Source organism: Shewanella sp. 1311 (genome assembly GCF_059338235.1).
The window spans coordinates 115,343-173,013 of sequence record NZ_CM181686.1 but is presented as its reverse complement, the minus strand read 5'-3'; the positions used below and the strand labels follow the sequence as shown (position 1 = coordinate 173,013).

Sequence of the window (57,671 nt, the reverse complement as noted above, 5' to 3'; positions counted from 1 at the left end):
CGTCGCCACAAATAATCCCACATTAGTGCGAGGCTTAGTGGTTGCTGAAAAGTGGAAAAGAGTCAGCAATTATCACCAACATATGTTGGACGATTTCTTGGCATTATTGGCGGCTTCGGGCTGTCATTCACTTGATGAAATGAATCGAAATTTAATTTATAGGAAAGTGGATAAGCAATGGCATTCCTATGCTGAAGTGGTAAAAACTCAGCGGATTTTATGACTTTAGCACTGACTCTTACGCTTACAACTTCACAAAATACGGTAGCGCGATCAGGGCGATGCCGATGCAGACGAGTAAGATTAAGTTGCTGACAAAATAAGGGTAGATCATCAGGGTTATCCCAACGACGAGGGGGATGGGTGCACCTTGGCGTTTGCCATAAGTGAAGAAACCTATGCCGAAGACACCAAATAGCATGCTCCAAATCAGTACCGCGGGATTATCTAGCACGCCTTGCTCCTTCTTATCTTCTGTATCGACTTAAGTTTGCCGTAATAGCCCATTCATTAGCTCGTAGTAAACACTCATAATATTAGTTCGTTGGCTTAGCTTGTAATATTAGCTCTTAATATGAGCTCTTAAGCACTGTGAGTGTAATCTTAAAGCAGACCTTCGGCGATTAAGCTTTCTTCATATTGCGACTTCACACTGTGACTTGAACTGCTACTTATATTGACAATTGATACAGTGACTTCGGATTTTGACCTTATAGCAGCGTTAAACACGTTTTTATATTTGCAGCTCGTTTGAGTTCCTATTGGGATTTTACACTTGGTAAAGCTCTAGGGGTAAACCGTCTGGATCGCTGAAAAAGGTGAATTGTTTACCTGTGTACTCATCAATACGAATGGCTTCCACTTCAATATTATGTGACTGCAAGTGTGCAACGGTTGCATCAATGGATTGTACCCGAAAGGCTAAATGCCTAAGCCCGCAAGCTTCGGGATAGCTCGGTCTTTGTGGCGGCTTGGTAAAAGAGAACAGCTCGATTTGACTTAAATCCGGCAGTTGTAGATCGAGTTTAAAGGAGCTGCGCTGCGCTCGATAATGTTCCGCCAGCGGCTTGAGCCCTAAAATTGTCACGTAGAAATGTTTGGATTTTTCATAGTCGCTGCAAATAATCGCCGCGTGGTGTATGCCGAGTAACATAGGTTTCCTAATATCGCGTTTAAGGTATTGTCTTAGCAGTGCATCTAAGTATTTATTCTTTTGTGCAGAGTAACTGTTCTTATTAGATTAAGACCCATCATCCTAAGATGGCGGGTCTTATTTCGCAATGTGTGATCTCGTAAAAGCAGATCACAGCATTTATCGAGCCTATTCGATCTTACTTATTTGGCCGCTTGCTCATTCAGTTGCTTACTCGCGGACCCACTTTTCCGCTCATCTGCTACAACGGTGAGCGATAGAATCGCCGACGACAGCGGGGCTAGGGTGAGCGCTATCTTGCCTTCGCCTTGTTCAAGCCGCAGCTGGCTTGTTTGATGATCTTCGAGTAAATCCTTAAGCGGATAAACGCCGTCCTTTAATTGCCACTGACGTATGAGCTCTTTGGGGAGCTTGAGCTGTAAGGCTTTTGATTCGGTCTGACTGAAGTTACTGACCACAATCAACTTTTGAGTCTGCTTTGAGGTCGGAGATATCGCCTCGAAGCGGGCAAAGGCGAAGGTGCTGTCGTCATAGCCTGTTTCGTTTGCAGTGCTCTTTTGAGTACTCATACTTTGAGCGCTGTTATTTTCAATGATATGACTTTGAGTCGCATTCTTCTTGCTGCGATTCGCGGCATCGAGTGAATAATATTGGCCTAACAGTGCAGGCGCAGTTTGGCCTGTGCTTAGATTCAATAGCTTTTGATAGTAAGCCCGCAGCGATGTTTCCTGCGCCGTTGATTGTCCACCATCAAACTTGCCATTGTTCATCCAGCGCTGATGGGCGGGGACACCAACATAGTCAAAAATACTGGTGCGTGATGCGTGACCAAAGCCAGGATTGTCGATGGCGGCTTCTCCCACTTCTTGGCCAAAATACACTAACGTTGGTGAAGTGCCTATCGTTGCCGACACTACCATAGCGGGCAGGGCATAGTTTGGATTTACGGCTTGGGTCTCTAGGGAGCTATTCGTTGGTTTATTTGTTTGTAGCGATGCTAAAAATGATGCATTACCAATACGTTGCTCGTCGTGGTTCTCTAAAAAGTGCAGCATGTGGGATTCAATATCGTGCACTTTTGCCTGATCCGCCGCGATATTAGCTGTGCTGGTTTTACCCGCCATCACGGCTTTTAGGGTGTCGTAAAGATCGACCTTATCGTACAGATAATCCATTTTTCCAAGCTGGATATAATCTCGGTACAACTTAGGGTTATAGACCTCGGCCAAGATAAAGGCATCGGGATTAGTGTGTTTTATCTGGCTGTTGAGGTAACTCCAAAACTCCACTGGCACCATTTCGGCCATATCGTATCGAAACCCATCGACTCCTTTTGCAAGCCAATATTGGGCAATCTGATTGAATTTAATCCAAGAGCTTGGGATTTCGGCTAAATGTTGTTCCCAGAAAGCGTAATGCTGCGCCTCAGTAAAAGTGGCGAATTGGGCTGGCAGGCGAGGGAAGTCATAGGTGCCATCGGGGCGTACGCCGTAATTGATTTTAACTGTCTCGTACCAATCATTAGCATCGGGCTTGGCTAAGCGTGAGCCATTTCCAGTCCACTTTGCGGGAAATTCGTCGAATTTACCGTCACTTAAGGGGTGAATTTCTCCGCCCAGCGGTTTAAGCTCTGCGGGTAAGCTTGGCACCTCAAAGGCATGCGCTTGTCCTTTCGTTCCCTTCACACTGTTATCAACGACGTAATAGAAGTTGTTGTTTTTGGCGTACTCCAGACTGGTATCATCATCTTCGCCAAAATCGCGCACGCCTTGGGGTTTACTGACCGATTGATAATGGCGCGCCACATGGTTTGGTACGATATCGATAATCACCTTTAAGCCGTGTTGATGGCTACGGGTAATCAGCGCTTCGAACTCGGCTAAACGGTTGGCGGGGTTGACCGCCAGATCGGGGTTGACGTTGTAGTAATCTTTGACTGCATAGGGTGAACCTGCGCGTCCCTTGACCACATCGGGATCATCTGCAATTACGCCAATCGCACTGTAATCACCAATCAAGGCATGGTGCGGAACGCCCGTGTACCACACATGGGTGACGCCTAGGTCCTTGATGCTATTGAGTGCAACATCGTCGATATCATTAAATTTGCCGACACCGTTGTCGGCAATCGTGCCCCAAGGTTTATTCGTTGGGTTTTTATTGCCATAAAGGCGAGTAAAAATCTGATATACCACAGGTTTTAGCGTCATAACCTCACTCTCAGACTTTGGCTGTAACTCATTATCAAGCGCCTGCGCAGATGCATTTGCATTGGCCGATAAGCAAAAAAGCGAGGCAGTTAATAAAGCTGCACTAGATAAAGAGGCATTAAACAAAGACTGTAGACATAAACCGAGTGATGATTGCCGAAAGTGCCGGTGCTGCGGGGCTTTGGTCAGTAAAGCTACGATGGGAAATTTAGCCGCTTGTTGGCTCTGAGTCACTCTGGAATCGATAGGCGATAAAAAGCTCAAGGCTGAGTTCCTTTTTGAGTTGAGTTTTTGGCTAGGTTATTAGCTGTGTCGTTAGTATGAGCGCGCGTTAAAGCGTTAGCTTTGCTCCTTGATCGCATTGAATCTTGGCTGCTCGGCAAGCCAGCATTCAGCGGCGACTTAGTCTTAGACTTAGAATTAGGCTTAAGCTCGAGGATAGTGACCCCTGCATGGGGCAATGTTATCGCTTGATTGAGTGAAACTGTTTTGCCACTGATGATATCTGTAGCGGCGCCGCTATCGCCAAGTACACTGGCAAAGCGCTTTATATCTAGCGTGACTGCCTTGTCATTCTTATTGTAAATCACCATGACTTTATCGGCCGAGGGCTGAGTGCAGGCATTGTGTTGGGTTAGAGAATTGTTTTGTATTCGTGACTTGAGCGCTTCGGCTTTTTGTTCAGCAGATAATGGCGCATTTAATACGCAGCGAAATTGCACATAGACGCCATCTTGCGGCACAAAGTGCAGTAAATCGCCCGATTGTAGCGCAGGAGATTGTTTACGGTAATTCAGTAGGGTACGGACAAATTGCTGTGCTTGTCGCTGGGGTTCACTCAGCCCTTGGCCGGTAAAGGCGTTAGTGGCACTGTTGGCAAAACCGCCGGGGAAATCACTGCGCACAACGCCATCGTGACGGCCTTCTGTCGGGCTGCTCATTAACACTTCTGTACCGTAGAACAGCTGCGGAATGCGTTTGGCGGTCAGTACATAGGTGAGTGCCATCTTATATAAGTCTATATTTTCTTTCACTAAACTGAAGATACGATTGGTGTCGTGATTGCCTTCAAATAGCACTAGTTGACTGGGATCGGCATACACAACATCGTTGGCTAACATCTCGTAAAGCTTGATAAAACCTGTGTCCCAAGTTTCTGGCTCATTAAGGCTGGCAATTAATTTTTCATATAGCGGGAAGTCCATCAAACTGGGTAAATCTGAGGTATAGCCATCGGCATTGATTTTGCCCTTTTGCCAATAGGACACTGTGATGGGGTTTGCGGTCCATTCTTCGCCCACAATATTAAAATTCGGGTACTCAGTCATTACGGCCTTAGACCATTTAGCGAGAAACCCTTTGTCGGCGTAGGAATAAGTATCTTCGCGGATCCCTGAAAGTCCTGCGTACTCGACCCACCAAATACTGTTTTGGATAAGATAGGTTGCCAGTTTGGGATTGCTTTGATTCAGATCCGGCATAGTGTCGGTAAACCAGCCGTCGACAAAATCAATATGATCTTGTGCTGCCGCGTAGGGATCTTGCACTGTGGTGCGCCTATGGCTGGTGAAACGGGGGCTGGTAACGCTGGATTTGATGGTGCTGGATTTAGTATCGGCAGACTGAGTTAAGTCAGGCTTGGATTCGTGATTGTTTAGCGGCGTTTTTGTGGCGTCATTGAGCCAGTCTTGGCTAGGTAAATCGTTGAGCCACCAATGATTAGAGCCGATATGATTCACGACAACATCTTTAATCACCCCAAGGCCAAGCTTGTTTGCCTTAGCGACTAAGGCTTTATAATCCTCATTGCTGCCAAAGCGGGGATCGACGCGGTATAAATTGGTAATTGAGTAACCGTGGTATGAATAGTGGGCTTGATTATTCTCAAGCAGTGGATTGATCCATAACTGAGTCACCCCGAGCTTTGCCAGATATGCTAAGTGCTGGCTGATCCCTGCGATATCACCGCCATGGCGAGCATCGGGATAATAGGGGTTGCTGGGATGGCTAGGAGAGTTAGCCGCGACAGGCTCTAGCATATCGGCCTGATTGTCATTACTGGTGTCGCCATTGGCGAATCTGTCCGGGGTGATAAGGTAAATCACATCCTTATTGCTAAATCCTTGGCGTTCACGGCTGCCCTCAGCACGCGCTTGCAACGTATAGGGCAGGCGATAAAGAGGCGTGTTGGTTTTTGAAGCGCTGGTTTTTGAAGCCAAGTCAGTGTTGGAAATTATTAGCTCAAAGGTTTGCGGCGCAGCTTGGCTCAGATCTAAATTGATAAACAGATAGTGAGGGTTATCAATGTGTTCAAGGCTTTTTAGCGTGATGCCGTGCCCTTGGATATCAACCTTAAGCTGCTGCGGTAAGCTAGGGAAATCGCGGCTATACAGCATTAACTGTAACTCAGGATTTTGCATTCCCGCCCACCAAAACTCAGGTTCAAGTGTCAGGTCTTGAGGCTGGCTTGATGTGCCTTGAAGTGGTAAAGAGAGACTGCCTGAACTTGCCTGCGCTGTGTTGGCAGAGGCGCCTAGGCTAAGCATAATCACTAAGGAAGTGGTGAGAGTCCGCAGGTTTAATATCATATTCTTTCCTTGTTGATTCAAATTTAAACTGCAAATTCAATTTATAAATCGATGAGTTAGTACACTCTTAACGTCAGTTGTAACTCTTAAGCCGCATTTATGCTTTATGTGTCGATAAGTGCGCTAAATACTGGTCATGGGTTGGTAGCTTAGTGACGGTATTATCAATAATGGTACGCATGTTGAGCAGAAATTCACTTAGTGCTTGCGGTTGAATGGTTGCCGCTAATGGATTGAAATCCCGAGGCCTAATGCCTTGCCCCAACATGACTTGAATCCATGCGGCTTCGGTAAAGAGTTCATCTTGATGTCTAAACACTGTGCCTGTGGCACGAAATAGGGCGATTTTTTGCTGCAAACTCTCTGGCAGAACCATGGTTCGGCATTGATGCCAAAACCCATTTTCCTGAGCATCTTCCCTTTGGTTTAAATGATAGTGCAAGATAATAAAATCGCGGATTTGTTCAAATTCAAGTTGGGACTGACGATTAAATTCATCGACATTCGCTTGTGCAATTCCTTGATGTGGAAAGAGTTTACTTAAGCGAATAATCGCTGATTGGACTAAATGCAAGCTGGTGGATTCTAAAGGCTCTAAGAATCCACTCGAAAGGCCGATGGCGACACAATTTTTATGCCACTGCTTGATTCGTCGTCCGGTCGTGAAATTGATTTTCTTAGGTTCAGCCAACGGCTTACCATCTAAATTATTGAGTAAAATCTGTTTGGCGGCGTTATCACTGATATAGCGACTGCAATAGACTAACCCATTGCCTGTGCGGTGCTGCAGCGGGATCCGCCATTGCCAACCCGCATCATGGGCGATAGAACGCGTATAAGGCGTTATTGCTGGCGTTTTTTCGCAGGGTACGGCATAGGCGCTGTCGCAGGGGAGCCAGTGTTGGTAGCTATCGAAGCCAACCTTGAGCGCTTTTTCTATCAGTAGCGCGGCAAAGCCCGAGCAATCTATAAAGAAATCGGCTTTTACAGTTTGTCCTGTTCCTAAGATTACACTTTCAATATCGCCGTTTGGCGTGAGTTCAACCGCCGTAATTTTGCCTTCGATACGCTTTACTCCCAGTTGCTCACTGAAACGCCGTAAAAATTGGGCATAGAGCGCTGCATCGAAATGATAAGCATGAGTTAAGCCGGCAAGGGGAGAGTTTGGGATCTGCTGGAGTACTTGAAATTTATTGTGTTTTGCCGCTTGGTAATTAACCGAATAATCCCAAAATGAATTGACCTCTTTTGGGGAGGTGCTGAGCCAGTAATGATGAAATTGAGTAAAACCTATATCTTTACCTATATTGCCAAAAGCATGCATATAGGCTTCATCCGGTTTGCCCCAATTTTCGAATTGAATACCCAATTTAAACGTTGCTTGGGTGGCATTGATAAAATCGGCTTCGGAAATCCCAAGGACGTTATTGAATATTTGCAGTGGTGGAATGGTGGCTTCACCTACGCCCACTGTGCCTATATCTTCAGATTCAATCAGGGTGATATTCAGTGTTGATTTAAACAATCTTGCCAACATGGCCGCCGTCATCCAACCTGAAGAACCGCCACCGACAATGACGATATCTTTGATTTTATTCATGATATATGCCTTTTATTTTATAATTAGTGGTGATCAGTTAACGCAGATGAATAGCCTAGTGGCTTGAAATGATAAAGTAAAAAAGCCTCTGTAACAGGTTACAGAGGCTTTAAGCCGTGCAGGATTAGAACTTATAGTTCGCGCCTAACATAAAGTTACGGCCATAGTTTTGGTAATCACGGACTAAACGTTGATCATCGCTAGTGTAAGAGGTGAAAGGCTCGTTGGTTAAGTTGTTCACTTGGAACTGAACAGATAAACCATACAGGGACTCAATACCACTTTCGCTAAAGTCATAACCGATTTGTGCATCAACCACAGTTTCCGCTTTGATGTTCACGTTTTCGCGTTGCAGACTGATCTTTGTGACTTCACCTAGGAAGTCGCTGCGGTAGCGTGAGCTAATGCGTGCTTCAAAGCCTGAGTTTTCATAGTAGATCGTCGCGTTTAAGGTTTTTTCTGACAGACCTGGCAAGGTTGTTGGATTACTGGTCGGGGTTTCCTTTACTTCACTGTCGTTATACGAGCCACTAATAACAGTACCAAAGCCACTTAACACATCGGCAAACATACCAAAGTCGACAGATACAGAGGCTTCAACACCTTGAACATAACCACCTTCACCGTTTTGTGGTTGGGTGACATCGCCAATCGGGTTATCAGTAGGTCCTTGTGGGAATAGGGTGCTGAAATCAAAGTCTGTATGTTGATCGTAAACGAAGTTTTCAAGATCTTTGTAGAATACTGCTACCGAGAAATAACCTTGGTCGCTGAAATAGTTTTCATAGCTTAAGTCATATTGACGGGCTAACCATGGACGTAACTCAGGATTACCTGCGTTACCACTCCAGTTAACGTTGCCACCACTTGGGTTAGCTGAATAAGTGTAGTTTAGGTTGGCATTCATTTTGTCCATGCGTGAACGGGTTAACGTGCGCGCTGCGGCTAAACGAACCACTTGGCTATCGGCGACCTCGAAACTTAAGTTAACGCTTGGCAGCCATTCAACATAGGAATCACCCGCAGTGCGTGGTGTTAACACCACTAAGCCATTTTCAACCGTTGCCACTGTACCGTCAGAGGACTGATCGGTATGAACCGCTTGTAAGCCTGCGTTGCCAGTCAAAGGAATACCAAACACTTCTGATTCAAGGTTGGCCATCACATAGCCCGTTGTCACTTTTTCCTGTACAGCCCAAGAGTTAGTAGCGCGGGAAAGATCCACATCAGCGACGTCAGTTTCTGTATAGTTACCGTCATTGTAGAAAGCCAACGAGTCGTAACTTAATACATTGCCCATGCCAAAGAAGTCGAGTGACGTTGGTGCAAGTAAGTATTGATCTGGTACTGCCATAGTGTAATTGGCAGAACCGTCATAACCTTTGAGTGTCAGGTAATAACCTTTATCTAATTTGGTTTTATCGCGATTAGTACGATTCACACCAAACTCAACGCTACGAACGGCACCGCCATCGAGCACATATTCAGCGCTTAAACGGAAGGATTTTAGCTCATCCTCAATTTCAGGTTTGTTGATAAAGCCGTCTTGAGTGTTAGCGCCTAGCGGGCTACCCCAACCGAGTGGATCGCCAAGTTTGATCAGGTTTTTATCAGAATAATCGAGGTTATGGTCAAATACATAACCGCCTTTACCGTTATAAGCAAAGCCTAAATCGTCAACCGCACCCACACCTGTACCGCGGCCAGTTCCTGAGTAACTTTCCATACCTATGTCGGTACGGTTAGCTCTAGACATGGAGATATCGGCTTCAACATTCCAGTTATCATTGATGTTGAATTTGTTATTCCAGCCAATAGACAGAGAATCCGCATCACGTTTGTTCACGTCGTTACGGATAACGACTTCAGCACCATTAATGGTACCAGCTGTCATTAATCCATCACTCACTGTAGGAGAAACTAGTCCACCATTAGTACCCCATGCACCAGGGATTTCAATGCCTCGTAGGCGTTGATCATCGGTAAATTTAGAGTAGTAAATGTCTAAGGTTGAGTGGAAAGTGGTATTTGGTGCATATTCAAATACGGCGAGCACACCATCACGTTCTAATTCACTTGAGCGAACGAAGGGCTTGGCTCCACCTAAACCTTTAAATCCAGCTGCTTCGCCAAGTACACCATTATAATCGGCATTGGCGTTATAAAACTCTTGGCCATTATCAATGTGCTTATATAAATCTGGGTAACCCCAAGCTTGCCAACGTTCTTCTTGGTTAGGTGACATCATGCGAGCATAACCAATGGCGACACCAATAGTGTCATCGGCGAATTGGTCAATATAAGAGATACTGCCACGGTAGCCTGTGTCACTTGAGCCGCTGTTTAATGAACCTAAATCGTTCATTTCGCCGCGTAACGAAACGGCAATCGTTTGTTCACCGTGGGCTAAAGGACTGATTGTTTGCATATCAACCGTACCGCCGATGGCTTGCGCCATAACAGAGGCATCGGGTGTCTTATAAACCACGACGCGATTTAATAACTCAGATGGATATTGGTCGAATTCCACACTGCGGTTATCGTTCACAGAGGCCTGTTCGCGACCATTTAATGTGGCGGTAGTGAAGTCAGGGCCCATACCGCGGATAGAAATTACGTTGGCACGACCATCGAGTCGTTGTGCCGATACGCCAGGTAATCGTGCTAGAGATTCTGCAATACTGACATCAGGTAATTTACCTATGTCTTCCGCTGAAATGGCTTCAACGATAGAAGAAGATGACATCTTAAGTGATTGGGATTCTTGCAAGCTACGACGAATACCAGTGACTTGAATCACTTCAATATTTTCATCTTTAGCTGTCTTATCTGTCGCCACTTCATCTGCCGCATAGGAGTGCATACTCGCACCTGCGGCAATGAGCGCTAAGGTTAGCAAACTGGGTTTAAATCGCATCATATCTCTCTTCCCCTTGGAGTCGCTTTATCGCTTTGTAGAGCGTTTTATCGTTATCACCGCGTTATGTTTGCGGCCTTTTTTTTGGTATCTGGGCGCTTAATTGACTGCATAAGTGCTGCGTTTATGACCAAATTGTTATGCAACGGTGAAGATACTACTCCCGAGCTTCTTAGCGGAACAACAGAGTGCATACGTATTCAATGCCTTGTTGAGTTAATAATAGCCGTTAATTGCGGGAAATCTCATGGCGTAAAATGATTTTATTTTGCAATTAAGTGACTGTTAATAAGCGGTAAAGTGAGTTAAAGCTCAATGTGATTTCTGGCGCGGTCTTCTGCATACGTATGCAGGTGTATTGAACCTTATTTCCCTCTTCACGTATGCTCGGTGACACAAAATAAGCCGCGATACCTTTACTCTGCAGTAACAAAACGATAACTGTTTGCGTGAGTGTGTTAGGGAAAAATCGCTGTAGAATAACGATAAAGGGGCAACAATGAGTGAGTTAACTTGGTGGCGTGGCGCGGTGATTTATCAAATTTATCCGCGTAGCCTTTTAGATACTAATGGTGATGGCGTTGGTGATTTGCGTGGCATTATCGCTAAGCTGAACTACATTGCGAGCCTCAACGTCGATGCCATCTGGATTTCACCATTCTTCAAATCGCCCATGGCAGATTTTGGCTACGACATCAGTGATTACCGCGAAGTTGACCCTCTTTTTGGCACTATGCATGATTTCGATGAATTGATTGAAAAAGCCCACGGCTTAGGCATTAAGGTCATTATCGATCAAGTATTAAGTCATACCTCTGATCAGCATGCGTGGTTTGTTGAAAGCCGCGAGAGCCGTACGAATCCCAAAGCGGATTGGTACGTGTGGGCCGATCCTAAGGAAGACGGCACAGCGCCTAACAACTGGCTCGCGATTTTTGGTGGTTGCGCTTGGGAATGGGAGCCGCGCAGACAACAATACTATTTACATAACTTCCTGCGTAGCCAGCCCGATATCAATTTCCATAACCCTGACGTGCGTCAAGCTGTGCTGGATAATGTTGAATTCTGGCTTAAAAAAGGCGTTGATGGATTCCGCTTAGATGCGATTACCTTCTGTTATCACGATGAACAGCTCAGGGACAATCCGGCAAAACCTAAGGATAAACGTCAGGGCCGAGGTTTCAGTGAAGATAACCCTTACGCCTATCAATATCATTACTACAATAATGACCGTCCGCAAACCATCGCGTTTATTGAAGATTTACGAAAGCTTATTAATCGTTATCCTGGTGCGGTGACCTTAGGTGAAGTGTCTGCCGAAGACTCTTTAGCTGTGATGGCGGCGTACACTAAGGGTGAAGATCGCCTGCACATGGCCTACAGTTTTGAGCTACTGACCGACGATTACAGCGCCGCTTATATTCGCCAAACCGTAGAGGCATTAGAAGCGAGCATAGGTGATGGCTGGCCTTGTTGGGCTATCGGTAATCATGATGTGCAGCGTGTGGCGAGCCGTTGGGGGCAGGGCAAACAGAATTCAGACATGGTCAAAATGCTCAATGCCATGCTAAGTTCACTGCGTGGTAGTGTGTGTAGTTATCAAGGTGAAGAACTCGGTTTAACCGAAGCGCCGATTGAATACCATGAGTTGCAAGATCCCTTTGGCAAAACCTTCTGGCCTATGTTCAAAGGTCGTGATGGTTGCCGTACGCCAATGCCGTGGCAGCAAGGCGCCGATTTTAGCGGTTTTAGTGAGGTTTCGCCTTGGTTGCCTATCGCCCCTGCGCATCAAGCGTTAGCGGTGGATGTACAAGAATCAGATGCAGATTCCATGCTTAACGGTTATCGACGTTTTCTTGCTTGGCGTAAATTACATCCAGTGTTGGTTGAAGGCGATATCCAATTTGTGGATACCAACGAGCCCATCTTGGCCTTCATCCGCACCTTAGGAGAGCTCAAAATATTCGTCGGATTCAACTTAGGCGATAACAATGTTGAGTTGGATTTATCACAGTTTAAATTTAGTGAAATATTGACGGGACATGGCCTTAAAACCGCACAAATAGAAAACAATCAGCTGAAGTTTTCGGCATTTGCCAGCTTTTATGCAGTTTTAAACTGAAAATGATTCATTTTTATTCGGCTGAGGTGTTATATACCCAAACAACTTGAAGATGCAGGATTCAGCGGGAATGTAACGCACTTTAGGCAAGGCGGTTATTTGCAGACCTAGTGGACTAAGTTAAAAATAACCAACACGGCATAAAGTGCGTTAAAACCCGCCGGGACGGAGCGCCTAGGGCACTCCACTTCGGTGTTGCATCAATTCAAAAGGTGGCCGACATTCTGTCATTGATGCGCCTTGAATTGAAGCACCCTAGGCGCTCTGAAACTCGTATCTTCAGGTAGCTTGGGTATATACCCAAGCCCACTATTCGACGTAAAGCCGCCCACGGGCACACTGGGGAATGTAACCTTACTGAGTTCCTGATAATAAAAACATACAGAGAGAATAACTATGGCGTCATCAATTAATACCGATAGCTACACGAGCAGCACTGGCGAAAATGGGTCGGGCAGTTATCGTTTTGCCTTGATCTCATTAACTTCACTGTTTTTTATGTGGGGTTTTATCACTTGCTTGAACGATATTCTGATCCCGCATCTTAAAGCGGTGTTTTCACTGAATTACACTCAAGCCATGTTGATCCAGTTTTGTTTCTTCGGTGCTTACTTCTTAGTGTCGATCCCCGCCGGTAACTTAGTGAAAAAACTGGGTTATCAAAAGGGGATTGTTACTGGTCTTGTGATTGCGAGTATTGGCTGTGCGCTGTTTTATCCAGCGGCCACGCTAGCGACCTATAATCTGTTTCTTGGCGCGTTATTCGTTTTAGCATCGGGTATCACTATCCTACAGGTGGCAGCTAACCCCTATGTTAACGCCTTAGGCAGTAGCGAAACTGCCTCGAGCCGTTTAAATTTAACGCAAGCTTTCAATGCATTAGGTACAACAGTCGCACCATTCTTTGGTGCAATGTTAATTCTTTCTGTCGCCAGTTCGGTATCAAGCGATTTAGCCCACGCAAGCGCCGAAGCCGAAGTGGTTAAACTGCCATACCTGTTACTTTCTGGCGCCTTGGCTATCTTAGCGCTGATTTTTGCGAAGTTAGATTTACCAGTGATCCGTGAGCATGATGAAAGTGTTCAAGGTGAAGTACAAACCCATCTAGGTAAAACCAGTGCCTTGCAAAGCAAGCACTTAGTGCTCGGCGCTGTGGGTATTTTTGTGTATGTCGGTGCCGAAGTGTCTATCGGTAGCTTCTTGGTCAGTTTCTTAGGTGAAAGCCATATTGCCGGTATGCCAGAAGCTGAAGCCGCCCATTACATCGCCTATTACTGGGGCGGCGCTATGGTGGGACGTTTCATTGGCTCTGTGGTAATGCAAAAAGTGCCGGCTGGCTCAGTGCTTGCGTTTAATGCCTTTATGGCGGCGCTACTTGTGGTTGTGGCGATGACAACCAGTGGCAGCATTGCCATGTGGGCAATTCTTGGGGTGGGGTTATTTAACTCGATTATGTTCCCAACGATCTTCAGCTTAGCGCTGCGTGATTTAGGTCCACACACTTCACAGGGCAGTGGCATTCTATGTCTGGCAATTGTGGGTGGTGCGATTCTACCTTTATTCCAAGGCATGTTAGCGGATAACCTCGGCGTGCAACTCGCCTTTATTCTGCCTGTTATTTGTTATGGCTTTATCTTGTTCTATGGCTCTAAAGGCTCAAAAATGTAACGGGTTAACTGGCTGACACTTAAAAGCGATCCCTTTGGATCGCTTTTTTTATGGCTTTAACCTTAACTCAGCGCCAGCGTGCTTGCGTATTAGGGCCTGACCTCCTATGATCCTCCGGTTTTATCATTCATGGTGACCTTTTAAATGTTGAATTCTCCGCTTTCTGCCAGCTCGAACGAATTAGTGATCAGTATCTTAACTATGGTGCTGAGCCAAGGAAAACCCTTAGATCGGGCCTATTCTCAGCATTTTTCTGGGTTGCAATTGGTACCCGCCGAACAGGCGCGTATCGCATTCACGACGGGTGATATCCTACGTCGCTTAAATTTATATTGTTATCTGGCGGAAATCAGTCCAGATGAGATGGAGCGCTTTGGCTCTAAATTGCTTAATGCGTGGCATTTATTCCACGGGCTTGAACTGCCTAAAATGCAATATTCGCTGCAAGTCGATGAGGCGCGTTTAGCCGAGCGCACCGAGCAGGCGAAAACTAAGCCAGTACTGTGGGACGGTTGCCCTGAGTGGCTCGATGCGATGGGCCGTGAGCAATTAGGCGAGTCTTGGGAAAAAGAGCGCGCCGCGTTAAGCACAGCGCCGAAGCGTTTTTTACGCGCAAATGGCCTTAAAGTGACGCGTGATGAATTGGCCGCTAAGCTTGCCGCTGAGTTTGTGAGCACGCTGAGCGTTGATGGGGTCGATTCTGCCCTTGAAGTGACCTCCGATTCTGCCTTGTTCCGTACCCAAAGCTTTAAAGATGGCTTATTCGAGCAGCAAGATGCGGGCTCTCAGCGCGTGGCGGCGGCGCTTGATGCCAAGCCAGGCATGAAAGTTATTGATGCTTGCGCAGGCGCGGGGGGCAAAACCTTACACATAGCCGCGCAAATGCAGGGCAAAGGGCGCTTGTTGGCCATGGATGTGGAGCAATGGAAACTCGACAAACTCAAAGAGCGTGCCCGTCGCAATGGCGCGCACAATGTCGAAACCCGCGTTATCGCCAGCAGTAAAACCATTAAACGCTTAAAACTGAGTGCCGATCGGGTATTACTCGATGTGCCATGCTCAGGTTTGGGCGTATTAAAGCGTAATCCAGATGCAAAATGGCGCGATACTGTTGAGCGTTTACCTGTGTTAATGGAGCTTCAAAAGCACATTTTAACCAGCTACAGCCGCATGGTGAAGGTTGGTGGCATAGTGGTTTATGCGACCTGTTCAATCTTCCCCTGCGAGAACCGCGGTCAAGTCGATGCGTTTTTAGCCGAGAATCCTAATTTCCGCCTGATTGAGGATGAAAGTATCAGCCCTGCCGATAGCGGATTTGATGGTTTTTACCTTGCAAAACTTGAACGTATTCAAGAATAAAGCCCTGCAGTTAAGACTAAAGTAAGCCCTTTATTGAATTGATACAGGGTTTACTTAGTTAACATTAGTGCCTAGAATTTCCTATAAGTTATAAATATTTTAACATTGTGAATGTGTATTTATATTGCAACTTTTTTCTAAGGGAATTATGGCGTCCGGCGTTAATCTTCCAGATCTGCTCGACCATGCTGACGTTAAACTCGCCCACAATGTCAGCATAGCGTGCTATAGCAGTATTCTCTCTATGCTGCTTAATGGCGCACCGCTACATGAAATCTTGCACGCCTTAGTGCTAAAAATCGAAGCGCAAAAGATAGGCACTCGAGGGTCTGTATTACTGCTCAGCGGTGACGGCAAACGTTTGTTGTTAGGTGCTGCGCCCCATTTACCCGACAGTTACAACCAAGCGATTAATGGGGTCGAGATTGGCCCCAATGTTGGTTCCTGCGGCACCGCGGCTTACTTCGCAAAGCGGGTTATCGTTGAAGACATAGCTACTCATCCTTACTGGGAAAATTATAAAGAACTGCCATTACGCGCCGGTCTTAAATCTTGCTGGTCTGAACCTATCAAAGATACTCAAGGCAAAGTGCTCGGCACATTTGCCATGTACTACGATACGATAAAGTCCCCAACCGAGCTTGATTTAGAGCTGATTACAGAGGCGGCACGATTAGCCAGTTTAGCCATTGAACGCAGTCGATCGATGGAGTTTCAGCGTTTAGCAGTGAAAATTTTTGACCGCTTGCCTTTGGCACTGGTTATCTCCAATTCCGATGATTCCGTTCTCTATGCTAATCCCGCTTTTAGACATATCGTTCTTCCACAAGATATTGATATAGCAAACTTTAACCCCAAGATGTTTTTATCTGCGTCTCAATCGAATGAGTTAGCCGGCCTATTTGAGCATTTAGCGCAGGATAAAGTGTGGCAGGGGGAATTGGTTGGCTTAAGGGGCAATGGCGAAGAGTTTTATCTAGATCTTATCGTCAGCACATTTCGAGAGCCTAATGGATTACAGCCGTGTTTTGCGTGGTTATTTTCCGATATTAGCGAACGTAAAAAAGCGGCGCAGCTGATTAAGTATCAGGCCAATAATGACTCGCTGACTGGGCTTGCTAACCGCAATGCCTTGTTTAAACTGATTCAATCTTTAATTACCTCCGACAGTCTGACGCCCGGCTTTAGTTTTATGTTGATGGATTTAGATAACTTTAAACAAGTTAACGACACCCATGGCCACGACAAAGGTGATGCGTTATTAGTGCAAGTGGTGCGGCAGATTTGCGAGTGCCTGAAGACACTATGGTGTTTGCGCGCCTCGGCGGTGATGAGTTTGCCTTGCTGTTACCTGGGATAGTTAACCAGAAAGAGTTGGCGCAACTTGCTGAAAAAATTAATAAGCATGTGGCTAAACGTTATGTGCTAGCCGATGGTAAAGGCGTTTATAGTTCGGTAAGCATTGGGATTGCGCGTTTTCCAGAAGATGCCCTCGATCTCGAGCAGCTGTTAAATTGCGCCGATCAGGCCATGTATATTTCTAAGGCAAATGGTCGAAATCGTTATCATTTTTTTACTGAGCAAATGCAGCTTAATGCCGAGCGCATTGCCAGCCTTCATAATCAACTTAAGCAGGCACTCGATCAACAAACCTTTGAGCTTTATTACCAGCCCATAGTGAATGCGACCACAGGTTTGATTGTTCGCGCCGAGGTTTTACTTCGTTGGCAGCTTGAAGGGCAATTCATTCCCCCCGATGAGTTTATTCCCATCGTGGAGAACAGCGGCTTAATCGTTGATATTGGTCGAGATGTGCGCCTTGGCGCTATGCAAACCATCTTAGAGATGCAGGCTCACAATTGGCCGATTAACTTATCGGTGAATGTGTCGACCTTTGAGTTTTGGTCCCATGAACTGCAAGATGCCTTTGTGGATTCCTTCGCTGAGATTACCGAGCAACTCGAAGTAACAGATTTCCCCTACGACAGGTTAACCCTTGAGATCACTGAATCTTTGCTGATGAAGCAACATACGCATCTTATTGATGTACTGAATGGTTTGCGGCTTAAGGGGATTAAAATTTCCTTGGATGACTTTGGTACTGGCTATTCGTCCTTGTCCTATTTGGCTAATTTCCCTATTGATCAAATTAAGATTGATAAGAGCTTTATCGACCGATTAGATGAAGGCAAGCGTCACGAAGCGTTGGTGGAGGCCATAGTGCGGTTAAGCCATGCGTTAGATTTAACCGTGACGGCTGAAGGGGTGGAAACTGAGTCACAGCTTAAGTTTGTGATGTCAAATCATATTCAAGAGATTCAAGGCTACCTTTTCTATAAACCTATGCCTAAAGCTGCCTTCTTTGCGCTGTTGGCAAAGCAAGCTGAGCTGCATTAGGGTTTTAACGTTTGACCTTGATATTTGACCTTGATGTGAGGGCGGCTTAATCAGCGACAGTTTGATTTAGATTTCGGATTTAGATGTAAGGTAAGAATTCAAGTTTTAGATATAACATATTGAAATATAATAAATAAAAAGAGCGCTTAGGCGCTCTTTTTATTACTGAAAACGGGTGCTGCACACAGTATCTGCGTTCACATTGAGTCAGGTGGGCGAGCGTTAAGATTTAGCGGTTAGCTGACCGTTAATCACTAGACTCAAGTATTCAGTAAAGTCGTGACCGTGATTTTGCAGCATTTTAGGGAACATAGAAATCGGCGTAGAACCTGGGAAAGTATTGATTTCATTCAATAGAATTTCATTGTCCGCGGTTAAGAAAAAGTCGATGCGCGATAAGTGACGCAGCTTCATTCCTTTAAATGCCTTGATTGCATAGGCGCGGATTTGTTCACTGATCTCAGCTGACACATGCTGCGCGACCACATCGGTGCGCGCTTTACTGTTTTTGGCGTATTTCTCATCGAAGGTGTAGAAGGTGTTGGTATCACAGATGATTTCACCTGGCACTGTCGCCACCACTTCACCATTGTACTCGTAGACTGCTACTTCTAACTCGCGGGCTTTTATGGTTTTTTCAACGATCACATAGGGTGCATAGCCGAATGCATCCTTAAGCACGCCTGCAACTTTATCGCTGTCATCCACTTTGTAACAACCGACAGAGGAACCCTGCGAGGCCGCTTTAACGAAGATCGATCCCCATTGTGCCAATGCTGCTTGGGTTTGCTCAATCGCCGCATCATCGAACTGATTCAGGAAAATATACGGCGTATTAGGAATACCTAAGGCCGAGAACCACATTTTAGCGGTGATCTTATTGAAGCAGTTACTGCTCGCTTCGGATTCACAGCCAAAATAGGGCAGTTGGATCAGATTAAAATAGGATTGAATGTCGCCGGTCTCGCCGGGATAGCCATGAATGCAAGGAATGACGTAATCGACTGGCCATGGCGTTTTGCTTTCATCACGGAAGCGAATCTCGCGGCTATTGGTCAGCTCACAGTCGTCACCTGCGGTGGTGCGGTACTGGCCTAATTTATCCAGTTCGACTCGCAACACGGAAAACTGCTCAGATTTTGCCAGTGAGGTTTCAAAATAGTTGGCCGACATTAATGAAATATCGTGTTCGGCACTTCCGCCGCCGCACAGCAAAAGCAGATTGATCTTAGACATTATGATTCCTCAAAGTGAGCAAAATCGGATGATATCGGCCTGTGGCAATACGAACATCATCCTATAGTACAACCGCTGTCATCTTAGTTTTCTTGTCCCCATGAGTGCAAGGTTTTGCTGACTGACGGCTATTAAGTGGTGAATTTTAACGCATTTAATCGCATTGCAAATGAGGGCTTGTGCATTTGGCGAATTTATTTTGATTTTTGTGGGGTTAGCTGCCAATGTTTTGCAACTGTGGAATCACTTTTAGCCGCGAAAAAATTAGCAGTGATACAAATTATCAGTGACCAAACGACACGACAGTGAGTGTAACGGCATTCGGGATGCATTTCAGCATGGCATTGTTGCATTGAACGACTATGGTCAGAAGTCATCGTAAAGAGTTTTGGTGAATGATGAGGGGAAATTAGTATGACACATAAAAACATTCGGTTAGCTCAGTTACACGATGCAGAGAGTATTCAGCTGCTACTTGAGCAGCTTGGTTACGCTTTGCCTGTGGCCACGTTAGCCCAGACATTAACCGAGTACCAAGATAATCCCCAGTCCCGCAGTGATGAGCTATTAGTATGTGAGCAACCCAATACACAGGGTGAGCCGCAAGTTGTCGCTGTGATGGCCTTAATGTTCTTTGATTATTTCCCCGCCTTGAGTCGTATCTGTCGTATAACCGCAATTGTGGTGAATGCCGACATGCGGGGTCAGGGCATAGGCACTCTGCTGATCGATTTTGCTAAAGCGCGCGGAAGACAAGAAGCCTGTCAGTTACTCGAACTCACTACATCGACCCAGCGCATTGCCACTCAGCAATACTATGAAAGCATAGGGTTTACCAAAACCTCCTTCCGTTATAGCTTAGTCTTGAGCTAAACGAACCTAACCTAACCCCAAAGTCTGTCTGCAAGACCCGATGCGCGTTGGGTTGCTTGGCTGCTGGCCCGCTCGAATACGTGTTGGGTGCCTAAGCAGGTAAAATGCACTTTAGCGCGGGTGATGGCGGTGTAGATTAACTCTTTGGTCAGCAGTTGCCACTGCGCTAGGCTGGGGTTAGGTGGCAGCACTAAGGCTACACGGCTAAACTCGCTGCCTTGGCTTTTGTGGACTGTCATGGCGTAACAGGTTTCATGGCTGGGTAAACGTGCTGGCAAGACTTTTAACAGACTGCCATCGGCCTTGATAAAGTGCGCCATTAAACGTTCGGGTCTATCTTCATCCTGCAAAATCAATCCGATATCACCGTTAAACAGGCCTAAGTTATAGTCATTGCTTTGGATGATAATCGGCCGCCCCAGATAAAACTCCTGTAGCGGTTTAATCAGCTTGGCATTGGCCAATGCTTGAGTTACATACTGATTGATGCCTTCAACCCCATAATCGCCTGAGCGCATGGCGCATAAAATGCGGTACTGGTTAAAGCTTTCTATGATCTCAGCTGTGCTTGGACGCTTACTTAAATCACTATGATTTTCATCGCTATGACTTTCATCGCTAATGTTTACATCGCTATTCAAGGCGCTGAGATAAACGCCGTACTGCTGGCAGGCTTGCGCTAACAGTAAATTGAGTCCCACATTATTAGCAGGCTCGCTAACTTTGGCTTGGGTTTGGCTTACGACCATGCTGTGTTCTAACCACTTCAATTCAGCAGGGCCTTGTTGCCATACCTGCAATATGCCTTGAAGATCCGCGCGATTGACGGCGCTAGCAAGCAGTCCAATCCCCGCATCGCCTTTAAATCTGTGGCTGTGCATCAGCATACATAAGCTATCGCCAAGTTTAGGGGCATCGTTGATAAAGAGCGTTAACTCAAAACCCGTTAAAGCGCTCAGGCGCTCGGCTTGCTCCTTGGAATAGCGCATTTGCCACAGAGCTTGGCTGTTTGACGCTATGTTATTTTGCGCGAGGTTATTGGGAGCTACTGGCATTTTCAGGCCAGCACAAATATCGGCGAGCACAGCGCCAGCCTCAACCGAGGCGAGTTGGTCCTGATCGCCGAGTAAAATCAAACTGGCATGTTCCGGAAGTGCGCTGAGCAATTTATACATCATGGGCAAATCGACCATAGAGGCTTCGTCGACGATCAATAAGTCGAGCCTAAGCGGATTACCTTGATGGCGGCGAAAGTGCGGCGAATTTGGGATTACCCCGAGCAGCCTGTGTAAGGTTGAAGCCTCTTCTGGAATACGCCCCAATGCCGTTAAAAAGTCTTGGTTATTTCTATTACTAGCGTCGTCAACAACATCAGCATGGGCGCTGAGTTCCTTTGCCAGACGCGCTTTTGAGGCTTTGATCGATTCGCTTAACCGAGCTGCAGCTTTTCCCGTGGGTGCGACTAAACGGATTTCCTGTTGTGATTCCATTTGCAACAATAACAAAAGCTTAGTCACTGTGGTGGTTTTGCCTGTACCTGGGCCGCCAGTGATCACCGACAGTTTTTTGCCTAACGCTGTTGCTGTGGCGACCTTTTGCCAATCAATGGGTGCTGTGTCCTCACTGGTAGTGAGTGAATGGGGCGCGAGCAGATTGGCAGGGAACAGTTGATCTAACAGTGACCTCAATTTTGCGGTTTGAGTTTGCTCTTGGTGGCTTACGTTTTCAGAGTGTTTAGATACGCTGCCAGATAGGCGGATTAAAGAAGCGGCCACTGAGGTTTCAAATTGATGATAACGCTGCAAATAGAGTCTGCCATTATCAAAAATAAGTGGTTTGTTACTGCCCGCTTGGCCAACGGCATCAAAGGTTTGCAAAGTCTCTGTGAGTGCTTCGAGACTTAAGCTGATTTTACAATGGCTATTTTGCTCGGCCATGGGATTAAGCGGCACGATATGAGCGAGTACTAGGCAACTGTGCTGTGAAGATAATTGCTGGCTTAACAGCGAACATAGCAACATAAACAAGGGTTGTTGGCTGTCACTTGGATGTAAGTGGCTCATCTCGAGCGCGAAATGTCGGTCGAGCGGTGTGAGCAGTCGTTCCTGCTCCCACAGTTTCAACAGCTCTGGTAGCGGCGCGCTAAGCTGGATTGCGCCATGGTCTATCCATTTCGCGGCTGTGAGTGAATGTGCATTTAGCCCTTGAGTTGAGCGCATCATGCCGTGACTCCTATATCGATTGCACCAGCTAATCTGCTGTGAAATAAATTGTCATTAAAAAGTGAATCCAGCGCGAGAATAAGTGCCTTCGGCGGCTTGTCGTAGTAAATACCGTAGCCGGGATACTGAGCCGACATACCCCGTAAGAACAAGTAATAACAACCGCCGATATGGCTTTCGTAGTCATAACTTGGCAGGCGTAAACTCAAATATCTGTGCAGCGCCAATGAGTAGAGGATGTACTGCAAATCGTACCTATGATCGGTTATGGCACTTTGCAGCGCGCTCTGATGATAGGCATTGATGTTGTCGCCTAAATGATTCGACTTATAGTCGGCGATATAATATTTTCCTTGGTATTCAAAGGTTAAGTCGATAAAGCCTTTGAGCATGCCCTTGAGATCATCAAACTTAAGTGTCGACTCATAGCCAAACTGCTGTAGTAGCGCATTGAGCTCAGTATCCTTAAGCTCGCTTAGGGGTAAATAAAACTCCATTTCGACTAAGGTATCCTGCGGCGATAACTTGGCTAAGCACAAATCAGGATGCTCAGGTTTGGCCGTCTTGGAATTATTCTCTAAGGCCGATGTTGAAGGCATTGTCGTTGGCACTATTGATGGCACTGTTGATGGCATTAGTCCAAGCGGCGCATGCAGCACATCCAGATACCAAGTGTGCAATACCGTTTGCCACTCGGGCGCGATACCGTATTTCAGCATGGCTTTAGGTAATTGCAGCGGTAAGTCTCTGTCTGCCTGTGTAAAATCAATCTCTTCTAGCACTAAGTGCATAAAACTACCTGCGTTAGCGCCACGCTCAAAGTTAAAGCGATTGAGCATGCCATCCTGCAGCTCATGACTTGGCTCATCAGGAATAGAGAGTGTTTGCGCAGCCATATATTCAAGTGTGCCTAATGCTTCATCATCGGCGCCCGGAGCGGCTTTGCCATGGCTGGTATTTTTAACTAGGCCTGAATAACTGCCGACTCGCCACGGCGTGCTGTATTGGCGGGTTAAGGTTTTCGCGCTCAGTATTTGTGCTATGTCTTGGCTTGAGGGCAATGGCCGCTCGTCTATGTCATCGGGCACCTTATCAATACTTATGGCTTCCACATCTTGTGCGAGCTGCTGCGCTGCATTGCAGATACGGGCAAAGTCACATTCTGAGTCGCCTATGCCGAGCAGATAGCCTATGGCGGTTTCATGCAGCTGACTTTTAAGGCCATTTTTAAGCTGACGACTGTGATTGGCGATATACAAGTAACACAAATACACAGGGCGAGTGAGCGCCACATATAGCAAGCGCAAGTCTTCGGCCAAGGTTTCTTGTTTGGCGCGATCCCAACCTTCATCCGTGCCTTCGATATCCCACACGAGTTCTTGCTCACCTGCGTCGTTGGTTCTGTGGTACAGCATAGGCGTCGGGCGGCGGCGATTGTCGCGGGCTAGGCTAACAAAGGGCACAAAACATACGGGATACTCAAGGCCCTTACTCTTATGGATAGTGACGATCTGCACCAGATTCTGCTCGCTTTCGAGGCGCAGCTGCTGTTCATCGGTGCCTGTGTTATCAATCAGTTGTTGTTCATACCAATTGAGCAGGGCGCTAATACCATCAAGCTCGGTGGCCTTTTGCTGTAATAGCTCGGCAAGGTGACGAAAATCCGTCAAACGGCGCTCGCCATTCGTAGCATCTTGCTCCTGTGCATCGGTTTGCGTACTAGCGGAGTGCAGTAAACGGTCAATCAGCTTAGTGCTATTGGCAAGGCTGAGTAGCGCGGGCATGATGCCGCGTTTGTGCCACACTTGGTGCAAGTTAAAAAACTGCTCTAATAACAGCTGTCTGTGCTCTTCATCTTGGTTGAAGGCATGAATTTGCTCGGCGCTGTAGCCTAATAATGCCGTGGCTAGGGCGCTGCGCAGTGCCCGCTCATCCTTAGGATTCGCCAGAGATCGCAAAATTAACGCCATTTCCCGCGCTTCAAGGGTATCGAATACACTGTCGCGGCTTAAAAACACTGCGCCTATGTGACGTTTACTCAGTGCGGTTTTCATCACCGCCGCTTCGTTGCGGTCTCGCACTAAGATAGCGATGTCTTTAGCGATCAAAGGCCCTTTCGGGCTGTGGCACGCGCCATTGGCCGCATCTGTCAGTAAACGGGTGATCTCCGCTGCTGCATCTTCGGCGAGCAAGTGTCTGGCGGTGGTTTTGTTGAGGCCGTTTTCTGCGCTTTCGCTTAAGAGTCTTAATCTTAAGGCAGCTGGATTAGCTGTTTTTTCAGTGAGGGTTTTCCCCTTGGCACTGCTGGGCGTTTTCACGCTATCAAAGGGGATCGACTGACTGATAAAAGGATCGTGATGCTGGCTAAACAGATGGTTAACCCCAGCGACCATGTTTGCGCTTGAGCGGTAGTTGGTATCCAGATGATAGTGGGCCTGCGTATGATTACGGGCCTCAATATAGGTATGGATATCGGCGCCGCGAAAGGCATAAATGGCTTGCTTAGGATCGCCAATCATCAACAGGCTGAGCTTGTTCTCTGTAGTATCTACACCTTGCTGCTCAAACGAGTAGCGGCCTTGGTAGATGCCAGAGAAGATCGCAAATTGCAGCGGATCGGTATCTTGGAATTCATCGATAAGCGCGACGGGGAAACGTGTCGCTACGGCTTTGGGCAAGGTTTCATTATTAGCGTTTAACGCGCTTGCTAACGTTGTGAGCAAGTCATCGGGAGTCAGCACGTTTTTTTGCTGCTTTTGCTGGGCAAATCGCTCGCTTATACCAAGTTTCGCACTATACAAAAACGCCGGTTTAATGGCGGCAATCAATGTGGCAAGTTGCTCCATATGATCCATCAGCGGCGCTTCGCTCACGCTTGGGATCACGCCGCCCTTGTTGAGCTTTAACTCCGACAAGGACAAGGCTTCTAACTCTTTCAGTGGCGGTAACCCATGACCGAAGGCGAGCCAGTTATCCAGCGCATCGAACATGGCGGCGAGCTTGGGGTATTTATCCGTTGCTTTGCCAAAGCGGGTGCCGTTCAGCGGCAAACCGTGTAGCAATGCTAATAAACCATCGCGTCCCCGCGGCCAAGCTAATTTAAAGCGCTCTAAACTTTGGCGCAGTGACAGGGCCAAGGCATCAAACTTAAGCGCGGGTTTCAGAGGCTTTGCTTGACTGGCGCCAAGGAGCGGTCGCAACTGTTTGACCAAACCATCGGGCTCGCCAAATTCCTTAGCAATGATTTGCGCTAAGTAATCGGGCAGCGGATAACAGGCCTCACGCCAAAAATCCCGCACGGCATGGTGTAAAAACTCGCTGTCGTCCAAGGTAAAGTCCGATTCGAACAGCAGGGAAGACTCAAAGGCGAGATCGGATAAAATTCGCTGACAGAAACCGTGGATGGTAAAAATCGCCGCTTCGTCGAGGGATTTAAGGGCGAGATCGAATCGCCTCAGGGCAATGGCGCGATCACTCTCTGGGGTGTTGTCATACAGCGCCTGCACAAAGGGATCGGCAATCGTTAAACCCAAGAAGCACTTAAAGGCGACTTGAATACGCCGGCGAATACGATCCCTTAGCTCTTCGGTGGCCGCATTGGTGAAGGTTACCACTAGAATTTGCTCGCAGGTCAGCGGCGCAGGAATACCATCACCAAGCAATAAGCGTAAATAGAGACCTGAAATGGTGTAGGTTTTACCTGTGCCAGCGCTGGCCTCAATAAGACGACTACCGCCAAAGGGTAATGTGAGTGGATCAAGCGCCTGCGCCGCTGAATGTAACGCCGCTGCGTTTAACTGCATGTGATCACTCATGATTGCTCTCCCTGTGCGCTATCGCGGTTTAAATGTGCTGCAGTCGCTTTTGTTTCAGTTGCTTGTACATCGGGAGTCTGGCTTTGGCTCATGCCATCGTTCAGCGCAAATTCCTCAAGCTGAGCCAGCGTATCTTTGAGATATAAACTCACCATAGGGCGATAGATGCGCTCGGCTAATGCGCCAAAGCTATTCTCAGAGAAATCCCGCGGAAAACTGAATAAGCGTTGGTAATGGGGCTCGTTCCCTTCACCCAATTGACTCTGCTCATCCAGCCATTCAGGTAACGCTTGCTGCAAACGCTCATCGTGCTCACCTTCGCAGCTGACGTAGGCCAGTGAGGTGCGCGGCATAAAACACAGTGGGTATTGCTGACCTTGATAAAACAGCACCAGCAAATCTGCCAGTAACGCATGGGCGCGCTCAGCAGTGATTGGCGCTAAGGCGTGGAAATGCCCCATGTCGAGTAGATAGCTTGCATGTGTGTGGCCCATTGCCATTAAACACAGGTGGCGAAGGTATAACCTCAGCACATCGCGGCCGTGGGCGCTACCGGGACGGTAATTCACTAATCCCTTAGGGCTGATGTCATCAATACGGCCTTGCAGTAACACTTGCTGGGATTTACCCGCCGTGATGGGTAAGTCAAACAGGAGTTTAATATCCGCATGACTACTGGTTTGTTCTCCCTTGAGGAACAAGGTTCTGCCAATCAAAGGCTTAATATCGTGCTGATATTGGCGTAGCAGCAAATCATCGAAGGGCTGCATCGGCAAACTGCCGCTGGCTTTGAGGCGTTTAATTAGCTCGATATCGGGCTCAGTCAGACCTTGGCCTATGGCATCGTCGAGTAACTGGGCCTGCAACATATAGCGCTCTAGGGCATTTAAGCTAAAGGGCTCGTCATTATCATCGGCCTGAATATTAAGGCTAAGATCGACTTTAAGCGTTCGGTTGAAGAAGTACTGCGCCGGATTTCGAAAGAAACGGATCAGGGCAGACACATCCACTTGCTTACTTTGCTGTTGTTCGCGCACAGAAGCGGGCTGTGCCTCTGTATCTGGCATTGAGTCTTGCTCATCCGCTTCGAGCATGATGCGAGTTTGCGCGCCGATAAAGCGGCCCGCATGTGTGCCTGCCGCTGCCGCATTGGGCGGACACCATTGCTGGCTGTAACTTTGGCCTATGCCTGACTCATTTTTACTTATGCTTGAGCCATCTATGTTTGAGCTATTCTCGTCATCACTTTTTACTGCGGCTTGATACAACTTAGGATCGAAGGGTTGCAGCGGATGGTGGCTGACGATCGCGTTATAGAGGGCTTTTTCAGCATCTTCTGGGTCTATGGGGCTTGAAGCTTTCTGCGATTGAGCCAATAGCGTTTCAGGCAAATAGCACAGCTGACAATATTCAATCAGTTCAGAGACGAGCATAGAGGCGATACGTTCAGAGTTATCCCGTTCGCTGCGACCGATGTAGCTGATGTACAGTTGCTCGCGCGCCGACAATAAGGCTTCTAAAAACAAATATCTGTCATCGAGACGGCGGGAACGATCGCCTTTACGGGCACCAAAGTGTGCCATTAAATCAAAGCCGACGGGATGCTGAACCCTAGGATACACCCCATCATTCATGCCGAGTAAACACACGATCTTAAAGGGGATCGAGCGCATCGGCATCAAGGTACAAAAGTTCACGCTTCCCGCAAGATAACGCTGGCCTACCCGAGATTCGGTTAAGCGCTGATTAAACCATTGCTGCAGCACTTCGATACTGAGGCTCAGTCCGCTTATGCTCTGTTGGGCTAGTGTCACGAACATACTTGTATCTAACGAGTTTGTATCTAATGGCTTGCCCGCTGATAGTAACTCTTGCTCTAGGGCGGCAATGGCATCGCGGATTTCCTGCAATTGTTCGCGCTCGTCTTCATCTGTGTCGTAAAAAGCATCCAGCAGCTCAGTTAATTCAGCCAAACGCAGGGCGCCCACTTGCGGTAAGGCGAGTATTTGCGCCGTTTCATCGAGTACTTCAATAAAATTGAGTAACTTACCTAACGCCTGCGCCGATTGGCCTTCGATGCCAGTCACGATCAGATGATCTTGGTACAGCGGCGCATCGTCACTCAAGGCATAGCCTAAAATCAGCCTTTTAATACCAAAGGCCCAGGAGTTTTGCTCAAACGCTGGCACACCTTGCTTAAGGCGGCTTTGTTCATCGCGGCCCCAGCGCACGCCCGCTTCATCTAACCAGCGGCGGATGAGTTGCAATTCATCGTCATCGAGTTGGAAACTGCGTAAAATGGCGGGCACTTCGAGTATGCTCAAAATGTCGGTCAGACCAAAACGACTCTGATTAATCCCCAGTAAATTCAAAAAGCTATTGATGAGCGGTGATTCCTGCGCTGCGCCGCGATCGGCAATGGCGTAGGGAATGTAATGCAGACCTTGCTTCGCCGAGAAGACGGCATCGATATAGGGCGCGTAGGCGGCGACATCGGGCATCATCACCACTATGTCTTTGGGTGTCAGGTCGGCATGGTTGCTGAGTAACTCAAGCAAGTGATCGTGCAGGGTTTCGACTTCCCGCAGTGGACTGTGACAACTCTTAACTCGAATGGATTCATCGTCGCGCTTAAGCAGGCGTCTGTTCTCGACATTCTGATACAGCTCGGCATCAGGCCCTAGTACTCTGTCTAAGGTTTGCATCTCTAAAATATCGTATTGCACCCCGTGTAGCATGCTGGCGTTACTGTGTGGCGAGTTGGGATCGTCACAGGGCTCACAATACACATCATCGCCAAAGTCGCAGTGTTCGGCGGGAAGTTCAAGCAGCATATCGAGTAATTCACGGCCCATCTTGCCGTTATTGGCAAGCAGCGGATTGCCTACTTCGAGTTTATCTTCCCACAGTTCGGCTAATTGGCGTTTACCCGCATATTGCACCGCCATGCGGGCACGATTACGGGGATCAACAATGTCACCCCAATAGTGCTGACATGGGCTTAAACCCAGCACGATCACATCGATACGTCCTGCCAGATGGTAAAGCACTTCGAGGGTTTGCGGCGCCATCGAGGAAATGCCAAACACAAATAAGCGTTGCGGCAATTTGGCGAGTGACGTGTCGGGATTATTCAGCGCGGCAATTAAGTCGCTGTGCAGATTGGCCCTGTGGTAATGGCTTTGATTAAGTTCATCACGGTTAAAGGCAATCAGTGCGCGCCATAAAATGGGTTGCCAGCGTTGGTCTTCATTCAGCGGCTTGGTGAGTGATTCGGGATGCTCGTTTTGCTCCCACGCTAAAATCCAATCGGGGCGATACACTAAGTATTGGTCGAAGATATCGGCGATACGGCCACAGAGTTGGTACAGCTTAATGTCGTCAGCCGTCATATCACTGGTGTTGAGATGTTCACTCGTATCGGCGGTATTTATGGTGGACCTGTTGTCTAGCGTATTACCTAGATAGTGTCTCAATGGCCCAAAGGCGTCATCTTGCAACATGCGCGGCAAGAGTTGCATCAGCTTCCACGTCATCGCCGCCTTAGTGAAGGCGTTGTCCTTGGGCACATCGGGTAATAAGTCATGGCACAACTGCCAGGTAAAGCTCGACGGCAGTGGGAATTCCAATGCGGCAGCAATCCCATTTTGTTTGGCGATTTCGAGGCGCAGCCAAGTCGACATGCCAGGACTCTGCACCAGAATATGCTCGTTACTCAGTAGACGTGCAAAAACAAGGGGCTGGGTCAGGTAAGCGGCTAAATGGGCGCAGAGCACTTCCATCTGATTGGACTGGATTAACTTTAGCATGTGCAACTCGGCATGGTGACAGTAAAACAATTCTATGTGTTTGATTTATAAGATTCAACACTATTGCTGCTTCTGTGGAATTAACCCGCAATTTTAGGCGTTTACTGAGCCTTGAACTGATGCAACTTGGCCGGCTAATGCTCAGTTTACAAATCCTAGGCTAGCGTGAACTTCTTTTTCACCTTAGCCCTGAGCAATAACCAATTCAGTTGCTTCGCCGCCGCTTTAAATTTTGTTAAATGCGCTTGATAGGCATCAGCCGGTAAATCTTGATACTTCAGCGCCACATAACTTTGGGTAAAGGTGTGCATTAGCGCACAAAGCAGTGGTGCACTGTGTTGGTATTGCTCGATAATCTGCTGCGCAAATTGGTTTGGCCCATCACTGTCATTGCGTTTAATACCATGGCGGGCGAGGCGATTGCAGACCTGTTGATAGCGAGCGCTGATAGGATCGCCTTGAGTGCTAAAATGTAATAGCCCCGCACTGTAGGCGATATAGAGCACGATAAGGCTGATACACAGCCCCATAAATACCGCGATTTTAGTGTTAGTTACATCACCTAAGATGCCGCTGAGCACTTGATTCTGCCTATCTTGGTTGAAGCCCAGTACCCACACGCTCCAGTAATAATCTATGCTGGCAAAACGTTGCCTTAACTCATTGAGCCAAGGCATGGATTTAAAGCGTAAGCTACTAAAAGGACTTTCCTGCAGGTAACTCAGCGCGGGATCAAACTGGGCGTCGAATCCTTGTTCGATTCGATCGGGCGCCACCATAGCGGTCGGATCGAAACGTACCCAACCTTCACCTTCGATCCAAACCTCTGCCCATGCGTGGGCCATATATTGATACACGCTGTAGTAACCCGCTTGCGGATTAAACTCACCGCCCTGATAGCCTGTAACCATACGCGCGGGTAAGCCTGTGGCCCGCGTCATAAAAATAAAGGCTGCGGCATAGTGCACACAAAATCCGGCTTTGTTTTCAAATAGAAAATCATCCACTTGTTGCGGTCCAAGGGGAGGCGGCGTGAGTGTGTAGAAAAAAGGCTCGGTATTAAAGTGGCGCATCATGGCCCACAGTCGTGGCTTAGGTTCGGGATATTGAGTCTTGAATTGCTCGGCCAGCGCCCAAGTTCGTGGATTACTGTTACTCGGCAGTTCGAGGTTAATCTGCCTTTGCCGCGCCGAGAGCTTGAGATCCATCTTCGCCTTGGGCCAAGACTCCACTTGATAACTCATTCGCTGATCGACATTGCGCAGTGCTAACAGCCGATAGTCGGGCATATTGACCACACTATCATCTTGGCTGTAGGCGACATCGAGGCCAAATAACCACGGCTGGTGGCTCGGCTCAGCAATCACTTGGTAACGAAGACTAGGCTTATTATTTTGCTTGTCTTGTTTTGCAGCATCTTGATCTTCGCTGCTTATCGAAGCGGGGCTCTTTGTTAAATCAGGGACATTGGTCATTAAATCAGCATTACTGGTCATAGCGTCAGGACTGGTGACCGTCAAAGCTGGGCTATTAAGCATCAATGCAGGACTGGGCCGTGATGGCGGAAACAGCAGCGCATCTTTTTGCAGCTTTTTAATGCCTTCCTCCTGACGCCAAGTCATACCGTCATAGTTTTCCATCACCAGCGCGCGCCAATATAACTCAGCATTAATGGGCGCCGCATTGGTAAAACTCGCCCTAAAGGCCAGTTCGGTCGAACGGGTGAGCTTGCCGATATCACCAATGGCCAGACTATCGGACAAGCCCGTTTGCGCTTCTTTCATGTTGGGTACTAACCAGAGCGGCGCAAAACGCGGTAATACTAAAAACAACAGCAGCGCGAGGGGCATACTCTGTAGCAAGAATTTACTACCAAGCAATGCCGTATGTTTTAGGGAGTGTTTATCTTGATACAGAGTTACGAGCACGCAGGTGTTGATCAAAGTCACCACGAGTAAATGCGCGGTATTGAGTAAGGATTGGTGATCAATAAAGGTCAGCGCGATAATAAAATAGCCCGCGAGGACGACAACGCGCACATCCCTTTGGTTACGCATTTCAATATATTTTAAGGCGTAACCTAGCAGCAGCAGATTCACGAGCGCGTTGAGTAAGCCTATTTCCTTTGAAACGAGTGCCAGTGTGGTTGCGGTGCCGATCGCAAGACTGGTGACCAGAAAACGCGGGGGCTTTGCCACTTTGCCGACATAAATCCCCACACGCCACAGCAAACAAATTGCGCAAATGCCTAAGGTCCAAGGCGTGGTTTTATCAAATAGCGGGCTCAGTACGGCGATATTGGTGATCAATAACCAAAAGAGTGTCTGACGGCTGATGTTATCGCCAATTTGCGGTGTCGTGCTGCTGGCCGTTAATGTCATGCCTGTTCCCTCGAGGTCGGGATATGACGTTTCTTGCTGGTGGTTTTAGCCGTTTTATTTGAGTGCTTTGCCGCTGATGACGAATTAACGGCGGACGGCGCTAGCTGTGGATACAAGGCAAGGGCCTTATGGCAGGCGATTCTATGGTTATGACCAATAGAGGGCGCGATCAATATATCCTCGCCCATGGGTGTTTGCAGATGTAAGCCGAAATACTGCTCGAGTTGCGTGAGTTTATTGATTTGCCAGCTTAATTGACTCAACTGGGTTTCGAGCCGTTTAGCATCGGGTCTGAGTCTTAACCAAACGGGATCGCCTTGGGGCTGCTGAAACTCTTTACTCAACATACCGCGACCCTGCGCCCACTGTTTCCACGCCACTTGCTTGAGGGACTCGCCGAGCACATGGGGTTTAAGTCCTTTAAACTCATCGATACCTGACACATGTTTACCCGCCAGCAACAGGGGATCTTGCTCCGACTGTGTATGATCAGCCTCAAGCTGCAGCGGTGCTTCAATCGGCTGGGCAAAGACTAAGTGACTAATGGCCAAATCCACATGGGACCATGCGCGGCACAGCCCTAAGGGATAGAAGGATTCAATTTTGAGCCTACCCGGTGACACTTGGCCCCGCTGATGATATTCGAAGGGCACGAGCGCTTGCTGTTCATCTGTGCTGACGTTATGCACCGTATAAGTGCGATTATGCGGATAGTTAAGCTGGATATTATGACCACTGTGATGGGTGCTGATGAGGACCGGAAAGGTTAAGGTTTCGCCTGCATAGACTTCGGGTGGCGTCATGGCGCGTAAATGTAGACCCGCCAGATTTTTGTAACTGTAGAGAATACAGGTATTAAACAGGCTTAATAATAAGATGCTAAGGCCAATGACTAAGTTATTTTGATAGTTAGTGCCAAATAGATATAAGAGTAAAACCAACCCGAGCCAAACTAAGCCAAAACCGCTCGGCAAAATAAAAATGCTGCGATGGCTTAAGGTGATTTCAGGACTCGGTGGTAAACGCCTTGCTAACCAACGCTGCCAAATCGGTACTAGAATCGGAACGAAAGTAGGGCGTATCAGTCGTTTCACTTCTGCATCACTTCCATGGTTGAATGACTTGCTTTAATGCCTAGGTTAACTGCTCGATTAACTGCATGCCTTAGCGATATCGTTCATGACAGCGGCTCGCTACATGATGGGGTTAACACTCGCCAGAATTCGCTCGGATAAGGCTTCGCCTTGTAATTGGCTACTGGTTCTCAGTCTGTGCTCCGCCACGCAGCAAAAGACCGCTTGTACATCTTCAGGGACTAAATAATGTCGACCCTCTAAAAAAGCCCATGCCTTAGCGGCTTGCAATAGGGCTTTGGTGGCGCGGGGCGATAAACCCACGCTATCACTTTGGCTGCGAGAAAAATTCACTAAGGCTAGAATGTAATTGAGTAAGGCATCGGAAGCGCTGACCTTGTCGCACTGTTCTTGCAGTTGCATCAAGGCCAGTGGTGTCAAGCATTGGGGCAGTTGAGCTAAGGTTAAGTGGTTATGATTGCTCTTCAGCATCGCAAGTTCGGCGTCGTGGCTTGGATAACCAATTGACAGACGCATCATAAACCGGTCGAGCTGCGATTCTGGCAGCGGAAAAGTGCCGGATTGATCGGTGGGATTTTGAGTCGCGATCACAAAGAAAGGATTGGGTAATCTGTGGGTGATGCCATCGACTGAGATTTGTTGTTCGGCCATCGCTTCAAGCAAGGCACTTTGGGTCTTAGGGCTGGCGCGGTTAATTTCATCGGCCAAGATCATCTGCTTAAAAATCGGCCCTGGATGGAAGATAAATTGCGCCTGATGTTTATCAAAAATAGACACGCCGAGAATATCAGCGGGCAGCATGTCGCTGGTAAATTGAATTCTTTGGTAACTCAAGCCTAAGCTTTGGGCTATGCCATGGGAAATACTGGTTTTACCCATGCCGGGTAAATCTTCAATCAACAGGTGGCCGCGGGCGAGAATGCAGGCCAAAGCAAGCCGAATTTGCCTTGGTTTGCCCAGCAACACTTGTTCGAGTTGATGTAGTAATTCGCTGATCCCAGATTGTGCCACGGGCGACTCCTAATACATTTAAAAGCGTAACTGAAAGTGCATGCGAAAGCAGACAAGCTTTACTACTATGGCGGATCATCGCCTGCTTATCCAGTGCATTTCTAGTGCGAAATCAATTACTCGACTGAATGACGTTTAGGCTTGCGTGTGCTGGTGGCGCAAAGTCAAAGGGCGGCGCGTGGATCTATGCAAGACACAGCACTTGGCTGCGGGTGGGGCGAATAAACCAAGATTTAAACAGAAAGCCTTGGACTAAGTCGACGCCTATGTCTCGCGCAAACGCCAAGTGGGCTTCGGTTTCTATGCCTTCTAGAATGCACTGTTTATTGGTTTGCTTGGCAAAGTTAATCAGCGCTATGAGTAACTGGACTCCCTCGGAATGCGTGATGTGGGTTAACCAATGGCGATCGAACTTGAGATAGTCCACATTCATCATCAAATCGACACAAAGCATAGAGTGGGGCGCACCAATATCGTCCAGCGCGACCTTGATATTTGCTTGTTTAAATTGGCTGAATAGCTGATTGGCAAGCTGGGCATCGTTAATGCAGGTATTTTCAATGATCTCGACCGTGACTTGCTGGTACTGCGATAACAGCTTTATAAGCTTGGCAGTATGTGGTCCATCGACAGCGTGGGGATCGACATTGATAAAAATGCGCTGCTGGCTGGGCGCGTGAGCGAGTTGAAATGCTTTGGCTTGATATTCAACGGCGGCGAGTAATTCTGTGGATTCATGCAATTGCTCAAACACGACATTGGGTGCAACCGCATCGCCATCAGGTAGATAAAAACGCGCTAAGGCTTCATAGCCGTCGATGGCTAACGTATGGGGATCGACAAAGGGTTGGTATTCGCAGCTGAGCGTTAACGAACTAAGGTTAATCATGGGCCTAATGGGAGTCTTAATGCATTAATACTAATTATTCGCATTTAATGCCTCGCAGTGCAAACAAGTTTACGATAAAACGGCGTGATTGCTGAATAATTATTCGCTTTGCTAATTATTTGAATTTAGAGAATATCATTCAGAATTTTTGGCGGTTAAAGCATGAGCATTACCTTAGGGTATGCTGAAAAGTAGGAACTCGATACTGCTGAGTATCGAGTTCCTTTTTATGTCGCAAGTTAGTAAGCAAACTTCAGTTCGGCTTCGCTGAATAAGGGCTGCGCTTTTTGCTCCTGCGCCTCATAAATCAATCGATAGCTGAAGACGGCTTGCACATATTCACGGGTCTCAGTGAAGGGAATAGCTTCGATAAAGCCCATGGCATCGAGTTTTCCATCCGAGTTTGCCAACCAGCGACGCACCCGTGACGGGCCTGCGTTATAGGCGGCGGTCGCGAGGATACGGTTCTGGTTAAACTCTTTTAACAACTGGGCATAGTAAGCACTGCCAAGATTGAGGTTAAGCTCTGCGCTGTAAAGATCCTTAGGATCGCTATATTTAGCGCCATGTTTCTTGGCGGTTGCTTTAGCGGTCGCAGGCATAATTTGCATTAAGCCGCGGGCACCCACGCCTGAGGTCGCATAAAGATAAAACGCGCTCTCGCGGCGACTGATCGCTCGAATCTCATCGATGTTCACTTTGTGCTTTTTGCTGGCGTGCTCAAAACCTTCTTGGTGCGCCATCGGGAAGCGTAAGGGAATGTCGTCCCACAACTTACCTTGGATACTGGCTTCGACGCCAAAGTCGTACCAGCCTTGCTCATGGGCATAACGGCCGTAACGGGCACGCATTGTGTTGTCACTGCGTCTGAGCAGCGACATCCATTCGTAACGCGCATCGAAATAACGATCCAGCGCCATTAGCTCTTGCACGCGCGCAAAACCCACATCATCGGTTAATTTTTGGCTGCTGGCGTCGACGATAGGCTCAGGGCTTTGATTCAGCGAGACGGGTTTATTTAAAAACTGTGCGGCGGCAAAACCGTAAAAATTACGTTCATTGCTGATTGTCGCCAGCGCTTTGGTGGCACTTTCTGGCGCATCTTTAGCATTCGTGCGATAGAGCCAATATTGCCAGCGCTCCTTAGCCAAGGTTTCTGGTTGCAGTAAATTTAAATAACGGGCAATGCTGCGCATGTCGTGATCGCGAATGGCCCATCTTAACCGGCGTTCAAATAAGTCGTCACTTTTCAGCTCGGCCAGTACATTGTCGACATAGCTTTTATGGCTATCATCTTGTTCGATTAAGATGCGGCGAACCAAGTATTTATCCAGTTGTTGGGCTTGTGCTGGCGTGAAACGATTAGCTTTTTGATACCGTTCATACAAATTAATCGCTTGGTCGAGATCCTTGCGGGCAAGGCGTTTTAATCCCGCCGAGACTATGTCACCCACAATCGGATTTTTATCCTTAAACTTTTCGGTATGGCGCAGGCTGTTTGGATCTTTATACACGGCGACTAAGCGCTTCGCTTCGTTATTATGGGTGGTGATTTTCTGGGATAAATAGCTCAGCAGACTGGTTTCGCCAGTCTCAAAACTCAGCATCATCCGCGCCCAGATCACATCTTGAGTGCGTTTACCCGCTTTGGTCCAAGCGTTGAACAGGGGATCACATTCTTTTGGCCGTGAACTACCAAAGACCCAGAGTGATTGCGCCGCCGCATAGGCGGTTTTTATCTCGCCCTTGGCAAGTTTTGCTTCGTAGTAATAACATTGCAGGCGGATGTCGGTAGGGACATCGGGACTTATTGCAAGATAATCACTCCAGCGTTTTTGGGTGCCCGCATTGTTTAAGTATTTAGACCTTAACCTGTTGTACATAGGCGTAGTTTGATACTTATCAATCAGATTTTTTGCCGCAGCGCCATGCAAACCATTGAGATCGCCGATGTCGATATCATGGTCTAAGTAAATTGCCAGCGGATAATCGCCCAATTTTGCCCGTAGGGGTTTATAGACTTCATAGTCTTGTTTCTTTAAGGCTTTTTCGGCCTCAAGGAAGGTTTTCTGCGTTGGCGTTAACGCGAATGCAGAAGGGGCATTCAAGGCGCCTGCGAGCAATATTGCGCTGGATATAACCACATTCATCACGGCTTTGCACATGGAGCGTTTGCCTCCGGGCATCAAGGTATCAATCGACATGTCCGTATCGATTCAAGGTTATTGGCGAGTGTTCAACTCTATCAATCAATTAGGTCTATTAACTTTGTTTATCAAATCAGTTTATTAACTCAATTTATCAACTCAGTTTATCAATTTGGGCATTATGCGGGTTCGAGTTCTGTGTCCTTAGGATCGCGCGTTGGCGGCAGCGTCAGCGTCATCATCCTGTGTGTCGTTATCGTCTTGGGCTTCATTGAGTGCTTTTTCTAGCAGCATTTTATCCAGCTGTTTACTGGTATCGACCCCGAGTTGCTGCATTAAGTGGGCTTGACGCACTAAGTTACCTTTGCCCGATGACAGCTTGTTCATGGCGCTGTGATAGGTTTTTTCGGCGTTATCTAAGGCACGACCGAGTTTTTCCATGTCTTCAATATAACCACATAACTTGTCGTAAATTCGACCTGCTTGTTTTGCAATAGTTTGCGCGTGTTGGTTTTGATATTCGTAGCGCCAAATATTGTTAATGGTGCGCAGGGCCACCAGTAAATTCGTCGGGCTCACCAACATGATATTCTGCTCAAGGGCAAAATTGACTAGGCTAGGATCATGCTCTAACGCCAGTAAAAATGCCGGTTCAATAGGAATAAACATCAACACATAATCGAGGCTCTTAAGACCGTGCAGATGTTGATAATCCTTTTGACTCAAGCCCTTAATGTGGCTGCGAATCGAGATCACATGCTCATTAATCGCCTGTTGGCGCAGGGCAGGATCTTCACTGTTAAAGTAACGCTCATAACTGACCAAGGACATCTTAGCATCGATGACCACGTCTTTATTTTCTGGCAGATGCACAATCACATCCGGCTTAAAGCGCTTACCGTTGTCGTCCTTGAGATCTTGCTGGGTATGGTATTCATGGCCTTCGCGTAGGCCGCTTTCCTGCAGTACGCGATCGAGGATCACTTCACCCCAGTTACCTTGCTGCTTGTTATCACCCTTGAGCGCTTTTGTCAGGTTGATTGCATCTTGGCTCATCTTCAGATTGAGATCTCTGAGGTGCTCAAGTTGATGTTTAAGGGCGCTGCGCTCGGACTGTTCGTGGGTGTAGGATTCACGAATTTGCTGTCTGAATCCTTCAAGCTGTTGTTTCAATGGTCCAAGCACGCCTTCGAGTTGACTGGCATTTTGATGCTTAAAGTTTTCGCTACGTTCTTCAAAGATTCGATTGGCGAGGTTTTCAAATTGGGTCTGTAAGCGCACTTCGGCCGATTCTAGGCTGGCGATTTTATCCTGCAGTGATTCTTGCTGGGCATCGGCCTTGGCTTGAATGGTTTGCTGCATGGCATTGGATTTCGACAGCGCCAATTGAATTTCTAACTGACGGCGCTGGCTGTCATTCAATTGTTGCTCTAAGGTGGGTACACGTTCGGCTAAGGCCTCGGCTTTACCTAATTGTTCAATTTTGAGCTCAAGGCGCTGCTGGTATTGGCGCAGTTGCGCCTCTTTGTCATCAACCAAAATTTGCTGTTGTGCTAATGATAATTCAGCATCTTCATTCACTTGACGCATCTCTTGCTCAAGTTGGTCTTTGTGTTGTTGCCAACGTTGGCGGGTAAGTCTTTGGTTGAGCAGGGCACCGATCAACAGGCCTAAGAAGGCAATGGCGAGAAGGCCGATGATTTCGGCGACGGAAAAAGATTGAGAAAATGGCATGATCAATAGCACTCCTTTAGCTTTGGCGCTTAGGTTCGCATGCCGCCCAATAGGCTTCAAGCCCTTTAATCAACTATATCTGCGCTTAATGCTTGAATGAGCAAGTCTTATACGTTTAAGGTGAATTTATTCACGGGTGGAAAGTTTTTCTGGCTTTGACCTGTCTATATTAAAGTGAGCATAGAAGTGAACATAGAAGTGAACATAGAAGTGAACATAGAAGTGAACATAGAAGTGAGCGATACAGACGAGCGCCAGATAAGCTTTTATCGCGACTCGGTGGCGTTAATCATTAGATGGTAGAGGTGTCAATTGGCTAAACATTCCCGTTTTACCCCAGGTATTCTTAAAAAAGCGCAGTGGCACATGCAAGATAACCAAGTGACGCCCGAAGCGGTGTTTCGCTCGCGCCGGCAGATTGTGAAAGCCATGGGGCTTGGTGCTATCGGCGCCAGTGTGCCAGGTTACGTGCAGGCCGGATTGTTCGATTTATTTGGCGATCAGCCTAAGTCCTCATTTATCACTACGCCACTGACTTTTCAAACCAATAAGCAATACGGTGATGCTGATGTGTTAACTCCGCTGGATAAGGTGACGCAGCACAATAACTTTTACGAGTTTGGTACGGACAAGCAAGATCCCTTCAATAATGCCCAAGGTTTTAAAGTCGATCCTTGGCAACTGCGTATCGAAGGTGAAGTCGAACGGCCCATGACTTTAGATTTTAATGATCTAACTAAAATGTTCCCGCTTGAGGAGCGTAATTATCGTCTGCGCTGCGTTGAAGCTTGGTCCATGGTGATCCCTTGGGTGGGGTTCCCGCTGGCGGCATTATTGAAAAAAGTGGGTGTAACTAGCAAGGGCAAGTATGTCGCCTTCGAAACCGCCTTCGATCCCGAGCAAATGCCGGGGCAGAAGAGCCGATTAATGGGCGGCGGTATTCACTATCCCTATGTTGAAGGGCTCACCTTAGCCGAAGCCATGAACGATTTAACCTTAATGTCGGTGGGTTTGTATGGCAAAACCCTGCCACCGCAAAATGGGGCGCCAATCCGCTTAGTGGTGCCATGGAAGTACGGTTTTAAGAGTATTAAATCGATAGTGCGAATTCGAGTGATGGACAAGCAACCGCCGACCAGTTGGAATCAACTTGCCTCACACGAGTATGGATTCTATGCCAACGTCAATCCGGCGGTGGATCATCCGCGCTGGTCGCAGGCCACAGAGCGTCGTATCGGCGAGGGGGGATTATTTTCAGCAACCCGCATCGATACCCAGCCGTTCAACGGTTACGGCGAGTTTGTGGCTTCACTGTATGACGGCATGGATCTGAGGAAATACTATTGATTGGTTTTTTGTTAGGGGATTCGCCATTAAGCGGGGACCACCTATGTTGAGATTAACCGCTAAGCACTTATTTTGGCTAAAGACGTTATTTCATTTGTTGGGTTTAGTGCCCATCGTCTACCTTGTGCTCACTGTGGTGTTGGGCCGTGCCGGTGGCGATCCCGTGCAGCACATTATTCACTACACGGGCATAGGCGCATTAAATGCCCTTGCGGCGACCTTGCTGATCTCACCGATTGCCAAGCTGACCAAGCAAGGGCTGTTGATGCAGACCCGCCGTTTAGTGGGGTTATATGTGTTTGCCTATGCCACTTTGCATATCTTGGCCTTTTTTAGTTTAGATCTGTTGTTTGCTTGGGAGTTGCTGTTTAGCGAAGTGGTAAAACGGCCGTATATTCTAGTCGGTGCCGTGGCGTACCTTATCGTCACCGCCTTGGCGGTGACTTCGTTTAAAGCCTTGATGCGTAAGATGGGGCGCCGTTGGCAAACCTTGCACAATGGCGTGTATTTGGTCGCGATATTGGCGCCAATCCATTTTTACTGGTCGGTAAAATCGGAAATCATTGAGCCGAGTCTTTATATCTTAGGTTTTAGCGTGTTATTGCTATGGCGCACGCCTTGGCTTAAGCGCATCCTCAACCGCAAAGGGATGAGTAAAACCGTGAAAAAGACGACCAGTGGACAAGATAAAACGTCGATAAAATCAGCTTAAACGCATAGTGCGAGCGGTGAATCGTTGGCTTGTTTTACGTTTCTTTGTGCCTAACGCAATATATAAATTATAAAAACAAAAATGCCGAATCAAGATTCGGCATTTCTCATTTAGCGAACTGTTCTGCTCAGTTAATCTTCTTGCTCAGGTGGCAAGACTTAACCTAAACCTTGAGTCGCCGATTTCATTTGGATGAACTCAATTTTATAACCGTCTGGATCTTCAACAAAGGCAATCTCAGTGGTGCCGCCTGCGACTGGACCTGGGGCGCGTGTTACTTTGCCACCGGCTGCAGCAATAGCAGCACAACGGGCGTAAATATCTTCATCGCCAATGGCTAAGTGGCCAAAGCCTGTGCCTAAATCGTATTTGTCTGTGCCCCAGTTATAGGTCAGTTCAACAACGGCTTGGCCAGTGGACTCTTCACCGTAACCCACGAAAGCTAAAGAATATTTGTACTCTGGGTTTTCAGAGGTGCGAAGGAGTTTCATGCCGAGCACTTCAGTATAAAAAGCAATACTGCGTTCTAAGTTACCGACGCGGATCATAGTGTGTAATAGTTGCGACATAGGTCCTCTCTATAAATAGATTTCGGCGAGGAGTATATCAAAAATGTATGTGCGTATGACTACAAATGTCATCCATTGTGTTTTTATCGAACTTGACCAACATGGCTGGCTAGGATAGGGAAAGGCTTGCTGTCGACGGACGATTTTGCGAATTTTGAAAAGAAAATTGCCGATAAATTGGCTGTCGCTCACAAAACACAGATACAAACATGGGTTTTTACCGCAGGGTTGACGATAATATGGCCATACCAACTAGGAGAGTGAATGATGAACACCGAACTTAAAATGGCCTTAGGCACTACACTTGTAATTGCTTTATTTTTCAGCGCGTTCTTTGTTTCAATCTTTTAACTAGCAATACAAGTTTCAGTTAACCTTGTACCAAGTTAAGCAAAAAGCCGCTATTGCGGCTTTTTGTTTGTCTGTGATTTAATGCACGTAAAACTTAACAAGGATTTGAAGATGTTGTTTAGCGAAACTGAAATAGCATTCATTGCATCGGCTAAGCGAAAAGTACAGATGGCGCAGAAGGTGCGGTTAGCTGTGATTGCATTAGTCGTGCTGGGTACTGGACTGACGATATCTGGTTTGTGGGTCAATGAGTTCGCCATTTATATGGCCTTTGGACTCGTGGTCTTTGCAGTGGCCTTGCCGCAATTTGGGCAAGGGCCGAAATATGAAGAGTTAGTCAGTTTGCTCGAGAAGAAAAGCCAAGGCTAACTTGCTTGGGTTTATTCTTCAGGATAGATTTTTTCTTTAAATTCGCACAAGTCTTCAATGATACAGCTGCCGCAGCGAGGTTTGCGCGCGAGGCAAGTGTAGCGCCCGTGCAAGATAAACCAGTGATGCACATCGACTTTAAATTCTGCAGGCACGACTTTCAGCATTTTATCTTCCACTTCGACCACGTTCTTGCCGGGTGCAAATTTAGTGCGATTAGCGAGGCGGAAAATATGGGTGTCAACGGCGATGGTTGGCCAACCAAACGCAGTATTGAGCACCACGTTTGCCGTTTTACGGCCAACGCCTGGCAGAGACTCTAGGGCTTCGCGGTTTTCAGGCACTTCACCATTGTATTTCTCAATTAAGATCTCACAGGCTTTGATCACATTGACGGCTTTGTTGTTATATAAGCCTATGGTTTTTATGTATTGTTTTAAACCATCGACGCCAAGAGCATAAATGCTATGGGCCGTGTTCGCCACAGGAAAGAGTTTGTCCGTTGCCTTGTTAACGCTCACATCCGTCGCTTGGGCGGATAAGGTCACCGCGACTAAGAGTTCAAAAGGACTGGAAAAATTGAGTTCGGTTTCAGGTTTCGGATTGTTATCGCGAAGACGGGTGAGGATCTGGATGCGTTTTTCTTGATTCATGTACGATTCCTGCGCGGTTGTTGGGTTCAACTAGCCATTATCAATAGGGTATTAATGATGATTGAACGAGCTTGAAACCTAGACCTGCTGATTTCCTATGCTTTGAGTTCTTATGCAGAGTGCTTATGCTTTGATATATTATTTTTAATTCCAGTCGCTTAAGTGCGCTAGGCGCACATTAAGCGTTGAACACCATACTCAGTACTATGCTGGGATTAGGCCTTTATGTCGAAAGCCTAACCAACCTTAGTGATCCGCGCGCGGGTGACACTTGGCTCTGCGGCGACTTGAGGTTGGCGTTCTTTCACTTTTTTATCAATCACATTCTTCAGTGCAATCAATAATCCCATGACGATAAATGCGCCAGGTGGCAGCATAGAGAGCAGAAAAGGAGTATCGACTTGCCATAAATGGATGGTTAAGGATTTTGCCCACGGACCGAGCAGTTGATCGGCGCCATCAAACAGTGTGCCTTGTCCTAATATTTCCCGCGTTGCGCCAAGTACTGTAAGCACTAAGGTAAAACCGAGTCCCATCATGAGTCCATCGAAGGCGGCGCTAAAGGCGTTATTGCGCGAGGCGAAGGCTTCGGCGCGACCGATAATGATGCAGTTGGTCACAATCAACGGCAGGAAGATCCCAAGGGATAAATACAGACCGTAGGCATAGGCATTGATAAGCAGTTGCACTGTGGTCACCAGCGCGGCGATGATCATCACAAATACCGGAATACGAATTTCTTTGGGCACATAGTCGCGCACCAGCGACACCAAAATGTTAGAGCCAATCAGCACCAACATAGTCGCTAGACCAAGGCCAAGGGCGTTCGTGATCGTCGCTGTGACCGCAAGCAGGGGGCACAAGCCTAACAGTTGCACTAGGCCAGGGTTATTCTTCCACAGACCTTGCCAAGCAATTTCGCGATAATTAGTCATGGTTGGCCTCACAATTTAGCGGCAGACTGAAAATTTGCGCTTGGTTATTGTTGAAATACCATACTGCGTTTTTGACTGCTTTGACATAAGCGCGCGGGGTGATAGTCGCGCCGGTAAATTGATCAAAATCGCCACCGTCTTTTTTAACCAACCATTGTTTGTCATCTGCCGAGCCTAACACTTTACCGACAAACTGAGAGACCCAATTGGATTTACGCAGATCGATTTTATCACCGAGCCCGGGTGTCTCTTGGTGAGCTAAGGTGCGAACGCCTAGGACTTCGCCTTTTGTGCTAATACCCACAATCAACTTAATATTGCCGTTATAGCCATCGGGCGCGATGGCTTCAATGGCGATGGCCACAGGTTTGCCTGCACTGGTGGCTATATAGGCGGGCATTGGGCTGTCGGTTCCTAATGCGTCTTTATCCAGCAGCAAAGTACATTGAGCCGTTAGCTCGTTATCGTGCATCTCATCAGGGATTAATTGATGTAACACTCGCATTAATTCCTGCTGTTCTTGCTGCTTAATTTTATCAACAGTTTGTTGATTGACTGCGGCGACGAGCCCAGTGCAAATCAAAGCAAACAATGCCAATAAAAAACCATTTTTAATCATCGGATTTTTCAACTTTTTATCCTTAAGCTCTCGTTGCCCGCAGAATGATGTTATCGCTTAGCATGACCTTAGCTCGTTGAATGGCCATAGGTGCGTGGACGCACGTAATAGTCAATAAAGGGCGCGCAGAGGTTGGCCAGTAACACGGCAAAGGCGAAGGCGTCAGGGTAACCGCCTTTCGTGCGGATGATATACACCAACACACCAATTAACGCGCCGAAGATAATGCGACCACGGGGACTGGTTGCGGCTGTAACGGGATCGGTGGCGATAAAAAACGCCGCTAACATGGTCGCGCCAGAAAACAGATGCATCAGTGGACTGGCTTGGGTATCGGGTGACAGTAAGAAACCGATACTCGATGCCACAAAGAGCCCTAATAACACGCCAGTGCTGATGTGCCAGCGAATGGCTTTAAGTTTAAGTAACACTAACCCGCCAGTAAGATAGGCCAAGTTGACCCAGAACCAACCTACGCCTGTACTGCCATCAAAAATGGCTTTGGTGAGACTTTCTGTGGTGGTTAATCCCATGGATAAATCGGTTTTGAGGGTATCGAGTGGCGTCGCCATTGTCATGCCATCAATGCCTAAACGGAACTGCTCCATATTCACGTGCGCGCCAACATTAAAGATAAGTTGCAAGCTTTCAACAAGGCTGGGTGAATGCAGTGCAACGGTGCTCGGTGCTATCCAGGTGGTCATTTGCACAGGGAACGAGACTAACAGCAATACATATGCCGCCATTGCAGGGTTGAATAGGTTATGGCCTAAGCCGCCGTAGAGGTGCTTAACTATGACGATCGCAAAGGCGGTGCCCATGACGATCATCCACCAAGGGGCGAGGGGCGGAATGGCGACACCAATTAAGATGGCGGTGAGCATGGCGCTGTTATCGCTAAGGCTCGCTTTGATATTGCGATTGCGAAGTTTCATCACTGCGGCTTCGCAGCTTAAGGCGACGAGGATCGCCAGCAGGACTTGCACAAGTGTGCCCCAGCCAAAAAAGGCACATTGCACGACAAGGCCCGGCAGTAAACATAAAATCACCCTTTGCATGACCGTTGAGGTATGCAAGTTACGCGTTACATGGGGTGATGAGGCTATTTTAAACGCCATTGTGTTCCCTTTTAATCATTCTGTTCTTAATCATTAGTCACACTTGAGTCGCTCGAAGCGTTGGCTTCTTGGGCGAGTGCCGCTTTTTTGGCTTTTGCCTTGGCGATGGTCGCAGCAATCCGCGCTTTTTTAAGCTCATCACTCGATAAAGGCGCCGTTTCAATGGGCTCTGCAGTGGATCCCACCGATGGTAAAACGGCATCAGCTTCAGTTGTTGCAGTATCAAGCGTTGCTGCTATCGAGGGCGATGCCACGTTAGCTTCAGTTTGGATCTCGTCAACGGACTCTATTTCAGCATCAGTTTTAGACTCCGCTGATGCAGCTGCTATTTTCTTAGCTTTAGCACGAGCAACAGCGGCGGCCACTTTGGCCTTTTTAATCGCTTCAGCGTCGTTAACGCTAACGTCAGCGTTGCTAACTTCAATATCAGTAGCGGCTGCATTAACAGCGGTTTCTGCATCAGCATTCACATCTGCATGAACGTTAGCTGCGGAATCAACTGCTGGAGTTGTGGTCTGGTTTAAACCATTTTCAGCATTTGTCTCAGCTTGTTGAGCGGCTTTTTTCGCTTTAGCGCGAGCAACTGCGGCGGCTACTTTGGCTTTCTTAATCGCTTCAGCATCATTAACGTCACTAACGCTAATTTCAGTATTGCTAACTTCAATATCACTAGCGGCGGTTTCTGCTTGCTGCGCCGCTTTCTTAGCTTTGGCACGAGCAACGGCTGCTGCTACTTTCGCCTTTTTATCATCGTCAGCGCTGAGTGCTGGTGTGTTATCAGCGGTTTCAGTAGATTCAAGCGGTGCAGTATCGGTTTGCTGAGCCGCTTTTTTGGCCTTGGCGCGCGCAATTGCCGCAGCGACTTTGTCTTTCTGGGATAACGGCGCTTCCTGCGCTATCGTATCTGTTGCTGAGATGGAGTCGTTTGCATCCATAGTCACAGCATTGTCTGTTTCAGCACCATTGGTGTCAGTACCATCGGCATTTGCTTGGGCAGCTTTTTTCGCTTTAGCACGGGCGATGGCGGCGGCAACGGCGGCCTTACCTTTTGGCACTTCCGTGGTGTCAGTTGTTGTGACGCTTGACTCTTCGGTAATTGATTCGCCAGTGACAGCTTGTGCAGCAGCTTTTTTCGCAGCGATACGCGCCATGGCTTCGGCGACGGCATTTTTATCTGTGCCTGTCATGCTGGCTTGTCGACGTTCAGACGCCTCTTTCGCCTTAGCTTCACGGGCCAGTTTTTCTTCTTCAAGACGCGCTAAGCGGGCATCGAAGCGCTGTTTGGCGCGCTCTGCTTGCTGCTTCTCATCGGCGGCTTGTTTGAGTGCTGATTTGGCAATGCGGTAATACTCTACTAATGGAATATCACTCGGGCAAACGTAACTACAACAACCGCATTCAATACAATCCTTTAGATTGTAACTGGCGGCTTTATCGTATTCTTCGGCCTTGGCGTGCCAAAAGAGTTGTTGTGGCAACAAGAGTGCAGGGCAGGCAGTGGCGCATTCGCCGCAGCGGATACAGGCTTTTTCTTCGGGCGTGCTACCAATTTCTTGGCTGCTTGGCACCAGAATACAGTTAGTACCTTTTAAAATAGGCACTTGGATATTCGCTAACGCATGGCCCATCATAGGCCCGCCAATAATCACCTTTTGGTCAGGCTCTGGCGTGAATTCAGTTGCAGTCAGAACGTGATCAACGGGCGTGCCTATCGGTAACCAGTAGTTCCCTGGTTTGCCGACATTTCTGCCTGTCACAGTCACAACGCGTTCAACCAAAGGCTTGCCTTGAGTGACGGCTTGATTAATTGCATAGGCAGTACCGACGTTATGTACCACGATACCGAGTTTGGCGGGAATGGCGCCCGAGGGCACTTCGCGGCCAGTAATGATCTGAATTAACTGCTTTTCACCGCCAGAAGGGTATTTTGTCGGGATAACCGTGACCCGAATGCTGCCCGCTGGGAGTCCGCATTGGCTGACAGCAGCTTGCATGGCTTTGGCCGCTTCAGGTTTATTGTCTTCAATGGCGATAACAATGCGTTTTGGCGTTAATAGCCGATGAATTATGCCAATACCTGCGAGGATATCTTGGCTGTATTCACGCATTAATCTGTCATCGGCGCTGATATAAGGTTCGCATTCGACGCCGTTGATGATGACTAAATCGATTTCACTGACCGGATTAAGCTTGATGTGAGTCGGAAACGCTGCGCCGCCCATACCCGCAATACCGGCTGAGCGTACCTTATCGACGATTTGCTGATGGCTTAAGTCATCAAGTTGATTTTGCACCAACTCGCACCAGGTGTCTTTGCCATCGGCTGCGATAACGCAAGTGTTAACCGGCAATGCAGAGGCATGGTTGCTCGCCCTTGGTTCGATAGCAACAATAGTGCCCGATGTTGGCGCATGCACAGGTAAATGCCAAATCGAGGTGCCTTGCGTTAACGGCGTGCCTTTTAAGACGCTATCGCCAACCTTCACCGCAAGCGTACAGTTTTCACCGACTTGAGGGACGGGCACTAAGTACGTCGAGGCTAATGGCAGTTGGCCAATCGGCGTCGCGTTGGAGAGGAATTTGACTTCAGGAGGATGTATTCCACCGGGTGAGCGCCAAAGGGTTCCTTTATCTAATTGATCTAATAAAGTTAACACCGCTTTTCCTCTTCAGACTTTGTCTCTTGAATATTGGTTTCTTGAATACTGTTTTCTTGGATGAGCGTCACTGGGATAGCATTTAAGCGCCAGTTCCAATTTTTAAGATTTGGGGTGACTGGGATCATATCAATACAATCGACAGGACAAGGCTCAACGCAGAGATCGCAGCCCGTGCAGTCGGTTGTCAGCACGGTATGCATGAGCTTTCCTGCACCGATAATCGCATCCACAGGGCAGGCTTGAATACATTTAGTGCAGCCAATACATTCATCTTCGCGAATGTAGGCGACTTTTTTCACTTGAGATTGTGCTTCGGCATTCAGCGGCTCTGGCTCGACGCCCATTAGGGTCGCCAGCTTTTCCATGGTGGCAGTGCCGCCAGGAGGGCATTTATTGACTTTATCACCATTGGCAATGGCTTCAGCATAGGGACGACAACCTGGGTAACCGCATTGACCGCATTGGGTTTGTGGCAGAATTGCTTCTAGCTCATCGACAATCGGATTGCCTTCGACCTTGAATTTAAGGGCGGCAAAACCGAGCAATACCCCAAAGACTAATGCCAATAGGGTCAACAATATGACTGCAATTAAAATTCCGGACATCTTACTTAACCAATCCTGTGAATCCCATAAAGGCGAGTGACATAAGACCTGCGGTGATCATCGCAATCGCCCCGCCTTTGAAAGGTAAGGGGACATCGGCGGCCGCTAAACGCTCGCGCATCGCCGAGAAGAGAATTAACACTAATGAGAAGCCTAACGCAGCACCAAAGCCATAGATAGCCGATTGGATAAAATCGTGCTTCTCATTCACGTTTAATAAGGCTACGCCCAATACCGCGCAGTTAGTCGTGATAAGCGGCAGGTAAATTCCTAAGGCACGGTGCAGAGCGGCACTGGTCTTTTGCACGACCATTTCAGTAAATTGCACCACAACGGCAATCACTAAAATAAAGCTCATGGTTCGCAGATAACTCAGGTCAAAGGGTAATAACAGATACTGGTTGACGAGATAACTGAGAATAGAGGCTAACGTCAGCACAAAAGTGGTCGCCATAGACATGCCAATAGCGGACTCCAATTTGCTGGAGACCCCCATAAAAGGGCACAGGCCTAAGAATTTCACTAAAACGAAATTGTTGACCAGCACTGTACTGATCAACAAGAGGAGATATTCAGTCATCCTAATACTTTTCTAAACGGATCTTGGCCGTATTATCGACTTTTCCGTATGCATAAACAACATATAGAATGCAGGGTTAACCATCTTTACTGTAAATTTTGGCGATGAATTAACCCGTTAAAGTATTAAATCTGATCTGTAATGGCCATGGCTTGGGGTTGTGCGATGTAATAGCCCTGCAATCCATCGACTAAGAGTTTTTCGAGGGTTAATTTTTCTTCTTGGCGTTCGACACTGGTTGCGATGACCCGAATGCCAATTCGTCTGGCGACATCCACCATCATACGCACAAAGAACTTATTATTGCTGTCTTCATCGATGTTAGACGTGTAGCTGCCATCGAGCTTAATGTAGTCGGGGCGCACTTCGCTGAAGAATTTGAAGGAGGTAAAGCTCATGCCAAAACGCTCAATCGACACCCGTGAACCAACACTGTGTACTTCGCGAACAAACTTATAACTCGCCCCTAAGTTAGACTGCATGCCGGACTCGTTGATCTCAAAGACTAAACGCGATGCTATGTATTTTTGCTTACCTAGTATGTCTTTTAGCCAAGCGACAAACATGTCTTGATGGGCTGAAAATGCGCTGATATTGATACCAAAGTTACCAGAAATAGTCGGGTTTTCCTTAAGCATCTTTAATGCACTGATCACAACCAGTTTATCTAATTCTGAGCTCATACCGTGACGTTCAGCCATAGCAATCACTGTGGTGGTAGGTAAGAACTTGCCTTCGCTATTGTAAAAACGCGCCAACAACTCACGGTAAACCTCTACATCGGTACGACACGGCTGAATAGGCTGCTGGTAGAATTTCAATGCTTGGCGTGTCACTAAATCATGAATCGCCATCTTCCAACGATCGTCACCAAACTGCTCATCCCCATTGAGTTTCTCTTGAATGTGATAGCTATTGGGGCCAAGGGTCTGAGCTATGCTGACCGCGGTATCGGCAATTGTCAGTAAATTAACCGCTTCGGTACCTTGGCGATAGGGGACTAAGCCTATATGGGCGACGGATTCTGCTTTTGTCATTTGCAGATATTCATCGAGGTAAATTTTTAATTGGTCTAAAAATTTCGGTGCATCTTTCAGCATGACATCGGGAATAAACACCGCAAAATCGGCACTCGATACCCTAAAACATTCAGCATCTGCATATTTGCTACAGGCTTTGCGGATGCAATTAGCCACACTCGAAAGATAATCATCACCCGCTGAACGGCCTTGTTTTTGATTAATGAGGGTCAGCTCAGTCGCTTTAACCATTGCCATCAGCCCAAGTTGAGGAATATCGGGATGACTAATGGTTTCTAATTTTTGGGTGAACCGTTGGCGACTACCAAAACCTGTGACGGCGTCTTGATAGGCTGCTTTATGCAGTTTTTCATTTTCTTGATTGAGCTTATCGATTTGGGCTTTAAGTTGCAGGCGACATTCTTCGAGGGAGATACCAATAGGGGTGAGCTCGCCAGTGAGTTTCGATGCTGCGACGGCAGAAAAGCCTAACTCGGGTATTTTTGAAATATAATCAGCAGCATAACGTACCGCAGCTCTGAGTTTCGACATTAATAGAATAAACACTAATAGCAAAATAAGGTAAGTCACTAGCAACATGACACCGAGTTTTTGAGTGTTACTAATTGCAGTATCAATGGCTTGGTTTGCACTGAGCTTGACCTGTAAACGACCCGATGCCAATTTTTGTGTGTGGCTGAGTTCGATGGAAAATAAACTCGCTAAAGGATGGGGATGTTGACTGTCTAAGCTTCCTTCGGTATGGCTCAGTTGGCCGTCGGTATCATCAATATATTGGAAGAACTGGAATGAGTAGTTTTCAGAAAGTTTTTTAAAGAGTTCTACACCGTTACCCTGCCATTGTTGGTAGCGGCTTAAGCTAGATTTAAAGCTATCGAGTTCTTGCTGCTGTTGGACTTGCAATTGGCTGTTTTCGCTTTGATACACCCAAGCAAAGAGACCTAAGAAAATAAGCAGTAAAAAAATTGGATATGATTTTGACATGGCCATAAAAATCCGCTCTAGATTTTGGTGAGTTCGAACAAGATAAGTTTAAGCCAAGAATACTTAAAAACCGCTATCTGTGTGAAGATACTCATAAATTTGTTCAACAAGCTGCTAACAGTGTAACTGCATTTGCTTAAAAACAAAACGGAAAAGAATAGCTTAGCTAGAAGCCAGAAGAAGCAAAGAATTGAGATTAAAACGAAGAAGAAAATGGCTCCTCTGACTGGACTTGAACCAGTGACATACGGATTAACAGTCCGCCGTTCTACCGACTGAACTACAGGGGAATCGAGGTGCGATATTGCTATCGATTTTACTGATACAACGCTTTAAAAGTGGCTCCCCTGACTGGACTTGAACCAGTGACATACGGATTAACAGTCCGCCGTTCTACCGACTGAACTACAGGGGAATCGAGGTGCGATATTGCTATCGATTTTACTGATACAACGCTTTAAAAGTGGCTCCCCTGACTGGACTTGAACCAGTGACATACGGATTAACAGTCCGCCGTTCTACCGACTGAACTACAGGGGAATCGAGGTGCGATATTGCTATCGATTTTACTGATACAACGCTTTAAAAGTGGCTCCCCTGACTGGACTTGAACCAGTGACATACGGATTAACAGTCCGCCGTTCTACCGACTGAACTACAGGGGAATCGAGGTGCGATATTGCTATCGATTTTACTGATACAACGCTTTAAAAGTGGCTCCCCTGACTGGACTTGAACCAGTGACATACGGATTAACAGTCCGCCGTTCTACCGACTGAACTACAGGGGAATCGTCTTAAAACAGCAGTGCAATAATGTAATTGGCTCCCCTGACTGGACTTGAACCAGTGACATACGGATTAACAGTCCGCCGTTCTACCGACTGAACTACAGGGGAATCGTTTACAACTTATCTTTACTGCTTTGTCCTACTTGCCTTTACTCAGTGTTGAAATTGGCTCCCCTGACTGGACTTGAACCAGTGACATACGGATTAACAGTCCGCCGTTCTACCGACTGAACTACAGGGGAATCGTTTCACACAGTCGTAGCGACTCGTTGAGAACGGAGCGCATAGTAAAACGCTCTGTGGGATGAGTCAACTCGAGTTACTAAAAAAAGTGTAATTATGCTGTTAAGTGCTCATCTAATGTGCATCGTGGTGCAGAATTCGACATTTTTAGTGAAAAACCACTTAACAATTCGCAATATAGCTTTGAACGACGCCATCGTTTGTGGGGTGAAATTTCTATGAAATTGAAATCACTCGTTAAAAAATAAGCACTTTTTAAAAATCAGCCGAGCTTAAGGCCAATGAATAGGCTTAAACAGCCTAAAGCTGAAGTGCCGCCAGCTATCGCTTCGGGTTTATCTCATCTTTTTAGCAGATTGATAAGCATTGGTTAAGCAAGATGAGTCGAGATAGCGATGCGGCGTGAAGTTATTGGGCTGCATGAAAAGGGGATTGAATTAGCGGTAAATAACGATTGGGTTAAACCGTTAGACTTGTTGGCGTAAGGTAGACGATTAAGTAAAGCTTCTTTCTACGTGCTGGGTAAGTCACCATGATCGATGAACCATTGGCTATCAACTATCAACTATCAACTATCAACTATCAACTATCAACTATCAACAGTGAACTATCAAAAGTGAGCAGTGAGTAAGCTAATAGTTAAGCTACCTTTCAGTCGTATATAGAAGACCTTTACAGTAAGAGTGAACCATTTATGGCGATGACGCGTATCTTGAATGTCGATTCATTAAAGGATAAAAATATTTGTTTAGCGTTTGATGATGAGCTTTATGTTAGATTTTAGTTTGGCGCAAACATGCTAGTAAGCGAGAAGTCCTAGCTGTTTGTTTCTCTGCCAAAGTTAGAACGCCCGTTGTAAGCTGCTCTATAAATAAGTAACTGATTTAAATTTAGCATTAATCAAATTAGTAGCGTCTGTTGCTACAAGCGAGTGACGCGTTGCACTGTGAGAACCTGGGTCAATTGCAGTTAGTGAAATCGATACAAGTAGCAACATTTATCAAATGTAATTAAATTACCAAATGTTGAGTGGCTGCCATTAAGGTGTATAACAGCCTCCAATCCCGCGTGGTTTCTCGGTTATTTCGACTTATCAACAAAATCTGTGGATAACCCTGTGAGTTGTCCGAATAAATGGCCGTCAAAGCCTTGGCGTATGGGCGTCGGACTTAAAATGCACTATTTTGGGTGGGAAAAATAAACTTCAATATTATCAATTGAGTATTAAAAGCAAGTGGTTTTTATTTAGGGTGAAAATCAGGTTGCAATTTTGTAATCGAACGAAATTGATTTCTTGTGTATTAAATTGGCATTTTTGCTTAGTTTACGGGTGTTTTGTGAGCAAAAAACGTTGAAAATGGCTTGGTCTAAAAGTTTCATGTTTCTTCCACTAAATTGTCATCTAGCGGTGTTAATGCGTATTGAATTGACCACAGGAAGGATAACTGTGGAGCTTAGTCGGTGACTTGATTAGAATGGGGCGACTCATTAAAAGGATATGTGCGCGTGTCAGAATCTGTTTTTCAGCTTGAATCGCAATTCGCCCCCGCAGGCGACCAACCTACAGCGATAGCCAAATTAGTCGATGGACTCGAAGCGGGTTTAGCTTGCCAAACCTTACTCGGGGTGACCGGCTCAGGTAAAACCTTCACGATTGCCAATGTGATCCAAAAGTTAGGTCGCCCCACGATTATCATGGCGCCCAATAAAACTTTGGCGGCGCAGCTTTATGGCGAGATGAAAGAGTTCTTTCCCCATAATGCGGTCGAGTATTTTGTTTCTTACTACGATTATTATCAGCCAGAAGCCTATGTGCCTGCGTCGAATACCTTTATTGAGAAAGACGCGTCGGTTAATGCCCACATAGAGCAAATGCGCCTGTCGGCGACGAAGGCGCTATTAGAGCGTAAAGATGTGGTGCTCATTGCCTCTGTGTCGGCTATTTATGGTTTGGGAGATCCTGACTCCTATTTAAAAATGTTGCTGCATCTACGCCAAGGCGATGTGATGGGGCAGCGTGATATCTTAATTCGCCTCAGTGAGTTGCAGTATAAACGCAATGATATCGAGCTACAGCGCGGCACCTATCGCGTACGTGGTGAGGTGATTGATGTTTTCCCTGCCGATTCTGAGCGTAATGCCATCCGTGTCGAGTTGTTCGACGATGAGATTGAGCGTTTAAGCGAGTTTGATCCGTTAACCGGCCATATCATTAAGCGCATCGCCCGTACAACGGTTTACCCTAAGACTCACTATGTGACGCCGCGGGAAAAAATCATCGCCGCCACTGAGTTTATTAAAGAAGAGCTGCGCGAGCGTAAGCAATTTCTACTCGATAACAACAAGTTAATTGAAGCCCAGCGTATCCATGAGCGAGTGCAATACGATGTGGAAATGATGGTGGAGTTAGGTTACTGCTCTGGCATCGAAAACTACTCGCGCTATTTATCTGGTCGCGCACCGGGGGAAGGGCCGCCAACCTTACTCGACTATTTGCCCGCTGACGGTCTATTAATTATCGACGAATCCCATGTGACTGTGCCGCAAATCGGCGCCATGTACAAAGGTGACCGTTCTCGTAAAACCACACTGGTGGAATACGGTTTCCGCTTACCATCAGCCTTAGATAACCGACCGCTCAAGTTTGAAGAGTTTGAGCAATTGATGCCGCAAACCATTTATGTGTCGGCGACACCGAGTGTCTACGAGCTGGAAAAAAGCGAAGGTGAGATTGCCGAGCAGGTCGTACGGCCAACGGGTTTACTCGATCCTGAATTAGAAGTGCGTCCTGTCGGGACTCAAGTGGACGATTTATTGTCCGAGATCGCCAAGCGCGTCGCTGTTAACGAGCGGGTGTTAGTGACGACGCTGACCAAGCGTATGTCGGAGGATTTGACCGAATACCTCGACGAACATGGTGTAAAAGTGCGTTATTTGCACTCGGACATAGACACAGTCGAACGGGTGGAGATCATCCGCGATCTGCGTTTAGGCAAGTTTGATGTGTTGGTTGGGATCAACCTATTGCGTGAAGGCTTAGACATGCCAGAAGTGTCACTGGTGTGTATTTTAGATGCGGATAAAGAGGGCTTCCTGCGCTCAGAACGCTCGCTTATCCAAACCATTGGCCGCGCCGCGCGTAACGTTAATGGCAAAGTCATTCTCTATGCTGATCGCATTACCAATTCGATGGCGAAGGCCATTGGTGAAACTGACCGCCGACGTGAACGCCAGCGCGCGCACAACTTAAAGCACGGTATCACCCCTAAGGGCGTGGTTAAACGGATCACCGATGTGATGGATGTCGATGACGGCCGCGACAGTAAAGCTGTGTATGGCAAAGTGGCTGAACCTAAGTCCCATTACCATAAAGCCGATGCGACTGAGTTGAGCCATCAAATCGATCAGCTTGAGAAGAAGATGCACGAACATGCGCGTAACTTAGAGTTCGAACAAGCAGCGGCGATGCGTGATGAAGTCAAGCATTTGCGGGACTTGTTGATCAAGGCCTAGATTTACCTTAACGCTAAAGATTAAAAAAGCCGTCCAGCAATTATGCTGCGACGGCTTTTTTATGTCTGTCAGAGAATTACGCAGAGACTTTTACGGGACTAAACTTCAACGTGATGAATACCGCTAAAGCACAAATCAGCCCACAGATTAAGCCAACCAAATGCGCCTCAGTTGCCACGCGCGCGCCTATCATGGCGGTGACATCATTGCTGGCGCCATAAAGCTGTTCGTGGCCAACCTTGATGATAACGCCAAGTAACAGCAGATAGCCTGAGCGTAGCTTGCGGACAATATCCTGCACCGCGCCGTAGGCGAATAGGCCGTGCAACATGCCGCTTAAGCCGACATAACCGAGCAATTGCGGATAGCCCAAATATAAGCCTATGCCTTCGAGTAAGCATAATACCAGGAATAGTGCGCTTAAGCCTTTGAGATGGTAATGGAAATGATGCAAAAACAGCACAACCCAAAGACCCGCAAGATTCATCAACAGGTGCCACTGATTCGTGTGAAGTAAATTACCGCTGATTAAGCGCCACCATTCACCATCAGCAATAGCACTACGGCGATAGGCGAGCAGGTTGTCGACAGCAGGACTGGCTAAGCCTGCGACATACAAACCCGCACATATCAGACTCACCACCAGCGCGACCCAATAGGGACTGCGTGTCATGCATTTGGCTCGCTAGCGTCGAGTGAAGCCATGACTGCGGTTTTATCCTGCAGATAATCGTCCAAACCACGTTTACGCAGATGACAAGCCGGGCAATCGCCACAACCATCGCCAATGATGCCGTTATAGCAAGTGAGGGTGTGGTGGCGAACCAGATCGAGTTGCTGGTATTTATCCGCCAGCGCCCAGGTTTGTGCCTTATTGAGCCACATTAAGGGCGTGATGATCTTAAGTTGTTTATCCATGCCTTGAACTAAGGCAGATTCCATCGCTTTAACAAAATCGTTGCGGCAATCTGGGTAACCAGAAAAATCGGTTTCACATACGCCTGTGATAATCGCTTCAGCGCCTAATTGATAGGCATAAATGCCCGCAAGCGTTAAAAACAGAATGTTACGTCCAGGCACAAAAGTATTCGGCAGCCCATTTTCCATTAACTCATGTGAAACGGGAATCGCATCACGGGTCAGCGCCGATATCGCTAACTCATTGAGTAAGGTGACATCCATGACTTTATGGCTAGTGATCTTCAAGCGTTTGGCTAAGGATTTGGCGACTTCAATTTCTTCGCGGTGACGCTGACCGTAGTCAAAGGTGATCCCGTGTACTTCATCGTACTGGGTTAGGGCTTGGATAAGACAGGTTGTCGAATCTTGTCCGCCACTGAATACCACCACTGCTTTGG

At 47.3% G+C, this 57,671-nt stretch carries 36 protein-coding genes, 7 tRNA genes and 1 pseudogene (2 of these 44 running past the window's edge); 10 read left to right on the top strand and 34 right to left on the bottom strand.

Going from position 1 to position 57,671, the window contains the following annotated elements; translation table 11 throughout:
- Positions 1–223: the final stretch of an FMN-binding glutamate synthase family protein gene (locus tag AC5YB3_RS00845; RefSeq protein WP_494526324.1), read on the top strand. 1,277 nt of this gene lie to the left of the window's left edge; the window shows 223 of its 1,500 coding nt (coding positions 1,278–1,500); its start codon lies beyond the left edge, outside the window; it ends in the stop codon at positions 221–223.
- A gap of 21 nt (positions 224–244) precedes the next feature.
- Here the strand turns inward: AC5YB3_RS00845 and AC5YB3_RS00840 are convergent, their stop codons facing one another.
- The 6 genes from AC5YB3_RS00840 to AC5YB3_RS00815 all read right to left on the bottom strand — a co-directional run bounded on the left by AC5YB3_RS00840 (position 245) and on the right by AC5YB3_RS00815 (position 10,471).
- Complete coding sequence (locus AC5YB3_RS00840; RefSeq protein ID WP_006081509.1) at positions 245–454, bottom strand: hypothetical protein; 210 nt, start codon at positions 452–454, stop codon at positions 245–247.
- A 315-nt stretch (positions 455–769) separates the two neighbouring features.
- Positions 770–1,153, bottom strand: coding sequence for an SMU1112c/YaeR family gloxylase I-like metalloprotein (gene gloA2 / locus AC5YB3_RS00835; RefSeq protein ID WP_006081510.1), 384 nt, complete (start codon positions 1,151–1,153; stop codon positions 770–772).
- A 182-nt stretch (positions 1,154–1,335) separates the two neighbouring features.
- Positions 1,336–3,627 (bottom strand): alpha-amylase family protein, encoded by a 2,292-nt coding sequence (locus AC5YB3_RS00830; RefSeq protein WP_494526323.1) that lies wholly within the window; start codon positions 3,625–3,627, stop codon positions 1,336–1,338.
- Positions 3,624–5,951: a glycoside hydrolase family 13 protein gene (locus AC5YB3_RS00825; RefSeq protein ID WP_494526322.1), complete on the bottom strand. Its 2,328-nt coding sequence runs from the start codon at positions 5,949–5,951 to the stop codon at positions 3,624–3,626. The genes AC5YB3_RS00830 and AC5YB3_RS00825 overlap by 4 nt, the downstream gene beginning before the upstream one ends.
- 97 nt (positions 5,952–6,048) lie before the next feature.
- Positions 6,049–7,551: a tryptophan halogenase family protein gene (locus AC5YB3_RS00820; protein WP_259484130.1), complete on the bottom strand. Its 1,503-nt coding sequence runs from the start codon at positions 7,549–7,551 to the stop codon at positions 6,049–6,051.
- A gap of 124 nt (positions 7,552–7,675) precedes the next feature.
- Complete coding sequence (locus tag AC5YB3_RS00815; RefSeq protein WP_494526321.1) at positions 7,676–10,471, bottom strand: TonB-dependent receptor; 2,796 nt, start codon at positions 10,469–10,471, stop codon at positions 7,676–7,678.
- Positions 10,472–10,967: 496 nt separating this feature from the next.
- Here AC5YB3_RS00815 and AC5YB3_RS00810 point away from each other — a divergent pair, with 496 nt between their 5' ends.
- The 4 genes and pseudogenes from AC5YB3_RS00810 to AC5YB3_RS00795 all read left to right on the top strand — a co-directional run bounded on the left by AC5YB3_RS00810 (position 10,968) and on the right by AC5YB3_RS00795 (position 18,014).
- The gene (locus tag AC5YB3_RS00810; RefSeq protein WP_494526320.1) at positions 10,968–12,590 is read left to right on the top strand and encodes an alpha-glucosidase family protein; all 1,623 of its coding nucleotides are present in this window, start codon (positions 10,968–10,970) and stop codon (positions 12,588–12,590) included.
- 396 nt (positions 12,591–12,986) lie between these two features.
- Positions 12,987–14,258 carry a sugar MFS transporter gene (locus tag AC5YB3_RS00805; RefSeq protein ID WP_432370155.1) on the top strand — a complete coding sequence of 424 codons (1,272 nt, stop codon included), beginning with the start codon at positions 12,987–12,989 and terminating at the stop codon, positions 14,256–14,258.
- A 144-nt stretch (positions 14,259–14,402) separates the two neighbouring features.
- Positions 14,403–15,617, top strand: a complete 1,215-nt coding sequence (locus AC5YB3_RS00800) for an RsmB/NOP family class I SAM-dependent RNA methyltransferase (protein ID WP_261271554.1) — start codon at positions 14,403–14,405, stop codon at positions 15,615–15,617.
- A gap of 148 nt (positions 15,618–15,765) precedes the next feature.
- A pseudogene (locus tag AC5YB3_RS00795) lies at positions 15,766–18,014 on the top strand (sensor domain-containing phosphodiesterase).
- A 222-nt stretch (positions 18,015–18,236) separates the two neighbouring features.
- On the opposite strand, the gene AC5YB3_RS00790 reads toward AC5YB3_RS00795, so the two are convergent.
- Positions 18,237–19,250 carry a D-alanine--D-alanine ligase gene (locus AC5YB3_RS00790; protein ID WP_494526319.1) on the bottom strand — a complete coding sequence of 338 codons (1,014 nt, stop codon included), beginning with the start codon at positions 19,248–19,250 and terminating at the stop codon, positions 18,237–18,239.
- Positions 19,251–19,664: 414 nt separating this feature from the next.
- Between AC5YB3_RS00790 and AC5YB3_RS00785 the strand changes: the two genes are divergently transcribed.
- Positions 19,665–20,123, top strand: coding sequence for a GNAT family N-acetyltransferase (locus AC5YB3_RS00785; RefSeq protein ID WP_494526318.1), 459 nt, complete (start codon positions 19,665–19,667; stop codon positions 20,121–20,123).
- A gap of 11 nt (positions 20,124–20,134) precedes the next feature.
- On the opposite strand, the gene recD is transcribed toward AC5YB3_RS00785, so the two are convergent.
- The 9 genes from recD to rmuC form a co-directional block, all read right to left on the bottom strand.
- Positions 20,135–22,345: an exodeoxyribonuclease V subunit alpha gene (gene recD, locus AC5YB3_RS00780; RefSeq protein WP_494526317.1), complete on the bottom strand. Its 2,211-nt coding sequence runs from the start codon at positions 22,343–22,345 to the stop codon at positions 20,135–20,137.
- Positions 22,342–26,160 (bottom strand): exodeoxyribonuclease V subunit beta, encoded by a 3,819-nt coding sequence (gene recB / locus AC5YB3_RS00775; RefSeq protein ID WP_494526316.1) that lies wholly within the window; start codon positions 26,158–26,160, stop codon positions 22,342–22,344. The genes recD and recB overlap by 4 nt, the downstream gene beginning before the upstream one ends.
- Positions 26,157–29,969: an exodeoxyribonuclease V subunit gamma gene (gene recC, locus AC5YB3_RS00770; protein WP_494526315.1), complete on the bottom strand. Its 3,813-nt coding sequence runs from the start codon at positions 29,967–29,969 to the stop codon at positions 26,157–26,159. The genes recB and recC overlap by 4 nt, the downstream gene beginning before the upstream one ends.
- 155 nt (positions 29,970–30,124) lie before the next feature.
- A complete protein-coding gene (locus tag AC5YB3_RS00765) occupies positions 30,125–32,350 on the bottom strand; it encodes a transglutaminase TgpA family protein (RefSeq protein ID WP_494526314.1) in 2,226 nt (741 codons plus the stop codon).
- The gene (locus tag AC5YB3_RS00760) at positions 32,347–33,444 is read right to left on the bottom strand and encodes a DUF58 domain-containing protein (RefSeq protein ID WP_432329246.1); all 1,098 of its coding nucleotides are present in this window, start codon (positions 33,442–33,444) and stop codon (positions 32,347–32,349) included. Before AC5YB3_RS00760 ends, AC5YB3_RS00765 begins: the two co-directional genes overlap by 4 nt.
- Positions 33,445–33,543: 99 nt before the next feature.
- Positions 33,544–34,455, bottom strand: a complete 912-nt coding sequence (locus AC5YB3_RS00755; protein WP_126492017.1) for an AAA family ATPase — start codon at positions 34,453–34,455, stop codon at positions 33,544–33,546.
- 184 nt (positions 34,456–34,639) lie between these two features.
- On the bottom strand, positions 34,640–35,344 hold the full coding sequence (locus AC5YB3_RS00750) for an EAL domain-containing protein (protein WP_259521722.1): 705 nt from the start codon (positions 35,342–35,344) through the stop codon (positions 34,640–34,642).
- 239 nt (positions 35,345–35,583) lie between these two features.
- The gene (locus tag AC5YB3_RS00745; protein WP_494527209.1) at positions 35,584–37,509 is read right to left on the bottom strand and encodes a transglycosylase SLT domain-containing protein; all 1,926 of its coding nucleotides are present in this window, start codon (positions 37,507–37,509) and stop codon (positions 35,584–35,586) included.
- A 186-nt stretch (positions 37,510–37,695) separates the two neighbouring features.
- A complete protein-coding gene (gene rmuC / locus AC5YB3_RS00740; RefSeq protein WP_494526313.1) occupies positions 37,696–39,225 on the bottom strand; it encodes a DNA recombination protein RmuC in 1,530 nt (509 codons plus the stop codon).
- 312 nt (positions 39,226–39,537) lie between these two features.
- On the opposite strand from rmuC, the gene msrP reads away from it, so the two are divergent.
- A complete protein-coding gene (msrP, locus tag AC5YB3_RS00735) occupies positions 39,538–40,572 on the top strand; it encodes a protein-methionine-sulfoxide reductase catalytic subunit MsrP (protein ID WP_494526312.1) in 1,035 nt (344 codons plus the stop codon).
- Positions 40,573–40,615: 43 nt separating this feature from the next.
- On the top strand, positions 40,616–41,284 hold the full coding sequence (gene msrQ / locus AC5YB3_RS00730) for a protein-methionine-sulfoxide reductase heme-binding subunit MsrQ (protein WP_494526311.1): 669 nt from the start codon (positions 40,616–40,618) through the stop codon (positions 41,282–41,284).
- 158 nt (positions 41,285–41,442) lie between these two features.
- Here msrQ and gloA read toward each other — a convergent pair whose 3' ends face one another.
- A complete protein-coding gene (gene gloA / locus AC5YB3_RS00725; RefSeq protein WP_006087315.1) occupies positions 41,443–41,853 on the bottom strand; it encodes a lactoylglutathione lyase in 411 nt (136 codons plus the stop codon).
- Positions 41,854–42,315: 462 nt separating this feature from the next.
- Between gloA and AC5YB3_RS00720 the strand changes: the two genes are divergently transcribed.
- The gene (locus AC5YB3_RS00720; RefSeq protein WP_006087316.1) at positions 42,316–42,573 is read left to right on the top strand and encodes a hypothetical protein; all 258 of its coding nucleotides are present in this window, start codon (positions 42,316–42,318) and stop codon (positions 42,571–42,573) included.
- Between the two features lie 11 nt (positions 42,574–42,584).
- Here the strand turns inward: AC5YB3_RS00720 and nth are convergent, their stop codons facing one another.
- The 15 genes from nth to AC5YB3_RS00645 all read right to left on the bottom strand — a co-directional run bounded on the left by nth (position 42,585) and on the right by AC5YB3_RS00645 (position 52,799).
- A complete protein-coding gene (nth, locus tag AC5YB3_RS00715; protein ID WP_012089126.1) occupies positions 42,585–43,226 on the bottom strand; it encodes an endonuclease III in 642 nt (213 codons plus the stop codon).
- Positions 43,227–43,462: 236 nt separating this feature from the next.
- Positions 43,463–44,161, bottom strand: coding sequence for an electron transport complex subunit E (locus AC5YB3_RS00710; protein WP_413485030.1), 699 nt, complete (start codon positions 44,159–44,161; stop codon positions 43,463–43,465).
- A complete protein-coding gene (rsxG, locus tag AC5YB3_RS00705; RefSeq protein ID WP_006081539.1) occupies positions 44,154–44,792 on the bottom strand; it encodes an electron transport complex subunit RsxG in 639 nt (212 codons plus the stop codon). Before rsxG ends, AC5YB3_RS00710 begins: the two co-directional genes overlap by 8 nt.
- Positions 44,793–44,848: 56 nt before the next feature.
- Positions 44,849–45,898 (bottom strand): electron transport complex subunit RsxD, encoded by a 1,050-nt coding sequence (gene rsxD, locus AC5YB3_RS00700; protein WP_259522762.1) that lies wholly within the window; start codon positions 45,896–45,898, stop codon positions 44,849–44,851.
- A 26-nt stretch (positions 45,899–45,924) separates the two neighbouring features.
- Entirely contained in the window at positions 45,925–48,555 is a 2,631-nt protein-coding gene (gene rsxC, locus AC5YB3_RS00695) for an electron transport complex subunit RsxC (RefSeq protein ID WP_494526310.1), read from the bottom strand.
- On the bottom strand, positions 48,549–49,163 hold the full coding sequence (gene rsxB / locus AC5YB3_RS00690; protein WP_006081542.1) for an electron transport complex subunit RsxB: 615 nt from the start codon (positions 49,161–49,163) through the stop codon (positions 48,549–48,551). The genes rsxC and rsxB overlap by 7 nt, the downstream gene beginning before the upstream one ends.
- Before the next feature lies 1 nt (position 49,164).
- Positions 49,165–49,743, bottom strand: a complete 579-nt coding sequence (gene rsxA, locus AC5YB3_RS00685) for an electron transport complex subunit RsxA (protein ID WP_006081543.1) — start codon at positions 49,741–49,743, stop codon at positions 49,165–49,167.
- A 125-nt stretch (positions 49,744–49,868) separates the two neighbouring features.
- Positions 49,869–51,773 (bottom strand): EAL domain-containing protein, encoded by a 1,905-nt coding sequence (locus AC5YB3_RS00680; RefSeq protein WP_115334666.1) that lies wholly within the window; start codon positions 51,771–51,773, stop codon positions 49,869–49,871.
- Between the two features lie 208 nt (positions 51,774–51,981).
- Positions 51,982–52,057: transfer RNA gene (locus AC5YB3_RS00675), tRNA-Asn, on the bottom strand.
- A 49-nt stretch (positions 52,058–52,106) separates the two neighbouring features.
- Positions 52,107–52,182: transfer RNA gene (locus tag AC5YB3_RS00670), tRNA-Asn, on the bottom strand.
- Between the two features lie 49 nt (positions 52,183–52,231).
- Positions 52,232–52,307 (bottom strand) — tRNA-Asn (locus tag AC5YB3_RS00665).
- A gap of 49 nt (positions 52,308–52,356) precedes the next feature.
- A tRNA-Asn gene (locus tag AC5YB3_RS00660) sits at positions 52,357–52,432 on the bottom strand.
- A 49-nt stretch (positions 52,433–52,481) separates the two neighbouring features.
- A tRNA-Asn gene (locus tag AC5YB3_RS00655) sits at positions 52,482–52,557 on the bottom strand.
- Positions 52,558–52,589: 32 nt separating this feature from the next.
- Positions 52,590–52,665: transfer RNA gene (locus AC5YB3_RS00650), tRNA-Asn, on the bottom strand.
- Positions 52,666–52,723: 58 nt separating this feature from the next.
- Positions 52,724–52,799, bottom strand: a tRNA-Asn gene (locus tag AC5YB3_RS00645).
- Between the two features lie 1,507 nt (positions 52,800–54,306).
- Between AC5YB3_RS00645 and uvrB the strand changes: the two genes are divergently transcribed.
- On the top strand, positions 54,307–56,313 hold the full coding sequence (gene uvrB, locus AC5YB3_RS00640) for an excinuclease ABC subunit UvrB (protein WP_006087199.1): 2,007 nt from the start codon (positions 54,307–54,309) through the stop codon (positions 56,311–56,313).
- Positions 56,314–56,389: 76 nt separating this feature from the next.
- Here uvrB and rrtA read toward each other — a convergent pair whose 3' ends face one another.
- Both rrtA and queC read right to left on the bottom strand, forming a co-directional pair.
- Positions 56,390–56,986 carry a rhombosortase gene (gene rrtA / locus AC5YB3_RS00635; protein ID WP_494526309.1) on the bottom strand — a complete coding sequence of 199 codons (597 nt, stop codon included), beginning with the start codon at positions 56,984–56,986 and terminating at the stop codon, positions 56,390–56,392.
- Positions 56,983–57,671 carry the 3' portion of a 7-cyano-7-deazaguanine synthase QueC gene (gene queC, locus AC5YB3_RS00630; protein WP_107947455.1) on the bottom strand. 34 nt of this gene lie beyond the right edge of the window, so 689 of the gene's 723 nt are visible here — the last part of the coding sequence; the start codon falls outside the window, past its right edge; its stop codon occupies positions 56,983–56,985. Before queC ends, rrtA begins: the two co-directional genes overlap by 4 nt.

What these genes read in the sequence shown, in the direction of transcription:
- gloA2 (WP_006081510.1), bottom strand. Translation starts at nt 1,153, where the DNA reads ATGTTACTCGGCATACACCACGCGGCGATTATTTGCAGCGACTATGAA.
- AC5YB3_RS00825 (WP_494526322.1), bottom strand. Translation starts at nt 5,951, where the DNA reads ATGATATTAAACCTGCGGACTCTCACCACTTCCTTAGTGATTATGCTT.
- AC5YB3_RS00820 (WP_259484130.1), bottom strand. Translation starts at nt 7,551, where the DNA reads ATGAATAAAATCAAAGATATCGTCATTGTCGGTGGCGGTTCTTCAGGT.
- AC5YB3_RS00815 (WP_494526321.1), bottom strand. Translation starts at nt 10,471, where the DNA reads ATGATGCGATTTAAACCCAGTTTGCTAACCTTAGCGCTCATTGCCGCA.
- AC5YB3_RS00810 (WP_494526320.1), top strand. Translation starts at nt 10,968, where the DNA reads ATGAGTGAGTTAACTTGGTGGCGTGGCGCGGTGATTTATCAAATTTAT.
- AC5YB3_RS00805 (WP_432370155.1), top strand. Translation starts at nt 12,987, where the DNA reads ATGGCGTCATCAATTAATACCGATAGCTACACGAGCAGCACTGGCGAA.
- AC5YB3_RS00800 (WP_261271554.1), top strand. Translation starts at nt 14,403, where the DNA reads ATGTTGAATTCTCCGCTTTCTGCCAGCTCGAACGAATTAGTGATCAGT.
- AC5YB3_RS00790 (WP_494526319.1), bottom strand. Translation starts at nt 19,250, where the DNA reads ATGTCTAAGATCAATCTGCTTTTGCTGTGCGGCGGCGGAAGTGCCGAA.
- AC5YB3_RS00785 (WP_494526318.1), top strand. Translation starts at nt 19,665, where the DNA reads ATGACACATAAAAACATTCGGTTAGCTCAGTTACACGATGCAGAGAGT.
- recD (WP_494526317.1), bottom strand. Translation starts at nt 22,345, where the DNA reads ATGATGCGCTCAACTCAAGGGCTAAATGCACATTCACTCACAGCCGCG.
- recB (WP_494526316.1), bottom strand. Translation starts at nt 26,160, where the DNA reads ATGAGTGATCACATGCAGTTAAACGCAGCGGCGTTACATTCAGCGGCG.
- recC (WP_494526315.1), bottom strand. Translation starts at nt 29,969, where the DNA reads ATGCTAAAGTTAATCCAGTCCAATCAGATGGAAGTGCTCTGCGCCCAT.
- AC5YB3_RS00765 (WP_494526314.1), bottom strand. Translation starts at nt 32,350, where the DNA reads ATGACATTAACGGCCAGCAGCACGACACCGCAAATTGGCGATAACATC.
- AC5YB3_RS00750 (WP_259521722.1), bottom strand. Translation starts at nt 35,344, where the DNA reads ATGATTAACCTTAGTTCGTTAACGCTCAGCTGCGAATACCAACCCTTT.
- AC5YB3_RS00745 (WP_494527209.1), bottom strand. Translation starts at nt 37,509, where the DNA reads ATGTGCAAAGCCGTGATGAATGTGGTTATATCCAGCGCAATATTGCTC.
- rmuC (WP_494526313.1), bottom strand. Translation starts at nt 39,225, where the DNA reads ATGCCATTTTCTCAATCTTTTTCCGTCGCCGAAATCATCGGCCTTCTC.
- msrQ (WP_494526311.1), top strand. Translation starts at nt 40,616, where the DNA reads ATGTTGAGATTAACCGCTAAGCACTTATTTTGGCTAAAGACGTTATTT.
- gloA (WP_006087315.1), bottom strand. Translation starts at nt 41,853, where the DNA reads ATGTCGCAACTATTACACACTATGATCCGCGTCGGTAACTTAGAACGC.
- AC5YB3_RS00720 (WP_006087316.1), top strand. Translation starts at nt 42,316, where the DNA reads ATGTTGTTTAGCGAAACTGAAATAGCATTCATTGCATCGGCTAAGCGA.
- nth (WP_012089126.1), bottom strand. Translation starts at nt 43,226, where the DNA reads ATGAATCAAGAAAAACGCATCCAGATCCTCACCCGTCTTCGCGATAAC.
- AC5YB3_RS00710 (WP_413485030.1), bottom strand. Translation starts at nt 44,161, where the DNA reads ATGACTAATTATCGCGAAATTGCTTGGCAAGGTCTGTGGAAGAATAAC.
- rsxD (WP_259522762.1), bottom strand. Translation starts at nt 45,898, where the DNA reads ATGGCGTTTAAAATAGCCTCATCACCCCATGTAACGCGTAACTTGCAT.
- rsxB (WP_006081542.1), bottom strand. Translation starts at nt 49,163, where the DNA reads ATGTCCGGAATTTTAATTGCAGTCATATTGTTGACCCTATTGGCATTA.
- rsxA (WP_006081543.1), bottom strand. Translation starts at nt 49,743, where the DNA reads ATGACTGAATATCTCCTCTTGTTGATCAGTACAGTGCTGGTCAACAAT.
- AC5YB3_RS00680 (WP_115334666.1), bottom strand. Translation starts at nt 51,773, where the DNA reads ATGGCCATGTCAAAATCATATCCAATTTTTTTACTGCTTATTTTCTTA.
- rrtA (WP_494526309.1), bottom strand. Translation starts at nt 56,986, where the DNA reads ATGACACGCAGTCCCTATTGGGTCGCGCTGGTGGTGAGTCTGATATGT.